The organism is Halomonas saccharevitans, assembly GCF_032333995.1.
Classification (GTDB): Bacteria; Pseudomonadota; Gammaproteobacteria; order Pseudomonadales; family Halomonadaceae; genus Halomonas; species Halomonas saccharevitans.
In genome coordinates, this window is record NZ_JAVXUR010000004.1 from 392,663 (window position 1) to 450,333 (window position 57,671).

Annotated in this window: 50 protein-coding genes and 1 tRNA gene (1 of these 51 cut by a window edge); 34 read left to right on the forward strand and 17 right to left on the reverse strand. The window is 63.8% G+C overall.

What is annotated here, in order from left to right; genetic code table 11:
- Positions 1-152: 152 nt before the first annotated feature.
- On the reverse strand, positions 153-1,190 hold the full coding sequence (gene tsaD, locus RSO68_RS12325) for a tRNA (adenosine(37)-N6)-threonylcarbamoyltransferase complex transferase subunit TsaD (RefSeq protein ID WP_315586781.1): 1,038 nt from the start codon (positions 1,188-1,190) through the stop codon (positions 153-155).
- 268 nt (positions 1,191-1,458) lie between these two features.
- Between tsaD and rpsU the strand changes: the two genes are divergently transcribed.
- The 3 genes from rpsU to rpoD all read left to right on the forward strand — a co-directional run bounded on the left by rpsU (position 1,459) and on the right by rpoD (position 5,677).
- On the forward strand, positions 1,459-1,674 hold the full coding sequence (gene rpsU, locus RSO68_RS12330) for a 30S ribosomal protein S21 (RefSeq protein WP_013333229.1): 216 nt from the start codon (positions 1,459-1,461) through the stop codon (positions 1,672-1,674).
- 119 nt (positions 1,675-1,793) lie between these two features.
- Complete coding sequence (gene dnaG / locus RSO68_RS12335; protein ID WP_315586782.1) at positions 1,794-3,611, forward strand: DNA primase; 1,818 nt, start codon at positions 1,794-1,796, stop codon at positions 3,609-3,611.
- Positions 3,612-3,832: 221 nt separating this feature from the next.
- A complete protein-coding gene (gene rpoD, locus RSO68_RS12340; protein WP_089851905.1) occupies positions 3,833-5,677 on the forward strand; it encodes an RNA polymerase sigma factor RpoD in 1,845 nt (614 codons plus the stop codon).
- Between the two features lie 156 nt (positions 5,678-5,833).
- Here the strand turns inward: rpoD and RSO68_RS12345 are convergent, their stop codons facing one another.
- Both RSO68_RS12345 and RSO68_RS12350 read right to left on the reverse strand, forming a co-directional pair.
- The gene (locus RSO68_RS12345) at positions 5,834-6,487 is read right to left on the reverse strand and encodes a hypothetical protein (RefSeq protein ID WP_315586783.1); all 654 of its coding nucleotides are present in this window, start codon (positions 6,485-6,487) and stop codon (positions 5,834-5,836) included.
- 97 nt (positions 6,488-6,584) lie between these two features.
- Positions 6,585-7,511, reverse strand: a complete 927-nt coding sequence (locus RSO68_RS12350) for a LysR substrate-binding domain-containing protein (protein ID WP_089851901.1) — start codon at positions 7,509-7,511, stop codon at positions 6,585-6,587.
- Between the two features lie 209 nt (positions 7,512-7,720).
- On the opposite strand from RSO68_RS12350, the gene RSO68_RS12355 reads away from it, so the two are divergent.
- The 6 genes from RSO68_RS12355 to RSO68_RS12380 all read left to right on the forward strand — a co-directional run bounded on the left by RSO68_RS12355 (position 7,721) and on the right by RSO68_RS12380 (position 14,269).
- Positions 7,721-9,100, forward strand: a complete 1,380-nt coding sequence (locus tag RSO68_RS12355) for an L-serine ammonia-lyase (RefSeq protein ID WP_089851899.1) — start codon at positions 7,721-7,723, stop codon at positions 9,098-9,100.
- 362 nt (positions 9,101-9,462) lie between these two features.
- Positions 9,463-10,239, forward strand: a complete 777-nt coding sequence (locus RSO68_RS12360; RefSeq protein ID WP_315586784.1) for an ABC transporter ATP-binding protein — start codon at positions 9,463-9,465, stop codon at positions 10,237-10,239.
- Positions 10,236-10,982: an ABC transporter ATP-binding protein gene (locus RSO68_RS12365; RefSeq protein ID WP_315586785.1), complete on the forward strand. Its 747-nt coding sequence runs from the start codon at positions 10,236-10,238 to the stop codon at positions 10,980-10,982. Before RSO68_RS12360 ends, RSO68_RS12365 begins: the two co-directional genes overlap by 4 nt.
- A 133-nt stretch (positions 10,983-11,115) precedes the next feature.
- Positions 11,116-12,336 carry an ABC transporter substrate-binding protein gene (locus tag RSO68_RS12370; protein ID WP_315586786.1) on the forward strand — a complete coding sequence of 407 codons (1,221 nt, stop codon included), beginning with the start codon at positions 11,116-11,118 and terminating at the stop codon, positions 12,334-12,336.
- A 57-nt stretch (positions 12,337-12,393) separates the two neighbouring features.
- The gene (locus RSO68_RS12375; RefSeq protein WP_315586787.1) at positions 12,394-13,281 is read left to right on the forward strand and encodes a branched-chain amino acid ABC transporter permease; all 888 of its coding nucleotides are present in this window, start codon (positions 12,394-12,396) and stop codon (positions 13,279-13,281) included.
- A gap of 4 nt (positions 13,282-13,285) precedes the next feature.
- Positions 13,286-14,269 (forward strand): branched-chain amino acid ABC transporter permease, encoded by a 984-nt coding sequence (locus RSO68_RS12380; RefSeq protein ID WP_315586788.1) that lies wholly within the window; start codon positions 13,286-13,288, stop codon positions 14,267-14,269.
- Positions 14,270-14,390: 121 nt separating this feature from the next.
- Here the strand turns inward: RSO68_RS12380 and RSO68_RS12385 are convergent, their stop codons facing one another.
- Positions 14,391-15,281, reverse strand: coding sequence for a LysR family transcriptional regulator (locus tag RSO68_RS12385; RefSeq protein ID WP_089851301.1), 891 nt, complete (start codon positions 15,279-15,281; stop codon positions 14,391-14,393).
- Between the two features lie 127 nt (positions 15,282-15,408).
- On the opposite strand from RSO68_RS12385, the gene RSO68_RS12390 reads away from it, so the two are divergent.
- The 3 genes from RSO68_RS12390 (at position 15,409) to mtgA (ending at position 18,290) form a co-directional block, all read left to right on the forward strand.
- A complete protein-coding gene (locus RSO68_RS12390) occupies positions 15,409-16,518 on the forward strand; it encodes an S-(hydroxymethyl)glutathione dehydrogenase/class III alcohol dehydrogenase (RefSeq protein ID WP_315586789.1) in 1,110 nt (369 codons plus the stop codon).
- Positions 16,519-16,616: 98 nt separating this feature from the next.
- On the forward strand, positions 16,617-17,471 hold the full coding sequence (gene fghA, locus RSO68_RS12395; RefSeq protein ID WP_089851305.1) for an S-formylglutathione hydrolase: 855 nt from the start codon (positions 16,617-16,619) through the stop codon (positions 17,469-17,471).
- Positions 17,472-17,585: 114 nt separating this feature from the next.
- Positions 17,586-18,290 (forward strand): monofunctional biosynthetic peptidoglycan transglycosylase, encoded by a 705-nt coding sequence (gene mtgA, locus RSO68_RS12400; RefSeq protein WP_315586790.1) that lies wholly within the window; start codon positions 17,586-17,588, stop codon positions 18,288-18,290.
- 31 nt (positions 18,291-18,321) lie between these two features.
- Here the strand turns inward: mtgA and RSO68_RS12405 are convergent, their stop codons facing one another.
- Positions 18,322-19,239 (reverse strand): DMT family transporter, encoded by a 918-nt coding sequence (locus RSO68_RS12405; RefSeq protein WP_089851295.1) that lies wholly within the window; start codon positions 19,237-19,239, stop codon positions 18,322-18,324.
- 475 nt (positions 19,240-19,714) lie between these two features.
- Between RSO68_RS12405 and dctP the strand changes: the two genes are divergently transcribed.
- The 5 genes from dctP (at position 19,715) to RSO68_RS12430 (ending at position 26,655) form a co-directional block, all read left to right on the forward strand.
- The gene (gene dctP / locus RSO68_RS12410) at positions 19,715-20,878 is read left to right on the forward strand and encodes a TRAP transporter substrate-binding protein DctP (RefSeq protein ID WP_089851293.1); all 1,164 of its coding nucleotides are present in this window, start codon (positions 19,715-19,717) and stop codon (positions 20,876-20,878) included.
- Between the two features lie 144 nt (positions 20,879-21,022).
- Entirely contained in the window at positions 21,023-23,221 is a 2,199-nt protein-coding gene (locus RSO68_RS12415) for a TRAP transporter large permease subunit (protein WP_089851291.1), read from the forward strand.
- 149 nt (positions 23,222-23,370) lie between these two features.
- Entirely contained in the window at positions 23,371-23,784 is a 414-nt protein-coding gene (locus RSO68_RS12420; protein WP_089851289.1) for a DUF4168 domain-containing protein, read from the forward strand.
- Between the two features lie 242 nt (positions 23,785-24,026).
- A complete protein-coding gene (locus RSO68_RS12425) occupies positions 24,027-25,931 on the forward strand; it encodes a DUF294 nucleotidyltransferase-like domain-containing protein (protein ID WP_089851286.1) in 1,905 nt (634 codons plus the stop codon).
- A gap of 1 nt (position 25,932) precedes the next feature.
- The gene (locus tag RSO68_RS12430; RefSeq protein WP_089851283.1) at positions 25,933-26,655 is read left to right on the forward strand and encodes a 3'-5' exonuclease; all 723 of its coding nucleotides are present in this window, start codon (positions 25,933-25,935) and stop codon (positions 26,653-26,655) included.
- Between the two features lie 132 nt (positions 26,656-26,787).
- Here the strand turns inward: RSO68_RS12430 and RSO68_RS12435 are convergent, their stop codons facing one another.
- The 12 genes from RSO68_RS12435 to RSO68_RS12490 all read right to left on the reverse strand — a co-directional run bounded on the left by RSO68_RS12435 (position 26,788) and on the right by RSO68_RS12490 (position 41,975).
- Entirely contained in the window at positions 26,788-28,461 is a 1,674-nt protein-coding gene (locus RSO68_RS12435) for a BCCT family transporter (RefSeq protein WP_315586791.1), read from the reverse strand.
- 51 nt (positions 28,462-28,512) lie between these two features.
- Positions 28,513-28,941 (reverse strand): universal stress protein, encoded by a 429-nt coding sequence (locus tag RSO68_RS12440; RefSeq protein ID WP_315586792.1) that lies wholly within the window; start codon positions 28,939-28,941, stop codon positions 28,513-28,515.
- A gap of 660 nt (positions 28,942-29,601) precedes the next feature.
- Complete coding sequence (locus tag RSO68_RS12445) at positions 29,602-30,480, reverse strand: glycine betaine ABC transporter substrate-binding protein (protein WP_089851277.1); 879 nt, start codon at positions 30,478-30,480, stop codon at positions 29,602-29,604.
- 102 nt (positions 30,481-30,582) lie between these two features.
- Positions 30,583-31,416 (reverse strand): ABC transporter permease, encoded by an 834-nt coding sequence (locus tag RSO68_RS12450; protein WP_089851303.1) that lies wholly within the window; start codon positions 31,414-31,416, stop codon positions 30,583-30,585.
- Positions 31,417-31,421: 5 nt separating this feature from the next.
- On the reverse strand, positions 31,422-32,624 hold the full coding sequence (locus RSO68_RS12455) for a quaternary amine ABC transporter ATP-binding protein (protein WP_089851275.1): 1,203 nt from the start codon (positions 32,622-32,624) through the stop codon (positions 31,422-31,424).
- A 398-nt stretch (positions 32,625-33,022) separates the two neighbouring features.
- A complete protein-coding gene (locus tag RSO68_RS12460) occupies positions 33,023-34,186 on the reverse strand; it encodes a PQQ-dependent sugar dehydrogenase (RefSeq protein WP_315586793.1) in 1,164 nt (387 codons plus the stop codon).
- A gap of 145 nt (positions 34,187-34,331) precedes the next feature.
- Complete coding sequence (locus RSO68_RS12465) at positions 34,332-36,536, reverse strand: FUSC family protein (RefSeq protein ID WP_315586794.1); 2,205 nt, start codon at positions 36,534-36,536, stop codon at positions 34,332-34,334.
- A gap of 6 nt (positions 36,537-36,542) precedes the next feature.
- Complete coding sequence (locus RSO68_RS12470) at positions 36,543-37,406, reverse strand: efflux RND transporter periplasmic adaptor subunit (protein ID WP_315586795.1); 864 nt, start codon at positions 37,404-37,406, stop codon at positions 36,543-36,545.
- A gap of 1 nt (position 37,407) precedes the next feature.
- Positions 37,408-37,626: a DUF1656 domain-containing protein gene (locus tag RSO68_RS12475; RefSeq protein ID WP_089851266.1), complete on the reverse strand. Its 219-nt coding sequence runs from the start codon at positions 37,624-37,626 to the stop codon at positions 37,408-37,410.
- A 327-nt stretch (positions 37,627-37,953) separates the two neighbouring features.
- The gene (locus RSO68_RS12480; protein WP_089851264.1) at positions 37,954-38,868 is read right to left on the reverse strand and encodes a LysR family transcriptional regulator; all 915 of its coding nucleotides are present in this window, start codon (positions 38,866-38,868) and stop codon (positions 37,954-37,956) included.
- A gap of 178 nt (positions 38,869-39,046) precedes the next feature.
- Positions 39,047-41,209 (reverse strand): TonB-dependent receptor domain-containing protein, encoded by a 2,163-nt coding sequence (locus RSO68_RS12485; RefSeq protein WP_315586796.1) that lies wholly within the window; start codon positions 41,207-41,209, stop codon positions 39,047-39,049.
- Between the two features lie 202 nt (positions 41,210-41,411).
- Positions 41,412-41,975, reverse strand: a complete 564-nt coding sequence (locus tag RSO68_RS12490) for a PRC-barrel domain-containing protein (protein WP_315586797.1) — start codon at positions 41,973-41,975, stop codon at positions 41,412-41,414.
- 266 nt (positions 41,976-42,241) lie between these two features.
- Between RSO68_RS12490 and RSO68_RS12495 the strand changes: the two genes are divergently transcribed.
- The 17 genes from RSO68_RS12495 to RSO68_RS12575 all read left to right on the forward strand — a co-directional run.
- Positions 42,242-43,285, forward strand: coding sequence for a hypothetical protein (locus tag RSO68_RS12495; protein WP_315586798.1), 1,044 nt, complete (start codon positions 42,242-42,244; stop codon positions 43,283-43,285).
- Positions 43,286-43,392: 107 nt separating this feature from the next.
- Positions 43,393-43,469, forward strand: a tRNA-Ile gene (locus RSO68_RS12500).
- A gap of 97 nt (positions 43,470-43,566) precedes the next feature.
- Complete coding sequence (locus tag RSO68_RS12505; RefSeq protein WP_315586799.1) at positions 43,567-44,628, forward strand: tyrosine-type recombinase/integrase; 1,062 nt, start codon at positions 43,567-43,569, stop codon at positions 44,626-44,628.
- A gap of 290 nt (positions 44,629-44,918) precedes the next feature.
- On the forward strand, positions 44,919-45,668 hold the full coding sequence (locus RSO68_RS12510) for a hypothetical protein (RefSeq protein ID WP_315586800.1): 750 nt from the start codon (positions 44,919-44,921) through the stop codon (positions 45,666-45,668).
- A gap of 759 nt (positions 45,669-46,427) precedes the next feature.
- Entirely contained in the window at positions 46,428-47,135 is a 708-nt protein-coding gene (locus RSO68_RS12515; RefSeq protein WP_315586801.1) for a hypothetical protein, read from the forward strand.
- Between the two features lie 26 nt (positions 47,136-47,161).
- The gene (locus RSO68_RS12520) at positions 47,162-47,416 is read left to right on the forward strand and encodes a hypothetical protein (protein ID WP_315586802.1); all 255 of its coding nucleotides are present in this window, start codon (positions 47,162-47,164) and stop codon (positions 47,414-47,416) included.
- 69 nt (positions 47,417-47,485) lie between these two features.
- Positions 47,486-48,136 (forward strand): type IV secretion system protein, encoded by a 651-nt coding sequence (locus RSO68_RS12525; protein ID WP_315586803.1) that lies wholly within the window; start codon positions 47,486-47,488, stop codon positions 48,134-48,136.
- A 9-nt stretch (positions 48,137-48,145) separates the two neighbouring features.
- Positions 48,146-48,439 (forward strand): EexN family lipoprotein, encoded by a 294-nt coding sequence (locus tag RSO68_RS12530; protein ID WP_315586804.1) that lies wholly within the window; start codon positions 48,146-48,148, stop codon positions 48,437-48,439.
- The gene (locus RSO68_RS12535) at positions 48,436-49,431 is read left to right on the forward strand and encodes a type IV secretion system protein (RefSeq protein ID WP_315586805.1); all 996 of its coding nucleotides are present in this window, start codon (positions 48,436-48,438) and stop codon (positions 49,429-49,431) included. Before RSO68_RS12530 ends, RSO68_RS12535 begins: the two co-directional genes overlap by 4 nt.
- 4 nt (positions 49,432-49,435) lie before the next feature.
- Entirely contained in the window at positions 49,436-49,723 is a 288-nt protein-coding gene (locus tag RSO68_RS12540) for a hypothetical protein (RefSeq protein ID WP_315586806.1), read from the forward strand.
- Between the two features lie 381 nt (positions 49,724-50,104).
- A complete protein-coding gene (locus tag RSO68_RS12545; protein WP_315586807.1) occupies positions 50,105-50,623 on the forward strand; it encodes a plasmid mobilization protein in 519 nt (172 codons plus the stop codon).
- Complete coding sequence (locus RSO68_RS12550) at positions 50,616-51,131, forward strand: relaxase/mobilization nuclease domain-containing protein (RefSeq protein ID WP_315586808.1); 516 nt, start codon at positions 50,616-50,618, stop codon at positions 51,129-51,131. Before RSO68_RS12545 ends, RSO68_RS12550 begins: the two co-directional genes overlap by 8 nt.
- Positions 51,124-52,116 (forward strand): relaxase/mobilization nuclease domain-containing protein, encoded by a 993-nt coding sequence (locus tag RSO68_RS12555; RefSeq protein WP_315586809.1) that lies wholly within the window; start codon positions 51,124-51,126, stop codon positions 52,114-52,116. The genes RSO68_RS12550 and RSO68_RS12555 overlap by 8 nt, the downstream gene beginning before the upstream one ends.
- Positions 52,117-52,256: 140 nt before the next feature.
- Positions 52,257-54,236, forward strand: coding sequence for a type I restriction-modification system subunit M (locus RSO68_RS12560; RefSeq protein ID WP_315586810.1), 1,980 nt, complete (start codon positions 52,257-52,259; stop codon positions 54,234-54,236).
- A gap of 136 nt (positions 54,237-54,372) precedes the next feature.
- Positions 54,373-55,353, forward strand: coding sequence for an Abi family protein (locus RSO68_RS12565; RefSeq protein ID WP_315586811.1), 981 nt, complete (start codon positions 54,373-54,375; stop codon positions 55,351-55,353).
- The gene (locus RSO68_RS12570) at positions 55,350-56,738 is read left to right on the forward strand and encodes a restriction endonuclease subunit S (RefSeq protein ID WP_315586812.1); all 1,389 of its coding nucleotides are present in this window, start codon (positions 55,350-55,352) and stop codon (positions 56,736-56,738) included. Before RSO68_RS12565 ends, RSO68_RS12570 begins: the two co-directional genes overlap by 4 nt.
- Positions 56,735-57,671, forward strand: the 5' portion of a protein-coding gene (locus RSO68_RS12575) for a GIY-YIG nuclease family protein (protein WP_315586813.1). The gene runs 5 nt beyond the window's last position; only the first 937 of its 942 coding nucleotides appear in the window; it begins with the start codon at positions 56,735-56,737; its stop codon lies beyond the right edge, outside the window. Before RSO68_RS12570 ends, RSO68_RS12575 begins: the two co-directional genes overlap by 4 nt.

The window sequence follows — 57,671 nt, forward strand, 5'->3', positions numbered from 1 at the left end:
AGCGCGATCATCGCGGGGTTCATGCCGTGGCGGGCGCTTCCAGGCCGTCCATCGGCCAGCGCGGCACCGCCTTCATGATGCCGGTCTCGTCATGCTCGCCGGCCAGCAGGCGCTGGGCGCTGCGACCATAAAGAGCGCGATCATCGCGGGGTTCATGCCGTGGCGGGCGCTTCCAGGCCGTCCATCGGCCAGCGCGGCACCGCCTTCATGAGGCCGGTCTCGTCATGCTCGCCGGCCAGCAGGCGTTGGGCCCCCACATAAGCGATCATCGCCCCGTTGTCGGTGCAGAAGCGTCCGCGCGGGTAGTAGGCCCGGGCGTCGCGCTTGGCACATTCGCGCTCCAGGCGCTCGCGCAGCCGTACGTTGGCGCTCACGCCGCCGGCGACCACCAGGCGCTTGAGACCCGTCTGGTCGAGGGCGCGGCGGCACTTGATCACCAGGGTGTCGACCACCGCCTCCTCGAAGGCGCGAGCCACGTCGGCGCGGGTCTGGTCGTCGAGCTCGCCGGCGCGCTCCAGCTGGCGGATGGCGGTCAGGGTGTGGGTCTTGAGCCCCGAGAAGCTGAAGTCCAGCCCCGGGCGGTCGGTCATGGGGCGCGGGAAGCGCAGCCGCCCGGGGTCGCCCTGCTCGGCCAGGCGCGCCACCTGGGGTCCGCCGGGGTAGGCGAGCCCGAGCATCTTGGCCGCCTTGTCGAAGGCCTCGCCCGCCGCGTCGTCCACCGACTCGCCAAGCAGGCGGTAGCGCCCCAGCCCCTGCACCTCGACCAGCTGGGTGTGCCCGCCGGAGACCAGCAGCGCCACGAAGGGGAAGCCGGGCGGCTCGTCCTCCAGCATGGGCGCCAGCAGGTGGCCCTCCATGTGATGGACGCCGAGCACCGGGATGTCCAGCGCCCGGGCCATCCCGTGGGCGGTGCTGGCGCCGACCATCAGCGCGCCGACCAGGCCGGGGCCGGCGGTGTAGGCGATGGCGTCGAGCTCGCCGCGGGACAGGCCTGCGTGGTTCAGTACCTGCTCGATCAGCGGCAGCAGCCGACGCGTGTGGTCGCGGGAGGCGAGCTCCGGTACCACGCCGCCATATTCGGCGTGCATGGCGATCTGGCTGTAGAGGGCGTCGGCGACGAGGCCGCGCCCGGTGTCGAAGAGGGCGACGCCGGTCTCGTCGCAGGAGGTCTCGATGCCCAGTACGCGCATGATATCGGCTCGGTAATGCGTGGATGGCGGCATTCTACGCATTTTGCCCCCGGTCGGCAGCAGGGAAACGATTTGCACGAGCTCGGTTGGACGACTAGAATACTGTCCGCTGTAAGACTGGGTCGTGCACCCAGGGGCCATCTTCCCGCGTATTCACGCATCGTTCCGGTTCGCCTGGCGATTCCGGGGCGTGTTTCGTGGTGGTGACGGACTCCGACGGGTGTGCGTACAAACCGAACTCAAGTTACCCAAGGTAGGTGAGTGCTTAATGCCTTCTGTCAAAGTACGTGATAACGAGCCGTTTGACGTCGCGCTGCGTCGCTTCAAGCGTTCCTGTGAAAAGGCCGGTGTCCTCTCGGAAGTGCGTCGTCGCGAGCAGTACGAGAAGCCGACCGCAGAGCGCAAGCGTAAGGCGGCGGCTGCCGTCAAGCGCCATGCCAAGAAGCTTCAGCGTGAGCGCAAGCGTTTCGAACGGCTCTATTGATCCGTACTGGAGTCGGTGAGGGCATCCGGCCCATGCCGTCTCAAGAGGGACGCCAAGCGGCCGCCTAACGGTGGCCGCTTGTTTTTGTCGCCTCTTCCCGCTTCCCGCAGGTTTCCCGCATGTCCGGTCAGATCCCCCAGCGTTTCATCGATGATCTCCTGGCCCGCGTCGACGTGGTCGAGGTGGTCGGCGAGCGCGTGAAGCTCAAGAAGGCCGGTCGCAACCACTCCGGGCTCTGTCCCTTCCACCAGGAGAAGTCGCCGTCGTTCACCGTCAGCGCCGACAAGCAGTTCTATCACTGCTTCGGCTGCGGCGCCCACGGTAATGCCCTGCGCTTCCTGATGGAGTACGACAAGCTGCGCTTTCCCGAGGCCGTGGAACAGCTGGCCGGTCGGCTCGGCATGGAGGTGCCCCGCGAGGGCGCCGACGATCCGCGGGCCCAGGCGCGCGAGCGCAAGCGCAAGGAGGGGGTCAACCTGCTGGAGCTGTCGGCCAGCTTCTTTCGTGAGCGGCTGAAGATGCCGGAGGGCGAGAACGCGCGCCGCTACCTGGCCGATCGCGGGCTGTCGCCGGAGGTTCAGCAGACATTCGGCATCGGTTGCGCGCCGGCCGGCTGGGAGGCGCTCAAGCGCCACCTGGGCGAGCGCGGCATCGCCGACTCAGTGCAGATCGAGTACGGCCTGCTGGTGCATCACGAGGACAGCGGGCGCACCTACGACCGCTTCCGCGATCGGGTGATGTTCCCGATCCGCGATATCCGCGGGCGCACCATTGCCTTCGGCGGTCGCGTGCTGGGTGATGCCAAGCCCAAGTACTTGAACTCCCCAGAGACGCCGGTGTTCCACAAGGGGCGCGAGCTCTACGGCCTCTATGAGGCGCGCCAGGCCAATTCGCGGCTCGAGCGGGTGGTGATCGTCGAGGGCTACATGGACGTGGTGGCGCTGGCCCAGTTCGGCATCCGCAACGCCGTGGCCACACTCGGCACCTCGACCAGCGAGGAGCACCTGAGCCGGCTGTTCCGCATGGTCGGCGAGGTGGTGTTCTGCTTCGACGGCGATCGCGCCGGCCGCCAGGCCGCGACCAGGGCGCTGGAGACGGTACTGCCGCAGATGATCGACGGTCGCCAGGCGCGCTTCATGTTCCTCCCCGAGGGCGAGGATCCGGACACCCTGGTGCGCCGGGAGGGGGCGGAGGCCTTCGAGGATCGCATCACCTGCGCCAGCCCGCTGTCGGAGTTCCTCTTCGATCACGCGGCCGAGGGGCGCGACCTGGCGACGATCGAGGCGCGCGAGCGCTTCGCCAGCCAGGTGCTCGCGGCCATCGGCAAGCTGCCCGAGGGCGTGCTGAAGTCGCTGCTGCTGGGCGAACTTTCGCGGCGCACCGGCGTCGACCAGTCGCGCTTCGAGGCGCTGGTGGCGCCCGCCGAGGCGCCGCCGAGCGAGCCGCCTCTGGCGCCGGAGGCCGAGTGGCGCCCGGAGGACGAAGGGCACGAGGCGCGCTCAGGCACGGGCAGCCAGACCCTGAGCCTGATGGGGCGCGTTCTGCAGCTGCTGGTGCACGAGCCGCGGCTGGTGGAGCGGCTGCCCGAAGATGACGACTGGTGCGACCAGGCGGACCCGGAGGCGCGGCTCTGTCGCGAGGTGGTGCGGTTGTTGCGGGCGGGCGGATATCGCAGCGCCCAGGTGCTGTTGGCCCACTTTCACGGCACGCCCGAAGGGGAGCGGCTGGCCGCGCTGGCGCGTCGCGAGCCCCTGGTCCCCCGAGGCGTGCGAGGGGTCGAGTTGGACAATTGGGTGGCCTATTTCCAGCGCCACCGTCAGCAGCAGTCGCCCCTGGAGGAATATGAGGTCTTGCTGTCGCGAATGCAGGCAGGGGAGAAGCTGTCGAAAGAGGACGGCCAGCGGCTGAACGCGCTGTTGATGGAGCTAAAGAGCTAAGCGCTCGTCGTGGCGGGGGTTGAATTTTCTGCCGCCATCACCACATACGAGGGAGCTGCCTTTGGAAGGCGCAACCTCACAACCTAACACACCTGAATGACCGCGCAAATACACCGAACTGGCAGGAAGGCGGCCTTACCCGCTATACTGTCCGGCTTATCGAGTTTTCACCGCCTCAGTACTTCAGGTGCTTCATTCTTCTTCGTCGAGATAGGGTTTCTATGGCTGGAAATGCGCAGCAGCAGTCACGTCTGAAGGAGTTGATCGCGCGCGGCAAGGAACAGGGCTTCCTGACCTATGCCGAGGTCAACGACCACCTTCCCGAGGATATCGCCGACCCGGATCAGGTGGAAGATATCATCGGCATGATCAACGACATGGGCATCAGCGTCGTCGAGGAAGCCCCCGATGAAGATACCCTGATGATGTCGGATCACTCCACCGACGAGTCGGCCGCCGAAGAGGCTGTCGCCGCGCTCGCCGCAGTGGAGAGCGACGTGGGTCGCACCACGGATCCCGTGCGCATGTACATGCGCGAGATGGGTACCGTCGAGCTCCTGACCCGCGAGGGCGAGATCGAGATCGCCAAGCGGATCGAGGAAGGTACCCGCGAGGTGATGTCGGCGCTGGCCTACCTGCCCGGCGCGGTCGACTCCATCCTCGATGCCTATGACGCCACTCAGGACGAGGAGGCGCCGGGTCGTCTCTCCGATCTGTTCTCCGGCTTCATCGACCCCGACGAGGGGATTCCCGGCGTCGCGGAAGCGGAAGTGCCCGAGGAGGAGCCCCGCGACGAGTCCGAAGGCGATGCCGAGGACGACGACGATGCCGAGGCGGAGGAAGAGAGCGTCGGCGGCCCCGATCCCGAGGAGGCCCGTGCCCGCTTCGAGCAGATTCGCGAGCAGAACGCCGCGGCCCAGGCGGCCATCGAGGCCCACGGTCGCAGCGCGAAGCCCGCCCAGGAAGAGCTCGCTCGCCTGGCGCAGCTGTTCTCGCCGATCAAGCTGGTGCCCAAGCACTTCGAGCGCCTGGTCGGCCAGGTGCGCATCAGCGTCGAGCAGGTGCGCGCCCAGGAAAAGGCCATCATGCAGCTCTGCGTGAAGAAGGCCAAGGTGCCGCGCAAGACCTTCATCAAGGCCTTCCCGGGTAGCGAATCGCGTCCCGAGTGGCTCGACGAGTTCGGCGCCGCCAACCCGAAGTATGCGGCGCGCCTGGAGCCGCTGCGTGCCGACATCCAGCGTTCCCAGCGCAAGATCGCCTTCGAGGAAGAGATGATCCAGCTGGCGGTGACCGAGATCAAGGAGGTCAATCGTCGGCTCTCCATCGGCGAGGCCAAGGCGCGCCGGGCCAAGAAGGAGATGGTCGAGGCCAACCTGCGCCTGGTGATCTCGATCGCCAAGAAGTACACCAACCGCGGCCTGCAGTTCCTGGACCTGATCCAGGAGGGCAACATCGGCCTGATGAAGGCCGTCGACAAGTTCGAATACCGTCGCGGCTACAAGTTCTCGACCTATGCCACCTGGTGGATCCGTCAGGCGATCACCCGCTCGATCGCCGATCAGGCCCGCACCATCCGTATTCCGGTGCACATGATCGAGACCATCAACAAACTCAACCGCGTGTCGCGGCAGATGCTGCAGGAGATGGGCCGCGAGCCGACCCCCGAGGAGCTCGGCGAGCGTCTCGAGATGCCCGAGGACAAGGTCCGCAAGGTGCTCAAGATCGCCAAGGAGCCGATCTCCATGGAGACGCCCATCGGCGACGATGACGACTCTCATCTGGGCGACTTCATCGAGGATGGCACCATCCTGCTGCCCATCGACTCGGCGACCGGCGAGGGGCTGATCGAAGCCACCCGCAACGTGCTCGGCGGCCTTACCGCCCGCGAGGCCAAGGTGTTGCGGATGCGTTTCGGCATCGATATGAACACCGACCACACCCTTGAGGAGGTCGGCAAGCAGTTCGACGTCACCCGCGAGCGGATCCGCCAGATCGAGGCCAAGGCGCTGCGCAAGCTGCGTCACCCGTCGCGTTCGGAGCCGCTGCGCTCCTTCCTCGACGAGTAGTCACAGGACCTCGCTCACGACGACGCCCGCAGCCACTGGCTGCGGGCGTCGTCGTTTATGGGGCAGGGATATGACGAGTGGCATCCAGTAGAGGCAAGGGAAGGCGTCCCGGAAGGCGGCGCCGTGCAGAGCCGGGGCGCCGGCCCCGGGCGCGCCTCAGTCGGTCTTGAGGTGGCGCCAGCGGCGCACCAGCAGCACCAGCTCGAGCATGGCGAAGAACAGCAGGGTGTAGCCGAACAGCTCGGTGACCTCCTCGGCGGCGTCCTTGAAGGTGCGCAGGTAGGCGTCGCCGAGGATCGCCTGCCACATCTCGCTGCGCCCGAAGAGCCGCGAGTAGACGTAGGTGGTCAGGAAGCCCGCGGCGAACAGACCGAACGAGAAGCTGTTGGCGTAGCGCGCGAACTCGCGGGCGAAGGCATGGCGGCTGCGGATCACCACGTAGAGGGTGGGTAGCACCAGCAGCGCGACCAGCGCCTGCCAGGCGCCATCGAACACCCAGGCATCCAGCCAGGCATCCTGCTCGCGAATCAGCGAGGCCAGCGGCAGGGCCAGCAGCAGCAGGGAGACGTGCGTCAGCCGCGGGCTCGTCAGGCGCACATAGAGCGCCAGGCCGGCGCTGGCGGCGAGCAGCAGCGACTGGGCGGGCTCGACGAAGCCGCGCTCGGAGAATCGCTGGCCCTCTAGCCCCAGTGCCTCGAGCATCACGCCTTGCATCAGCAGGCCGATCAGGACGATATACAGCAGGGCGCGCAGGCTTGTGGCGCGAAAGTCGATGGGCGTGGGCGCTTCGGGGGGGAGGTGGTGTGGCATGGGCGTCTCGGGGTAAATCACATTCATTGGTGAATGTTTATGATACTCGGCTCGTCTGCGCCTGCCTATTGATTCCGAAGTGTCGATGCCGCCTTTATCAGGATCCGTCCGGCGCCCGCCGGGCCTCCTCGACGATCCAGTCGTGCACCGCGGCGATCCGGCGGTCGTCCAGCGCCCCCGGCGCATGGACGATGCCGTAGTGCATGCCGGTCGGTACGCGCTGGGCGAAGGGCGCGATCAACTCGCCGCTGCCGAGCTCTCCCCGAATCAGGGTCTGGCGGGCGATGGCGACGCCCATGCCGGCGATGGCCGCGGCCATGGTCAGGTGGTGGCGGTTGAAGGTATAGCCCCGGCGCAGGTTGAGGGGCGGCGCCGCGATGGCCTCGAGGTAGCGCTCCCACTCGGCGTGCTCGTGGCTGCCCCGCCAGGCCGTGACGTCGTGCAGCAGCGGGTACCAGGCCAGGTCGGCGGGATGACGCAGCGGCGGACGGCCCCGCAGCAGAGCGGGGGCGCAGACCGGGAAGATCCGCTCCTCCATCAGCGGCGTGATGGCAAGCCCCGGAATGTGGCCGTCGTTGAGGTCCAGGGCCAGGTCGAAGTCGCCGTCGCGCAGCGAGACGCTGCTGTCTTCGGCGGTGACGTGCAGCTCTATATCGGGAAAGCGCGCCTGCAGCCGGGGCAGCCGCGGCATCAGCCACTTGTGCAGGAAGGAGGGCACCGAGCGCAGCCGGATCACCCCGCTCATCACGCCGCTGCGCAGCCGCCGTACCTCCAGCCCCACCGCCTGATAGGCCTCGTCGACCACCGCCGCCAGGCGCCGTCCCTCCTCGGTCAGCTCCAGTCGACGCGGCCGGCGGCGAAACAGCTTGAACCCCAGCCGCTGCTCGAGCTGCTTGATCTGCTGGCTGACGGCGCCAGTGGTGACGTGCAGCTCTTCGGCCGCCCGGGTGAAGGAGAGGTGGCGAGCGCTGACGGCGAAGACCTTCAGCCCGGCATGGGTCTGGGCGTTGAGATGCGGGTTCATGGTTTAGTCATTCTATACCGTGGGCCAGATATTCTCGATTGTCGGGGCGTTGATTCGCCGCCATGATGGGGCCAACTATCGGCAGGCGTCGAGTGGCTTTAGTTTAACTGTCTGGTGTGCGATCAGGCGGCCGCTGGCCCGGGAGGTCGGGGCGCCGACCGCCGGAACGCCGGAACGCCGGGCCGCCGGCTCAGACACGAGGCATCATCATGGCAATCAGCATCTTCGACCTGTTCAAGATCGGCATCGGGCCCTCCAGCTCGCATACCGTCGGCCCCATGCAGGCCGCCTACGACTTCGTGCAGGCGTTGAAGCGCCAGGAGCTTACCGAGCGCGTGGCGCGCATCGAGGTGCACCTGCACGGCTCGCTCTCCGCCACCGGCAAGGGGCACGGCACCGACCGCGCCATCATCATGGGGCTGATGGGCGAGCGTCCCCAGCACATCGATCCGGCGATCGTCTCACCGTGCATCGAGGAGCTGCTCGAGTCCCAGGCCCTGATGCTCGACGGCCGCCTGGCGATTCCCTTCCGCTGGAGCCGGGACCTCGAGTGGCACGACGAGAGTCTGCCCTACCACCCCAACGCCATGACCCTGGTGGCCCACGGTCACGCCGAGGAGCTCTACCGCAACGTCTTCTACTCGGTGGGCGGCGGCTTCGTGATCGACGAGGCGCAGGCCGCCAGCGGCGAGCTGGATACCGACACCACGGCACTGCCGTATGACTTCAACAGCGCCGCCGAGCTGTTGGCGCTGTGCCGGATGCACGGCCTGCGCATCAGCGAGCTGATGATGGAGAACGAGAAGGCTTGGCGCAGCGAGGCCGAGATCCGTGCCGAGCTGTGGCGCATCTGGGAGGCCATGCAGGCCTGCGTACAGCAGGGCTTCGAGGGCCAGGGCGTGCTGCCCGGCGGGCTCAACGTCCGGCGCCGTGCCGCTGCCCTGCATCGCCGCCTGGAGGAGATGGAAAGCAACACCAACCTGATCTCCACCACCTTCTCGGCGATGGACTGGGTCAACGTCTTCGCCCTGGCGGTCAACGAGGAGAACGCCGCCGGCGGGCGCATGGTCACCGCGCCGACCAACGGCGCGGCGGGCATCATCCCGGCGGTGCTGCACTACTACATGAAGTTCCAGGACGGCGCCGACGAGCGCTGCGTGGTCGATTTCCTGATGACCGCCGCCGCGGTGGGCATCCTGTGCAAGAAGAACGCCTCCATCTCCGGCGCCGAGGTGGGCTGCCAGGGCGAGGTCGGCTCGGCCTGCGCCATGGCCGCAGCGGGGCTGACCGAGGTGCTGGGCGGCACCCCGGGCCAGGTGGAGAACGCCGCCGAGATCGGCCTGGAGCACAACCTCGGCCTCACCTGCGATCCCGTTGGCGGGCTGGTGCAGGTGCCCTGCATCGAGCGCAACGCCATCGCCTCGGTCAAGGCCATCAACGCCGCCCAGATGGCGCTGCGCGGCGACGGTGAGCACTTCATCTCGCTGGACAAGGCGATCCGCACCATGCGCGACACCGGCGCCGACATGCAGGAGAAGTACAAGGAGACCTCCAAGGGCGGTCTCGCGGTCAACGCCATCGAGTGCTGATGGCGGCCCGATCCGCGACGCTGCCGTGAGCGGAGCGGCTCGCGGGTCGCCGAGCAGAACAGGCGCGATGCCCCGATGGGGCATCGCGCTTTTTTTGGGCGCGCATGATTGTCCCACATAGTTTGCAAGCTATTGATAGCCTCGGGGTCTACACCATTGGTCGAGTTCCGGCGTTCTCCTGTTGCTCCGTCGCCCCGGCTCCTCTAGCTTACGTTAACGTAAAGTGTAGAGTGTTCTCCGGGGTCGCGTGATGGTGCATCACGGGCCCTCGATGCCGGCACCGCCACAACAACGACAACGGCCGACAACAACGACAACAGCATCCACGGCGGATCGCGACAGCGATCCAGAGAGGACCCACCATGACCCAGGAGTTCATACTGGAAACTCGCGGGTTGACCAAGGAGTTTCGCGGCTTCACCGCCGTGGACGACGTCAATCTGCGGGTCCGGGAGGGGCACATCCACGCCCTGATCGGCCCCAACGGGGCCGGCAAGACCACCGTCTTCAACCTGCTCACCAAGTTCCTGCCGCCCACCCGCGGCGAGATCCTCTATCGCGGCAAGCCGATCACCAACATGCGGGCCAACGAGATCGCCCGGCTCGGCCTGGTGCGCTCCTTTCAGATATCGGCGGTATTCGCCCACATGACCGCCATGGAGAACGTGCGCGTGGCGCTGCAGCGCCGCCTCGGCACCTCCTTTCACTTCTGGAAGTCCGAGAAGAGCCTCGAGCACCTGAACGAGCGCGCCATCGAGCTGCTCGATGAGGTCGGCCTCAAGGAGTATGCCGACGTGCTCACCGTGGAGATGCCCTACGGGCGCAAGCGGGCACTCGAGGTGGCGACCACCCTGGCGCTGGATCCCACGGTGATGCTGCTCGACGAGCCGACCCAGGGTATGGGCGCCGAGGACGTCGATCGCATCGTCGAGCTGATCCGGCGGGTCGCCAAGGGCCGCACCGTGCTGATGGTGGAGCATAACCTCAGCGTGGTCAGCCGCCTGTGCGATCGCATCACGGTGCTGGCTCGCGGCAGCGTGCTGGCCGAAGGCGATTACCAGAGCGTCTCCCGCGACCCGCGGGTCCGCGAGGCCTACATGGGCAGCGATGCCGATACACAAGAGGAGGCCAGCGCATGAGCCAGGCAGCACAGACGCTCGGCGAGACCCAGGATCGGGATGGCGCCGAGATGCTGCGCATCAGCGATCTGCATGCCTTCTACGGCGAGTCGCACATTCTGCACGGCGTCGACATTGACGTGAGGCGCGGCGAGTTGGTGACCCTTCTTGGGCGCAACGGCGCCGGGCGCAGCACCACCCTCAAGGCGATCATGAACATGGTCGGCCGGCGCACCGGCTCCATCGTCATCAACGGCAACGAGACCCTGGCCATGAAGCCGCACCGCATCCCGCGGCTCGGGGTGGGCTACTGCCCGGAGGAGCGCGGCATCTTCGCCAGCCTCGACGTCGAGGAGAACCTGCTGCTGCCGCCCACGGTGCGCAGTGGCGGCATGGATCTCGATGAGATCTACACCATGTTCCCCAACCTCTACGAGCGACGCCGCAGCCAGGGCACCCGGCTCTCCGGTGGCGAGCAGCAGATGCTGGCCATGGCGCGCATCCTGCGCACCGGCGCCCGGCTGCTGCTGCTCGACGAGATCACCGAGGGGCTGGCGCCGGTCATCGTCCAGGCGCTGGGCGAGGTGCTGATCAAGCTCAAGGAGCGTGGCATGACCATCGTGCTGGTGGAGCAGAACTTCCGCTTCGCCGCGCCCCTGGCCGACCGCCACTTCGTGATGGAGCACGGCCGCATCATCGAGGAGATCAGCGCCGCCGAGCTGCCCGCCCGGCGCGAGCACCTCAACACCCTGTTGGGGGTCTGACGGCGCGCCGTTCGACGCTCGATCCCTGCACCGCAAGCACTCGTATCGACAAGCACTCGTATTGACAAGCAGTGGTATCTACAAGCATCCGCATCGACAACAACAACGGCCCCACCGGGCCACGGAGATGATCATGACCTTCAATCGGAAGACGCTCGCCACCAGCATCGCCCTCGCCGCCACCACCCTGGCCGCCGGCTCCGCCCAGGCCCAGATGAGCGACGACGCCGTGCGTATCGGCTACCTCGCCGACATGTCCGGCACCTATCGCGACCTGGCCGGCCCCGGCGGTCTCGAGGCGCTGAAGATGGCCGTCGAGGACATCGGCGGCGAGGTCAACGGCGTGCCCATCGAGGTCTTCAGCGCCGATGACCGCAACAGCGCCGACGTGGGCGCCAACACCGTGCGTGGCTGGGTCGATCAGGAGAACGTCGATCTGGTCGCCGGCATGGTGGCCTCCTCGGTCTCTATCGCCGTGAGCAAGGTGCTGGAGGAGGCGGGTAGCCTGGCCATTATCTCCGGCTCCGCGGCCTCGAGCATCACCAACGAGCACTGCACGCCGAACCACCTCCACTGGGTCTACGACACCTACCCGCTGGCCAACGGCACCGCCAAGGCCGTCGTCGATCAGGGCGGCGATACCTGGTTCATGCTCACCGCCGACTACGCCTTCGGCCATGCCCTGGAGGCCGATGTCAGCGAGGTGGTGGAGGCAAACGGCGGCGAGATCGTCGGCGGCGTGCGCCACCCCTTCCCGACCAGCGACTTCTCCTCCTATATCCTGCAGGCCCAGGGCTCGGGCGCCGATATCGTCGGCCTGGCCAACGCCGGCTCCGATACCGTCAACGCCATCAAGACCGCCAGCCAGTTCGGGCTGACCCAGACCGGCCAGCAGCTCGCCGGCCTGCTGATCTTCCTCAACGACGTCCACGCCATGGGCCTCGAGGCGACCCAGGGTCTGCTGCTCACCACCGGCTGGTACTGGGACATGGACGAGGCGTCCCGCGAGTGGTCCGAGCGCTACTTCGAGCGCGTGGGCCGGATGCCGACCATGGTTCAGGCCGGCGTCTACTCCAGCACCATGCACTACCTGAACGCCGTGGAAGCCGCCGGCACCGACGAGAGCCAGGCGGTCCGCGCCCAGATGGCCGAGACGCCCGTCGAGGACTTCTTCGCCCGCAACGGTCGCATCCGCGAGGACGGCCGCATGGTCCACGACATGTATCTCGCCGAGGTGAAGTCGCCGGAAGAGTCCACCGGCGAATGGGACCTCTACGAGATCAAGAGCACCATCCCCGCCGAGGAGGCTTACCGCCCGCTCGCCGAGAGCCAGTGCAAGCTGGTGCAGAACTGAGCGAGTCGAGGCAGGGCGGCGGCCGCGGCCGCCGCCCTCTGACGGGAGGAGCGTGACATGACGATGATATTCGGGGTGCCGTTGGCGGTGTTCATGGGCCAGCTGATGCTGGGCCTGATCAACGGTGCCTTCTATGCCCTGCTGAGCCTGGGGCTGGCGGTGATCTTCGGGCTGTTGAAGATCATCAACTTCGCCCACGGGGCCCAGTACATGCTGGGCGCCTTCGCGGCGATGCTTGCCCTGGAGTACCTGGGCATCAACTACTGGGCCGCGCTGCTGCTGGTCCCGCTGGTGGTGGGAACCTTCGGGGCGGTGCTCGAGCGGCTGATCCTCAGGCGCATCGCCCACCTCGACCATCTCTACGGGCTGCTGCTCACCTACGGCCTGGCGCTGATCTTCGAGGGCACCCTGATCAACATCTTCGGGGTCTCGGGGTCGAGCTATCCCACCCCCGAGGCGCTGCAGGGCGGCCTGAACCTCGGCTTCATGTTCCTGCCGACCTACCGCGCCTGGGTGCTGGTGGCGGCGCTGGTGGTCTGCGGCGGCACCTGGTTCATCATCGAGCGCACGCGCCTCGGGGCCTACCTGCGCGCCGGCACCGAGAACCCCGCGCTGATGCAGGCCTTCGGCGTGAACGTGCCGCAGCTGATCACCCTGACCTACGGCTTCGGCGTGGCGCTGGCCGCCTTCGCCGGGGTGCTGGCCGCGCCCCTCTATCCGGTCTCGCCGACCATGGGTTCGAGCCTGTTGATCGTGGTCTTCGCGGTGGTGGTGATCGGCGGCATGGGGTCGATCCTCGGCGCCATCCTCACCGGCCTCGCCATGGGCCTCATCGAGGGCCTCACCAAGGTCTACTACCCCGAGGCGGCCAACACCGTGATCTTCCTGGTGATGATCCTGGTGCTGCTGCTGCGCCCCTCGGGTCTCTTCGGCAAGGAGGCATGACGCCATGGCAACGACCCACTCTCTGACCCCCGCCATGCAGCGCCAGCGCAGCGCGCGGATGCGGCGCAACATGCTCTACCTGGTGCTGCTGGGGCTGGCGCTGCTGGCCCCGCTCGCCATCTACCCGGTGTTCCTGATGAAGGTGCTGTGCTTCGCGCTCTTCGCCTGCGCCTTCAACCTGCTGCTGGGCTTTGCCGGGCTGCTCTCCTTCGGTCATGCGGCCTTCCTGGCCACCGGCGGCTACTTCACCGGGATCATGCTCTCGAGCTACCCGGGCCTGACGCCGGAGGCCGGCATCCTGATCGGCACCCTGGCGGCGGTGGTGCTGGGCACCTTCTTCGGGGTGCTGTCGATCCGCCGCCAGGGCATCTACTTCGCCATGGTGACCCTGGCGCTGGCGCAGATGGTGTACTTCTTCTTCATCCAGGCGCCCTTTACCGGAGGCGAGGACGGCCTCCACGGCGTGCCGCGTGGGGAGCTGTTCGGGCTGATCAGCCTCTCCGACAACTTGCCGATGTACTACTTCGTGCTGACGATCTTCGTGATTGGCTTCGCGATCATCCAGCGCACCGTGCACTCGCCGTTCGGCCAGGTGCTCAAGGCGATCCGCGAGAACGAGCCCCGGGCGGTGTCGCTCGGTTACAACGTGGATGCCTACAAGCTGGTGGCCTTCGTCATCTCCGCGGGCCTCGCGGGCCTCGCCGGTTCCACCAAGACGGTGGTGTTCCAGCTTGCCTCGCTGACCGATGCCCACTGGCACATGTCTGGCGAGGTGATCCTGATGACCCTGCTGGGCGGCGTCGGCACGCTGTTCGGCCCCGTGGTCGGGGCCGGCCTGGTGGTCAGCCTGCAGACGCAGTTGGCGCAGTCGCCGATCGGCAACTGGGTCAGCGTGATCCTCGGTGCGATCTTCGTGATCTGCGTGCTGAGCTTTCGCAGCGGCATCGTCGGCGAGATCCAGAAGATGGTGCGCAAGAACTTCAAGTAGTGTGATCGACATGCCGATCGCGGGCGCCCTTCGGGGCGCCCTTTTTTTGGGCGTGTTTTGGGCGTGCTGTCTTCGTCTTGGCCGGTCTTTCGCCCCCGGCGCCCGTCGTCATTCGCCTCGCTCAGCCCCGCCTCGGCAGCCGCTCGGGGATGTGTTCGACCAGAAAGTCGATGAACTGGCGGATCTTCGGGGAGCGGTGGCGGTGGCGCGGGGTGACCGCCCAGACGGCGCTGTCGTCGTGCCGATAGGCGTCGAGCACGCTGATCAGTTCGCCGCTCGCCAGGTGGGGCTCCACGTAGTAGTCCGGCAGCTGGGCGAGCCCCAGGCCCTTGAGCGCGGCATCCAGCAGCGCCGGTCCCGAGTTGCTCTCCCATGATCCCGCGATGCGCACCTCGCGGCGCACCCCCTCCACGGCGAAGCGCCAGTGGTCGCGCGACCCCACCAGGCAGCGGTGATGGGCGAGCTCGGAGAGGGCGTGGGGCTGGGGGCGATGAGTGAAGTAGGCCGGCGAACCGACCACGTACTCGCGCCGCTCGCAGAGCCGCCGGGCGAGCAGCGAGGAGTCCTCGAGCGCGCCCATGCGGATGGCGATGTCGAAGCCCTCGTCAATGATGTCCACCTGGCGATTGGTCAGGTGCAGGCGCACCTCCAGCTGGGGGTGCAGGACCATGAAGTCGTTGACCAGCGGGGCCAGGTAGCGCTCGCCGAAGGTAGTGGCGCAGGTCAAGCTCAGCAGGCCGACCGGCCTCGCCTGGAGGTCCTTGATGGCGGCCTCGGCCTCGCGGAAGCCGTCGAACAGGTGGTGGCAGTGCTGGTAGTAGAGGGTGCCGGCCTCGGTGAGGCGGATCCGTCGCGTGGTGCGATAGAGCAGGGCGGTGCCGAGCTGGTTCTCGAGCTGGCTGACCAGCCGGCTGACGTGAGAGCTCGAGACCTTCAAGCGCTCGGCCGCGGCCTTGAAGGCGCCCAGGCGCACTACCTCGACGAAGGCCTCGACCCGATCCCAGCGCTGCATGATGCCTCCTGTCGACGCGATTGTTGCTGTATGACAATAATGTTCTGCGTTTGATGCAGTTTATCCCAGCGGTGCGGATTGCCTAGACTGTTACCCGATGCATTACACACCGAACGAGGAAGATGCCATGAAGTCTCGCGCTGCGGTCGCCCTGGAAGCCGGCAAGCCCCTGGAACTGGTCGAGATCGACGTCGAGGGCCCGAAGGCCGGCGAGGTGCTGGTCAAGATGGCCGCCACCAGCGTCTGTCACACCGATGCCTTTACGCTCTCCGGCGCCGACCCGGAAGGCAACTTCCCGGCGGTGCTGGGCCACGAGGGCGCCGGCATCGTGCAGGAGGTGGGCGAGGGCGTGACTAGCGTGCGCCCCGGCGACCACGTCATCCCGCTCTATACCGCCGAGTGCGGCCAGTGCAAGTTCTGCCTCTCCGGCAAGACCAACCTGTGCAGCTCGGTGCGCGCCACCCAAGGCAAGGGCGTGATGCCCGACGGCACCTCGCGCTTCTCGCTGGATGGCAAGCCGCTGCACCACTACATGGGCTGCTCGACCTTCAGCGAGTACACCGTGCTGCCCGAGGTGTCGCTGGCGGTGGTCTCCAAGGAGGCGCCGCTGGACAAGATCTGCCTGCTCGGCTGCGGCGTGACCACCGGCATCGGCGCGGTGATGAACACCGCCAAGGTCGAGCCGGGCGCCACGGTGGCCGTCTTCGGCCTCGGCGCCATCGGCCTGGCGGTGATCCAGGGCGCGCAGATGGCCAAAGCCAGCCGCATCATCGCCATCGACGTCAATCCGGAGAAGTTCCAGCTGGCCGCGCAGTTCGGCGCCACCGAGTTCGTCAATCCCAAGGAGCATGACGCCAGCATCCAGGAGGTGATCGTCGACATGACCGACGGTGGCGTCGACTACTCCTTCGAGTGCATCGGCAACGTCAACGTCATGCGCCAGGCGCTGGAGTGCTGCCACAAGGGCTGGGGCGAGTCGGTGATCATCGGCGTGGCCGGGGCCGGCGAGGAGATCTCCACGCGGCCGTTCCAGCTGGTCACCGGTCGGGTCTGGAAGGGCTCCGCCTTCGGCGGCGTCAAGGGACGCACCGAGCTGCCGGGCTACGTGGATCGCTACATGAAGGGCGAGATCAACATTGACGACTTCATTACCCACGACATGCCGTTCGAGAAGATCAATGAGGCCTTCGAGCTGCTGCATCGTGGCGAGAGCATTCGCACGGTCCTCCACTATTAACAATGCGCCTGGGGCCGCGCCGTTGATACGCGCCCGGTGCCGGGTGATACCCCATGGATTGGTGGCCGGGTCGCCCGGCCGACGAGGAGAGTGACTTCATGACCATGACCGAACATCTCGAGCTGGTCTCGGCCAACAAGAGCTACGGTGGCTGGCACAAGCGCTATCGCCACCGCTCCCGGGCGCTGGACTGCGAGATGACCTTCGCCATCTACCTGCCGCCCCAGGCGGAGACCGAGCGCGTGCCGCTGATGTGGTGGCTGTCCGGGCTGACCTGCACCGACGAGAATTTCATGCAGAAGGCCGGCGCACATCGGATCGCGGCCGAGCTTGGCATCGCCATCGTCTGCCCGGACACCAGCCCCCGCGGCACCAACCTGCCGGGCGAAGACGACAGCTACGACTTCGGCAGCGGCGCGGGCTTCTACGTCAACGCCACCCGCGAGCCCTGGAAGAAGCACTACCGCATGTATGACTACGTGGCCGAGGAGCTGCCCTCGGTGGTGCGCCAGCACTTCCCGGTCAACGGCCGCGAATCGATCAGCGGTCACTCCATGGGCGGGCACGGCGCGCTGATCCTGGCGCTGCGGCGTCCCGGGCACTACCGGGCGGTCTCGGCCTTCTCCCCCGTCGTCAATCCCAGCGAGTGCCCCTGGGGGCAGAAGGCCTTCTCCGGCTACCTGGGCGAGGATCGCGGGCTCTGGACCCAGTACGATGCCTGCGAACTGGTGGCCCGCGGGGCTTCGAGCCAGCCGCTGTTCATCGATCAGGGCGAGGCCGACGACTTCCTCGAGGAGCAGCTCTGCCCCGAGCGCCTCGAGGCGGTGTGTGCCGAGCACGACCACCCGCTGACCCTGCGCCGCCAGCCCGGCTACGACCACAGCTATTTCTTCATAGCGACTTTCATCGAGGAGCACCTGCGCTACCACGCGGAGCGCCTGAAGAAGCGCTGAACGGCTGAACGCTCGCCCCGTATGACAGCTGCCTCCCTTCGGGGAGGCAGCGTCGTTATACTGCCGAGCATTCATGACGAGGCGAAAAAAGCCGATGACCGAGCGAGGCGGACGATGAGACGGGAGTGGCAGCGATGGGCGTGGCGAGTGCTCTGGCGCACCGCGCTCGGCTTCGTGGTGGCCTCGGTGGTGCTGGTACTGGTGCTGCGCGTGGTGCCGGTGTTCGGCTCCATGGTGATGGTGGAGCGTAAGGTTCAGTCGTGGACCTCGGGGGCGTCCCTCGATATTCGCCACCAGTGGCGCCCCTGGGAGCGTCTCGCCGATCAGGCCAAGCTGGCGGTGATCGCCGCCGAGGATCAGCGCTTCCCCGAGCATCACGGCTTTGACTTCCAGCAGATGCGCCGCGCCTGGGAGGCCAGTCGCAACGGCGGCCGCCTGCGCGGGGCCAGCACCATCAGCCAGCAGACCGCCAAGAACCTCTTCCTGTGGACCGGGCGCAGCTGGGTGCGCAAGGGACTGGAGGCCTGGTTCACGCTGCTGATCGAGGCCCTCTGGCCCAAGCAGCGCATCCTCGAGGTCTACCTCAACATCGTCGAGTGGGACAGCGGAGTGTTCGGCCTCGAGGCCGCCGCTCGCCACTACTTCGGCGTCTCCGCCGACCAGCTGAGCGCGGTCCAGGCCAGCCGCCTGGCGGCCATCCTGCCCGACCCCCGCGGCCGCGATGCGGCGCGTCCCGGCCCGCTCGTCGAACGGCGCAGCGTCTGGATCCGCCAGCAGATGAACAACCTCGGCGGCACCGGATACCTCGAGCGGCTATGAGCCCTCACCAGCGGCCCTCTCCAGCGGCCCTCTACGGCCGCCTGGCGCCTGCGGCCCGTCCCCTCACCACCAGCACCACCCCGGCGATGGCGATGGCCATGCCGAGAAGCGACAGCGGCGGCAGGCGCTCGTCGAACAGCCACCACGCCTCCAGGGCGGTTACCGGCGGGACCAGGTAGAACAGGCTCGCCACCCGCGAGGCCTCGCCGCGTCGGATCAGCGCCATCAACAGCAGGATGGCGCTGATCGACAGCACCAGCACCAGCCAGCCCAGTGTCAGCATGAAGGTCGGGCTCCACTCGATCTCGCGCGTTTCGAACACCAGCGCGCCAAGCCCCACCAGCGCGCTGGTGGCCAGATACTGCACCACGGTGCCGGAGAGCAGCGGCATGCCGGTGCAGAAACGCTTCTGGTAGAGCGTGCCCAGCGAGATGCCCGCCAGCGCCACCAGCACACTGGCCAGGGCGCCGATGCCGAAGCCCTGGAACAGCGTCTCGCCCGGGTCGAGCTTGCCGCCCAGCACCAGGGCGATGCCGGCCAGGCCCAACACCAGCCCCAGCCACTGCGCCTTGCCCAGTCGCTCATTGAGCAGCGGGCCGGCCAGCGCCGCGGTCAGCAGCGGCTGGAGTCCCACCAGCAGAGCGGTCAGGCCCGCCGGCATGCCCTGATAGATGCCGTAGAAGACGCCCCCCAGGTAGGCGCCGTGGACCAGTAGCCCCGAAACCGCGATATGTCCCCACAGCCTCGGTCCCTGCGGCCAGTCGGCCCGCAGCAACAGGATCAGCGGCACCAGCAGCGCCAGGGTCAGCACGCAGCGCACGAACAGGAAGGTGAAGGGCTCGGCATGGGGCAGGCCGAACTTGGCGCCGATGAAGCCCGTGCTCCACAGCGCCACGAAGAGAAAGGGCATGGCAGCCAGCGCTGCCTGGCGGTGACGTTCCGATGTCATGAAAGACCGTCCAACGATGGGATGAAAGAGTTAGCCAGAAAAGCATCATCCCGGGCGAGGACGCCGGACGCCAACCGAGGGGCTCGTGCTTTGGTCGTAGACGTCGTGCCTCCGGGAAAGTGGTCAGACCAGAGTTTTGCCTGTGCGGACAGCTGATTGCCGCGTTTTCCTCGGTGGTCTGACCAGTGAAATCGGCCGGTTTGCGTTGAAACGTCGTATTGGCCGCGCCCGGCCTTTTGGCTAGCTTTCGGCAGGGAAGACGTTTCCATATCAGCGTCTTCTTCTCAAGAATCACGAACATGTTTCACGCTCAGGGTTCATGCTCAAGGGCTACGCTCTAGGTCCACCGGGACGGTGAGGCCGGCCTGTCGATCGATAGATCATCGGCATGCCTTCGAAGGCCCAGGGACGACAACAACAAGATCCGGCCAACGCTCGCTGCCGCGGGCGGGCCACCCAACCAGGAGTCCATGCCATGCAGGACGACAAGCAGCCGCCACGCACCTCCTCTATCGACAGCGCAAGCGTCAAGGACGCGTTCAAGACCCCCAGTCGCCGTCACTTCCTGAAGGCCGCCGCGGTCGGTTCGGCCGCCGCCGTCGCTGCCCCCTGGATCGGCAACGTCCAGGCTCAGGAAGGCATTCGAATTCGCATGCAGTCCTCCTGGCAGCCGGGTACCACGGGCTACAAGATTTTCGAGGAGTGGGCGGCCAGCGTCGCCGAGCTGACGGGCGGCGAAGTGTCCATCGAGCCCTTCCCTGCCGGCGCCGTGGCCGGCGCCTTCGAGGTTGCCGATGCGGTGCGTAACGGCGTCATCGATGGTCAGAACTGGTTCACCGTCTACTGGCCCGGCAAGATGCCGGCCGGTGTCTTCCTGACCGCCTACCCCATGGGACTCTCGGTGCCTCACCAGTGGGACATGATGTTTGGCGCCTACGGCGGCATGGGCATCGCCAAGGACCTCTACCGCAAGCAGGGCCAGGAACTGCTGGGCTACGTTCATCACGACATGAACTTGATTCACTCCAAGAAGCCGCTGCGCAGCTTTGACGACTTCCAGGGCGTCAAGCTACGGGTGCCGGGCGGGATCGTCGCCGAGACCTTCGCGTCCATTGGCGCGCAGACGACCCTGCTGCCGGGCTCCGAGGTCTATCCTGCCCTAGAGAAGGGCACCATCGACGCCGCTGACTACGTGGGGGCGGCGGTCAATTATGAGCTCGGGTTCTGGCAGGTCGCCGACTACATCATCATGGGGCCGCCCTCCACGCCCTGCCTGCACCAGGCCGTCGACCTCATGGATATCGCCGTCAACCGTCGCACCTTCGAGCGCATGTCCCCGCAGACCCAGGACCTCATGCACGACCTGGTGGCCGCCTACTCCCGCAAGCATTACGCGGCGATCCAGGAGGCCAACGCCGAGGCCTGGCCGAAGTATCGCGAGAAGGGTGTGGAGATCATCCACCTCAGCGAGGAGGACGGCGACCGCTTCCGTCAGGCAGCCATTCCCCTGTGGTTCAAGTGGGCGAACAAGGATCCGGATGCGGCACGGCTCTTCAAGGCGCACCTCGACACCATGTTGGATCCGGCGGTGGCGCTGATCACCGAGGAGGACATCAAGGGATACGAACTCAACGTCTGAAGCATCTGAACGACCAGACCGGGTGTTGTGGGCCATGGGCCACAGCACCCGGTTTGGGTAAGGCAACACGACTGATCGTGCATCCCGTCGACTTTAGGATCCGTCGCCATCGCCGGGCGGTGATGGTGCCACGGAGGAGTGTCCATGAATCTTGATATCGAGTTCGTTCTCCCGCACTGGCTCTACTGGTCGGTGCTGCTGCTATTGCCGCTGGTGGTGATGTTCTTCGTCGATCGCAGCTTCCGGCGTGGCGGCATCATCAGCGGCGGCGATACCGCCGAGGTTCCGGCCGGTCAGGAGGTCGAGGTGGCGTATCAGCCGCCCGGTAATCTGTTTACCGCTATCGTCGACCGCCTGTCGGGGTTTTCCGGCCGTTACGTGGCCTACTGGGCGTTGATCGCCCCCTTCATCTTTACTTACGAAGTGCTGGTTCGCTACGCCTTCAACTCGCCGACCAACTGGGCCCATGAGTCGATGACCCTGATGTTCGGCATGCAGTACCTGGTGGCGGGGGCCTATGCGCTGCGTGAAGGCGGTCACGTGCGTGTCGATATCCTCTACCAGCGCGCCAAGCCGCTCAACAGGGCGGCGCTGGACGTCGTCACCTCGATCTTCTTCTTCATTTTCACCATCGCGCTGCTGGTCACTGGTTGGAAGTTCTTCTCCCAGTCGGTCAGCGATGCGTTCTTCTTCGGCTCCAGCTACGCCAACGAGACCTCCTTCACCGAGTGGGCCATCCAGTTCTACCCGGTCAAGTTCATGCTCTTCTTCGGTGCCGTGCTGCTGCTGCTGCAGGGAATCGGGCAACTGTTACGGGACGCACAGTCCTTGCGCTATCACTGGCGCTTTCATGACGGCAGCCGCACCTTCGCCCGCGCGTTACTCGTCGTGGCCGGACTGCTGGCGGCCTGGGTGGTCTTCGAGATGGTCAACATCGGCGTGACCGACTACGACAGCCTGGCCGGCAGCCTCGAGAACAGCCTGGGTACGGTGGGCATCGGTGCCCTGACGGTGGTGATGTTCGGCTCGCTGATGGTGGTATTGGTAGCCGGCCTGCCGCTGGCCTTCGTCACCGGTGGTCTGGGGGTGACCTTTCTTTATCTGGTCGGCGATCAGAACATGCTCAACCTGATGCCGTCGCGCATCTTCCCGATGATGACCAACTATCAGCTCTCGGCCATCCCGCTGTTCATCTTCATGGCCTCGGTGCTGGAGAAAGCGGGGATCATCGAGGAGCTGTTCGACGTCGTCTACAAGTGGATGGGCGGGCTCAAGGCGGGTCTGGCGATCGCCACCATCATTGCCTCGACCCTGCTGGCCGCCATGGTCGGCGTGATCGGGGCTGCGGTGGTGACCATGGGTCTGATCGCGCTGCCGGCGATGCTCAAGCGCCACTATGACCCGGAAATCGCCATCGGCTCGATCATGGCCGGTGGGACCCTGGGCATCCTGATTCCGCCATCGATCCTGGCGATCATCTACGGGGTCATCGCCCAGCAGTCGGTGGGTGAGCTCTATCTCGGCTCATTGATCCCCGGCTTGCTGCTGGCCTTCATGTACGGCTTCTACTGCTGGATGCGCGGTACGCTCAACATCAATCTGGCGCCACCAATGCCGGCCGAGGATCGGGTCGACATGAAGGAGAAGCTGCGACTGCTGCGCAAGATGCTGGCGCCGATCATCCTGGTGATCCTGGTGCTGGGCATCATCTTCACCGGTATCGCCACCCCGGTGGAAGCCGCCGGCATCGGCACCTTCGGTGCTCTGGTGGTGGCTGCCATGCACAAGCGTCTGACCTGGCCCAACCTGCATGCCGCCTGCATGAGTACCCTCGTGGCCTCGGCCATGGTGATGTGGATCATCTTCGGCGCCAGCATCTTCGTCGGCTTCTACATCCTGCAGGGCGGCCAGACCTTCGTGCAGGAGCTCATCTCCGGCGCGGGCCTCGGTCCCTATGCGGTGCTGCTGCTGATGATGGTGCTGCTGGTGGCCCTGGGGATGTTCCTCGACTGGGTGGGTATCCTGCTGCTGGCGGTGCCGATCTTCGTGCCACTGATCGAGGGGCTCACTTTCGACGGCGTGTTCGGCTTGCCCGGGGTCGACCCGGCGGACGTGTCGCTCTGGTTCGGCGTCATCTACCTGGTCAACATGCAGATGTCCTTCCTGAGTCCGCCGTTCGGCTACGCGCTGTTCTACATCAAGGGGGTGTGCCCGCCGCACATCACCATGGGGCAGATCTTCCGGTCGTCCTTCCCGTTCCTGGGCATCCAGGCGCTGGGGCTCCTGCTGGTCATCCTCTTCCCGGCGCTGGTCACCTGGCTGCCCAACCTGGCCTACGGCTGATCGTGTCGACCCGAGGGGTCGACGGCTGCCACAATATGCGGCGCTCCCCCGAGGAGCGCCGCTTTTCAAACCGTTACACGACAAACCTGAACCCTATGGGCGATCACTCGTCTCAGCGGGGGCACACATAAGTTCCTCAGGAGGTATTCATGCAACGGAAGACCGCACTGTTCTCGGCCGCACTGCTCTCTCTCGGCCTCGCCGCCGCCCAGGCACAGGCCCAGCAGGACACCACCGCGAACAGCGCCGACCAGTCGCAGGCCACGGCCCCGGCACAGGACTTCTCCGACGCCCAGCTCCAGCAGTTCGCCGATGCCTCCAAGGAGATCGCCGTGATCTCTCAGGAGTACACCAAGCAGCTGCAGTCGGCGGAAGGTGACGAGGCCCAGCAGGCCGTCCGCAAGGAAGCCAACGACGAGATGGTTCAGGCCGTTCAGGACAGCGGTCTCGAGGTGAATACCTTCAACGCCATCGGCCAGGCGATCCAACAGGATCCCGAGCTGATGCAGCGCGTGCAGGAAATGGCCAAGGCCGGCGGTGCCGGCGCCGACCAGGCCTCGTAACACGCGCCTTGCGATCGCGGCCGCTCCTCGGCCGCGATTGCGACGAGAGAGGGCCGCCCCGTGATGCACGGGGCGGCCCTCGTCGTGTCGCACCTTCACGAAGCCCCGACGTCGGCGTCCTGCTGCAGCGATCCCGTGATACCTCGTCTGCGAGCGAGGCCGGGCTCGCCAGGCGCGGCGGCTTTACAGCGCCGGCGAGCCATTCCAGACTTGTCGCAACCTTATCGCTCGGAGTCATGGTCATGGACGTGGAACTGCTGGAAATCCGCCAGCACATGGGGCGGTTCCCGCCCTTCGATGGCATCTCCGACGACCTGCTCGACGAGATGGCCGGCCAGGTCGAGGTGGCCTACTTCAAGGCCGGCAGCGACATCCTGATGCTCGACCAGGAAGTGCACGATTTCTGCTACATCCGCAGCGGCGCGGTCGAGGTCTATCGCCGCGGCGGCGAGCTCTACAATCGCCTGGGCGAGGGCGACATCTTCGGCCACTTCAGCCTGCTGCGAAATCGTCGTACCCGCTTCCCCGCCAAGGCCATGGAAGACAGCCTGATCTATTTCATACCCGAGGCGGTCTTCTTCCAGCTCTGCGAGGCGGATGAACACTTCGCCGACTTCGTCGAGGTGGAACGCCCGCGTCTCGAGTCGACGGTGGAGCAGGACAAGAAACAGAACGACATGATGATCACCCGGGTGCGCAAGCTGGTGTCGCGCTACCCGGTGATGGTGGAGGCCACCACCACCGTTCAGGAGGCCGCCCGGCTGATCGGCGACTATCAGGCCTCGGCGGTGCTGGTGCTCGATGAACCCAGCGACGCCCCTCGCTACACCTTCCGCGACAGCGAGGGGCGTGCCTGGCAGGTCAAAGGCATTCTCACCGATAGTGACTTCCGCACCCGCGTGGTGGCCGAGGGCCGCCCCGCCGACACCCAGGTGGGGGAGGTGATCGCCCACAAGCTGATCGCCGTGCAGTCCGACGAGTCGGTGCACGAGGCCATGCTCTGCATGCTGCGCAACAATATCCACCACCTGCCGGTGATGCACCGTCGCTCGCCGGTCGGCATCGTTCACCTCTCCGACATCATTCGCTACGAGACCCAGTCGAGCCTCTACTTGGTCAGCAATATCTTCCACCAGTCCAACAGCGAAGGGCTCGCCCGGCTGACGCCCGACGTCAAAGCGGCCTTCGTGCGCATGGTCGAGGAGGGCGCCGATTCGCGGATGATCGGCAGCGCGCTGTCCACCATCGGGCGCAGCCTGTCGCGGCGCCTGCTGGAGCTGGCCGAGGAGGAGCTGGGGCCGCCGCCGGTGCCCTACTGCCTGATGGCGCTGGGCTCCATGGCGCGCAACGAGCAGTCCATCGTCACCGACCAGGATAACGCCCTGGTGCTCTCCGACGACTTCGACCCCGAGCGCCACGATGCCTACTTCCTGGCTCTGGCGACGCGCCTGAGCGACGGTCTGGCCGCCTGCGGCTACGAATACTGCAAGGGCGATATCATGGCCACCAATCCGCGCTGGCGTCAGCCGCTCGCGGTCTGGAAGCGCTATTTTCGCGAGTGGATCGAACAGCCCACGCCGGAGCGGCTGCTGCACAGTTCGATCTTCTTCGACCTGGACAGCGTCTTCGGCGAGAACCCGCTCGTCGAGCAGCTCCAGGACCTGGTCGCCGAGCAGGCGCCGAAGCACCCGCGCTTCCTCGCCTCCATGGCGCGTAACGCGCTCAACCGCACCCCGCCGCTGGGCTTCTTCCGCACCTTCGTGATGGAGAAGGACGGCAAGCACAATAACTCCATCAACCTCAAGCGCCGGGGCACCGCGCCCATGGTCGACCTGATTCGCGTCCACGCCCTGGCCTGCGGCTCGCGAGCCCAGAGCAGCTTCAAGCGCCTGGATGACATCGACCGTACCCAGCTGCTGGCCCCCGGCGTCAGCGACCGGCTGCGCTATGCCATGGAGTTTTTGAGCATGTCGCGGATTCGCCATCAGGCCATCGATCTGCAGCACGAGCAGGAACCGGACAACAACATCGAGCCGGAAGACGTCTCCGACACTGAGCGCCATAACCTCAAGGATGCCTTCCAGGTGCTGAGCAACGCCCAGAAGTTCCTCAAGTTCCGCTATCCCATGCCGTCTCGGTCGCGCTGAGATGCGCCTTCCCCGACGCAGAAAGCTGCCGGCCCCGAGCTGGCCCGAGTACTTGGCGAGCCGCGCCGAGCTCGCCCGTGACCCGCTGTTGGCGCGCTACTTCGCCGCCGGGACGCCCGCGCCGGAGACGCCCATCGCCGAGGCCCCCATGGTCGCCCTGGACATGGAGACCACCGGCCTCGACGAGCGGCGCCATGCCATCGTCAGCATCGGCCTGGTGCCCTTCTCCATGGGGCGCGTCCGGCTCGCCGAGCGGCGCTACTGGGTGCTGAGGCCGCCCCGGCCGCTGAACGCCAAGTCGGTGACCTTTCACCACATCACCCACTCGGACATCGCCGGCGCCCCCGACCTCGACGAGATCCTCGAGGAGCTGCTCGAGGCCATCGCGGGCCGCCTGGTGGTGGTGCACTATCGCCATATCGAGCGCCCCTTCCTGGATGCCGCGGTGAAGGCACGCCGGGGAGAGGGGCTGATGTTCCCGGTCATCGACACCATGTCGCTGGAGGCGCGCTGGTACCGGCAGTCGCTGCTGGCGCGCTTCAAGCGCTGGATGGGGCGGCCGCCGGCCTCCATTCGCCTCTACGACAGCCGTGGGCGCTACGGCCTGCCGGTCTACTCGGGCCACCATGCGCTGGTCGATGCCCTGGCCACCGCCGAGCTGCTGCAGGCCCAGGTGGCCACCTACTTCGGCCCCGAGACCCCGGTCGGCGAGCTGTGGAGCTAGCGAGAACGGGCCGTGCGACGCCACGAGTGAACCGGAGATTCCAACACGAAGAAGGCGGCCCGAGGGCCGCCTTCTTCGTGGCTTGCCGACGCAGCGGGCAACGGGTGCCGTGCGCCGGGATGAGCGTGGCCGTTACTTGCTGCGCGGCTCGCTCATCAGGCCCTTGACGATCCCGTAGCAGCCCACCAGCAGCACGAGGGTGAAGGGCAGGCCGGTGGTCAGGGCGGCCGTCTGCAGGGCGCCGAGGCCGCCGCCGAGCAGCAGTGCGATGGCCAGTGCCCCCTCGATCAGCGCCCAGAAGATGCGCTGCGGCTTGGGCGCATCGACCTTGCCGCCGGCGGTGATGGAGTCGATCACCAGCGAGCCGGAGTCGGAGGACGTGACGAAGAACACGATCACCAGCACGATCCCGACGAAGGAGGTGATGGTGGTCAGCGGCAGGTACTCGAGCATGGTGAACAGCTGCAGCTCCAGGGCGGCATCCTGCACCTTGGTGATGCCCTGGTTGACCACCTGATCGATGGCCGTGGTACCGAAGGCGGTCATCCACACCACCGAGGCCATCGACGGCACCAGCAGCACGGAGATCAGGAACTCGCGCACGGTGCGGCCGCGGCTGACGCGGGCGATGAACATGCCGACGAAGGGCGACCAGGCAATCCACCAGGCCCAGTAGAAGGCGGTCCAGCCCTGGCTGAAGTTGGCATCCTCACGCCCGAAGGGCATCGAGAGCGCCGGCAGGTTCTTCGCGTAGCCTACCAGGCTATCGAGCACGCCGGTGGCGATCATCAGCGTCGGGCCCACGGCGATGACGAAGGTCAGCAGCAGGAAGGCCAGCGCCATGTTGAGCTGTGAGAGGCGCTGCACGCCTTTGTCCACACCCAGCATGATCGAGCCCAGCGCGACGACGGTGATGCCCATGATCAGCAGGATCAGGGTAGTGTTGGTGTCGGGGATGCCGAACAGGTAGTTCAGGCCCCCGGCCGCCTGGGTGGCGCCGAGCCCCAGCGAGGTGGTCAGGCCGAACAGGGTGGCGAAGACCGCCAGGATGTCGATCAGGTGGCCAGGCCAGCCCCATACGCGCTCCCCGAGGATCGGGTAGAAGATCGAGCGCATGGTCAGCGGCAGGCCCTTGTTGTAAGAGAAGATCGCCAGCGACAGGCCGACGATGGCGTAGGCGCCCCAAGGGTGCAGGCCCCAGTGGAAGATGGTGGCCGACATGGAAAGGTCGATGGCGGCGGCCTGGTCGCCTGCGGCGGCGCCCAGCGGCGCCCAGTCGGTGCGGACCCCGTCTTCCACGGAGATGCCGCCCATGGCAGTGCCGAAGTGCGTCAGCGGCTCCGCAACGCCGTAGAACATCAGGCCAATGCCCATGCCGGCGGCGAACAGCATCGCGAACCAGCCCAGATAGCTGAAGTCGGGCGTGGCGTTGGCGCCGCCGATGCGGACCTTGGCCAGGGGCGTGAAGATCAACACGATCGCCAGCAGCACGAAGACGTTGGCGCCCAGCAGGAAGACCCAGCTCAGTTTCGTGGTCAGGAAGCTGAACATGGCGTTGAAGATCGGTTCCATCTGGTCCTGGAGGGCCAGCGTCGCGATCACGAAGAACAGAATCACCAGCGAGGAGAAGAGGAAGACCTTGCCGTGCAGGTCCACGTTGATCCCCAGCGGTGATGCGGTGATGTTGTCCTGACCGATCACATAGTCGGTATCGATCAGGTTGGCCGCGCCCTCGGGCGCCGGAATCCCCTCGGAGCCAGTATCCTCCGGCACCTTGGGTTTGCCGTCGTTGGGTTGTTTAGCCACTAGACGTCTCCCTTGCGGTTATCGATGGGTGTAGGTCTATTCTCGACGGGGTTACTCGCCGGCCCCCGGGCGAACCAGGAACACCGATGCCTTGGTGTGCGTCGCGACCTTGCCACCGTGAGAGGGCATGATCACATCCGCATGCTTGGGGGGATGGGTCGGCATGACCACCAGGTCGGCGCCTACCTTGTCGATGGCCTCGATGAGATCGTCGTCGAGGTCGGCGATGGGGTCGGGGCTGACGATGGTGTGGGTGCTGACCGGCTGGCCGTGGACCTTGGCGCGCTCCTGGGCGAAGGCCTCCAGCTTCTGGGTGAACTCTTCCGGTGTCCGAGCCACTGAGCCGGGCGTGGTCGCCGTGACGCCGACGTAACAGACTTCTGCGTCGTAGTGCTTTGCCTGGTCGGCGACGATCTTCAGCGATGGCTCGATCATGTCGAGGTGGGCCAGATCGACGGGTACCATGATTTTCTTGAACATGCCTGAGCTCCTTCTGATGGGGTCGGCTGTTGCCACGTCAAGTGTGGACGGTCAAGGGTGTTGGGGCATGGGCCGCTTTCAACGTATCTTGCCGTCAATCGGCGCACACCCTACACCATCAGCGCATTAAGCGTATGCGAAACGCGACAAATTGGGCATCCAATAGCGTATTTTAATCAATAGCAGGGCGGCTGATAACCGTGGGGTAATGACGAGCATGCGCAGGGACTCGATGGCGTGACGCCAGGGGCGTCGGCTGGGCGGCGTGGTGGAAGATCCTCGGCCCCGGGTTCAGTTCCAGAGGCAGTCCCAGAGGTAGTTCCAAAGTAAAGGGGGAGAGTTCTCTCGAATTCTCCCCCTTTTTTCGGGTTCATCGCACTTTGCCGGGACACGCTCGATGACAGGAGAGCGGGGACCTGAACAGAGGGGGGGGGAGCCCGGCTGGCAGGGCGATGAGTGTCGCCAGACGTCCTGCCGATGACATACCCCTGGCAACGGCATACTACTCGTCACCGCTGCGCGGCGGATCGCGCCGCAAGCAGCGCTCCTACGAACCTCACGCACATCACGCTGGTCTGCGAAGAAGCAAAAGAAAGGGGAGAGCCCTGTCGGACTCTCCCCTCGACCATCAGCGCGGTGATGGGATGGCTCGGCGGCGTATCAGCTCTCCGCCGGCAGCCACTCCTGCACCACGTCCTGGTTCTCCTCGACCCACTGCTTGGCGTTCTCGTAGGGCTCGGCATCGCCTGACTGGTTCATCAGCATGACCTCGCCCATCTGCTCGGGGGTCCACTCGAAGGCGTCCAGGATGGCGTAGGCCTCCGGCATCTCCTCCTCGAGGCCCTGGCGGGTGATGGTGTGGATCTGCTCGGCGCCGCCGTAGACGTCCTTGGGGTCCTCGAGGTACTTGAGGTCCCAACGGGCGAACATCCAGTGCGGCGTCCAGGCGGTGACCACGATGTCCTGCTCGTTCTTGATGGCGCTGTCCAGGGCCGCGGTCATGGTAGCGCCGCTGCCGCTCTGCAGGTCCATCTCTTCGAAATCGTACTGCTCGACGACCTTCTCGGTGAGGCTCATCAGGCCGGCGCCCGGATCGATACCGGTGATGGTCCCGTCGAAGGTGTCGGCGTTGGCGTCGAGCTCGGCGATGGAGTCGACGTCGGTGTAGGCCGGCACGACCAGGCCGAGCTTGGTGCCATTGAGGTTGGGGCCCAGGTCGACGACCTTGTCGCCAACCCGCTCGAGGTAGTCGGCGTGGGTGGTCGGCAGCCAGGCGGCGACGATGGCGTCGGCATCACCCGTGGAGACGGCCTGCCACATGGCGGCGGCGGAGAGCGAGGTGATATCGACCTCGTAGCCGGCCTGTTCCAGCACGGCACGGACCACATTGGTGGAGGCGACTTCGGAGGACCACTCGACGTAGGCCAGCTCGACGGTACCCTTGTCCTGGGCCTGAGCAGTGCCGGCGGTGAGGCCGGCACCGGCGATCAGGGCAAGGCTGGCGGCACGGATACGACGGTTAAGCGGTTGCTGAGTCATCTATTGTCCTTCTTTCGCGTGTGTAACGGATTACCTGAGGCGCGATCCCAAGCGTTTCAAGGACGCGCCTCTACGACATAGGTAGTAGGTTGTGGTGTCAGCTTATGACTTGCGGCCCTTGCGCAGCGACTGGGTCACGCGGTCGAGCAGCATGGCCAGTATCACCACGGCGATGCCCGCCTCGAAACCGTCGCCCGGACGCAGGCGCTGGATGGCGCGCCATACCTCGCTGCCCAGGCCGTCGGCGCCGATCATGGCGGCGATCACCACCATGGACAGGGCCAGCATGATGGTCTGGTTGATGCCGGCCATCACCGTCGGCAGCGACAGCGGCAGCTGGACCTTGAGCAGCTTCTGGCGGCGAGTGGCGCCGTAGGCGTCGGCGGCCTCGATCAGGTCCTTGGGCACCTGACGGATGCCCAGCGTCGTGAAGCGGATCGCCGGCGGCATGGAGAAGATCACCGTGGCGAAGATCGCCGACACCGAGCCGATGCCGAAGAACGGGATCGCCGGGATCAGGTAGACGAACGCCGGCATGGTCTGCATGAAGTCCAGCACCGGCATGATCGTCCGGTAGAGTCGCTCGGAGAGCGCCGCGGCGATGCCCACCGGCAGGGCGATGACCACCGCGACAAGGGTGGCGATCACCACCAGGGTCAGGGTCTCGATCATCGGATCCCAGAGGTCGAGGTTCCAGATCAGTGCCATGCCCAGCGCCGCGCCGATGGCCAGGCGATGGCTCGAGACCCACCAGCACAGGCCGACGATGATCAGCAGCAGCGCCCAGGGCGGCAGCCAGAACAGGGCGTCGTTGAGCCCGTCGATGCCGGTCTGAGTGACCCGCGAGATGCCGCGGGTCACGCCGGAATATTCAGTGGTCAGCCAGTCGAGACCGCCTTCGATCCACTGGCCCAGCGGGATGCTCGGGATTTCGATAGCCATTACTTGTCTCCTGCCTGTGCCAGTTCATCGAGGACGGCGCCCTTGACCACCACGCCCTGCAGGCGCTTCTCGGCATCCACCACGGCGATCGGGAAACTCTTCTCGCTGAACATGGCGAAGAGGTTGTGCAGGGGCTCCTCGGGACCGACGCTGCGGAAGTCCTGGGTCATCAGTTCGCGGATGTGATCCTTGCCCTGGTGGGCGGCCTGCTCGAGGGCATCGACCTCCACCAGGCCCAGCAGGGTGCGGTCGCGGCCGGTCACGTAGATGGAATCCAGGCCGTGCTCACTCATCTTGCGCAGCGTGGTGCGCGGGCCGTCATCCTCGCGGGCGGTGGCCCGTACCGGACGCATGGCGTGCTCGGCGGTGAGGATCTTCGACATGTCGACGCCCTCGATGAAGCGCTCGACGTACTCGTCGGCCGGATTGGTGAGGATCTCCTCCGGCGTGCCGATCTGCACGATCTCGCCATCCTTGAGCAGGATGATGCGATCGCCGATGTTCAGCGCCTCGTCCAGGTCGTGGGTGATGAACACCGTGGTCTTCTGCATGCGGTGCTGCAGCTCGAGCAGCTCCTGCTGCATGTCGCCGCGGATCAGCGGATCGAGGGCCGAGAAGGCCTCGTCCATCAGCAGCACGGTGGAGTCGTTGGCCAGTGCCCGGGCCAGGCCCACGCGCTGCTGCATGCCGCCGGAAAGCTGGTTGGGGAAGGCATCCGCCCAGCCCTCGAGGCCGACCTGCTTGAGCGCCTTCTGGGCGATATCGGCCCGTTTGGCGGGCTCGATGCCGCGGATCTCGAGGCCGAATTCGGCGTTCTGCTGCACCGTGCGGTGCGGGAAGAGGGCGAAGTTCTGGAACACCATGGAGAAGTGGCGACGCCGGCACTCGAGCAGCGCCTTGTCATCCAGCTGAGGAATATCCTCGCCGTCGATGACGATCTCGCCCTCGGTGGGCTCGATCAGGCGGTTGAGGCAGCGAATCAAGGTCGACTTGCCGGACCCGGACAGCCCCATGATCACCAGGAGTTCACCCTCGTAGACATCGAAGTCGATGTTCGACAGGCCCAGAGTCTGGCCGGTCTTGTCGAGGATCTCGGGACGCTTCTGTCCCTGGTTGCGCAGTTCCAGGGCCTTCTTGGGTTGACTGCCGAAGACCTTGCTCAGGTTGCGCACCCGAATCTTGACGTTTCGATTCTCGTTCATTGGCTCTGCCTTATTTCGGCTTCCCGTCGGTTCGGCGGGAAGGGCCGAAGGGTCGAGTGAAGTGACGCAAAATTAAGACGTAACTGTGCCATGCGGTACCGTTGACCGCGGCATCAGGCGACGAAGAGGTGGCACTACCCTAGCGGTATTTGAATGGCCATTCAAATAAAAACCCGTGTCAGACTAAGCTAGATTAGCCCTGACGGTGCCGAAGCGGGCGGAAGGAGGGCTTTGAGCCTAGCAAAAAAATCCCCCGGATGTGTTCGACGCCGACACCACTTTGGTCGCATGCCGGCGTGAGTTCCTTGGCGCAAAGCCCGATCGGCAGGGCAGCGGCAGGCGTTTCGGGAGGGGCAGGGGGGAGAGGTTGTGTCGGGCGCGCCTTGGGCGCGCCGTCGTCACTCGGCCGCAACGGGGGCCAGCCGATACAGGCCGCCGTTGGCGCTGTCGGTGAGCAGGATGAGGGTGCCGTCGCGGGCCAGGCGCACATCGCGGATGCGGCCGATCTGCCCCTCGAGGATCACCTCGCGCTCGACCACGCTGTTGCCGTCCAGTGACAGGCGCACCAGCCGCTCGCTGCGCAGCCCGCCGGCCAGCAGGTCGCCACGCCAGGCGGGGAAGGCGTCGCCGCTCACCTCGGCGAGGCCCGAGGGGGCGAAACGGCCGGCGAAGACGTGCACGGGATCGCGCATGCCCGGGGCGCTGTTTACGCCGATGGGCCGGTTGGTGGCATAGTCGTTGCCGCGGCTGACCTCCGGCCAGCCGTAGTTCTCGCCGGCCACCAGGCGATTGAGCTCGTCGCCGGTGCGCGGGCCGTGCTCGGTGCTCCAGGCGCTGCCATCCGCGGCCACGGTCAGGCCTTGGGGATTGCGGTGGCCCAGGGTGAAGATCTCGTCGAGGACGGCCTCATTATCGACGAAGGGGTTGTCCGCCGGCACGCCGCCCTCGGCGGTGAGGCGCACGACGCTGCCGGTATGGTCGCGGCCTTCCTGAGCGCGTGGCGGGCGGCCGCGCTCGCCGACGCTCATCAGCAGGGTGCCGTCCGCGCGCCAGGCCAGGCGCGAGCCATAGTGGTGGCGTGGCGGAGCGAAGCGGTTCTGGGTGAAGAGCGTCTCCAGCTCCACCAGGGCGTTGCCCTCGAGTCGCCCGCGGGAGAGGGTGGTGGCGTGGCCGCCGTGGCCCGCCTGGCTCCAGGTGAGATAGACCCAGTCGCGGCCCGTCTTGCTGCCAAAGTCCGGATGCAGGACGACATCCAGGAGTCCGCCCTGGCCGGCGGCATCGACCTCGGGGACGCCGGCGAGGCGCGTCACGCGGCCGTCCGTGCCGATTCGCGAGAGCCGCCCCGGGCGCTCGGTGACCAGCCATTCCCCGCTCGGCAGCTCGGCCGCCGCCCAGGGATGCTCGAGCCCCGTGGCGATGCGCTCCAGGCGCAGCTCATGGTGGTCGGTGGCGAGGTGCTCCGCGATCACCTCCGCCGCGGCCGCCGGAATGGCGACTACGGCTCCAGTGACCCAGGCGCCCGTGAGCAGGGCGATGGTCAGCGACCGGCGTGATAGCGACATGCGGTACTCCCCTCTGTGATGGCGATCCCGGGCGTTTCACGAACAGTCTAGGACCTTCCACGAACAGACTAACGACTCTCCACTAACGGACTAAAGACTGCGCGCGGCCCGGCGGGTTCCTGATGGAGGACACCGCCGGCCGGGTTCAGGCGGGCCTGGGCGGCTCGGTCGTGCTCTCGTTCTCGCTTTCGTTCTCCTGATCGTTATCGGTGGTGGATCCGTTCCCGGTCACGCTCATGGACGCAAGGGCAGCGGGCGCCGTGGCGCGTGCCCGCTCGGCCTGTTGCGCCAGCGCCAGGTCGAGGCGCTCCACCAGGCCGGCAATCATCATGCGATGGTGGGCACTCAGCGCCTGCTGGTCGTCGAGGGCCGCCACCAGGTCGTCGCCGGTGCGCCGTACGTCGATGGGCATGCGCCCCCGGGCGCTGTCGGCGAAGGCGTCCGCCAGGGTGGCGAAGAAGGCCCGGCGCGCTCGGTCGAGCGGCGTGCCCGGCAGGTCGTCGAGCCGGCGTCGCAGCTGCAGGCAGGCATAGCCGACGTCCAGCCCGGTCAGGCCCAGCGCGAAGAGATGGCGCCGCTCCTCGGGCAGGGTGTCGTCGTGGCGCGCCAGGTGTAGCAGGCGATCGGCCATGTGGCCGATGAAGCGGCCCTCCGCCTCGTGGAGCGTCGAGGTGGGCAGGGCGCGCAGGTCGCGGGCGATGGCGCCGACCAGCCGCCGCCTGCGCAGCCCAGGGCCGAGGCCAGGGATCATGCGGAACCCCGCCACCACCGTGCCCAGCCCCACCAGCACGGCGATGGCGCGATTGAGGAAGCCGTCGAAGGAGAAGTCCATGCCGTTGCCGGGCATGGTCAGCAGGATGTTGCCGATGGTGAAGGCGAGGCAGTAGCCCATCAGTCGCGGGTCGGCGGCGCCGAGCAGGCCCAGGAACAGCGGGGGCAGCAGGAGTAGCGCCAGCAGGGGGAAGCCGCTGGCCTGGGCCAGCAGCACATGACCGAACAGGAAGGCGCAGGGCACCGCCGCCAGCATGCCCTTGGCGAACGTCAACGCCGCGGCGGCGGGGTCGTCGCGGCTGGCGAAGAAGGCCGAGCCCAGGGTGCCCATCAGCATGGCCACCTGGCCGTTGTCCCAGCCGGTGGCGATCCAGAAGGAGGCGAGGGTCAGAAACACGAGCCCGGCGCGCAGGGCATTCAGCGCGGCGGCCAGCCGATCGCGATGCCAGGCCAGGGGCGCGGCGCGCAGGCGCCGGTCGATGGGGTGGGCGATCGCCTCGCGGGCATCGAGCATGACCAGGGCATGGCCAAGGACTTCGCGCAGGCCGTGCATGACGCGCCGCTCAAGCGGCGAGGCGGCTTCGTCTTCGCCGGTCTCTCCCTCGCCAATATCTCCTGCTTCGACCACTCCAGCTTCGACCACTCCATCTGCTATCACTCCCTCTTCGACCATCGCCCGTCGGCGCAGCGCCTGCAGGCGGCGGCGCGCCTGGGCCACGCCCGACGCCTCGGCCGCCTCACGAAAGCCGTCGGCAATCTCGGCGGCCAGCTGGTGAAGCCGCGGGTCCAGACGGGTGCCCGCGTGCTCGAGGAGCTGCTGCAGGGCATGAAGCCTCGCCACCAGGTGCAGCGTGCGGCGGGTCAGCACGTGGCTGGCGCGAATGCGGCCGGGGCCCTCCGGGCCCTCGAAGCGGGCGGCCTGGCTGTCCGCCTCGAGCTGGGTCAGCGGCTCGAGGCTGGCGGTCAGGCTCTCCTGCAGGGCACCGAGATCGGCGCTGTTCGCGAGGCGCTGGGCCCCATGCCGGAAGGCCTGGTTGACGACGCGGTCGGCCTGCTCGGCCAGATGGTCGCGCACCCGGATGGGCCACAGCAGCGAACTGACCAGGGTGGCGCAGAGCGCCCCCAGGGCCAGTTCCGACAGCCGAGCCACGGCGATGGCTAAGATGCCGTCGGGCCGGCTGGCGCCGATCACCACGATCAGCATCGCGGTGACGGCGCCCATGATGCAGCCGTAGGCGGCATTGCCGCGCAGCAGCGAGCTCGCGTAGGTGCAGGTCATGATCCACAGCGTCAGCAGGATCAGCGCCGGCAGCGGGGCCTGGCCGAACAGCCCCATGATCGCCACGCCCGCCAGGCAGCCGACCAGGGTGCCGCCGAGCTGGCTCAGGCCCTTTTCGATCACCATGCCGCTCATCGGGCGAATCTGCAGGAAGGCGGCCGAGATCAGCGCCCAGTAGGGGCGCTCCAGGTCGAACCACAGCGCCAGGTAAAGCGCCATCAGCATCGCCAGGCTCGCCTTGAAGGCGAACTTGAGCGACGTCGCAGACGGCGTCAGGTAGGCCTCGAACCAGGGCGACATGCGCGCCTACTCCGCGTGCTCGGTGATGCGCACCGTGGCCGTCATGCCGGCGCTCAGGGTGATGTCCTCGGGGATGTCGTCCAGGGCGATGCGCACCGGAATGCGCTGGGCGAGGCGCACCCAGCTGAAGCTGGGCTGCACGCGCGGCAGCAGCTGGGCGTTGGGATCGGTGTTGGTGTCGGCGATGGCGCGTCCGATGCTGTCGACACGCCCGGCAAGCTCGGTATTTCCACTCATCAGCGTGATGCGGGCGAGCTCGCCCACGCGGAGCGTGTCGATCTTGGTCTCCTCGAAATAGCCGGTGACATAGAACGAGTCGGCCTTGACCAGCGCCATCACCGGCGAGCCCTCGTTGACGTAGTTGCCCTCGGCCAGCTGCAGGTTGAGCACGTGGCCCGCGGCGGGGGCCCTGACCGTGGTGCGCGCCAGGTCGATGCGGGCGCGCTCGAGCTCAGCCTGCGCCTGGGCCAGGGAGGCGGCGGCCACGCGGCTGTCGATGCGCGACGACTCCTGGCTCTCGGCGCTGATGGCCTGCCGGGTCAAGCGGTTGCGTCGCGAGGCCTCGTGTCGGCTCAGCTCGAGCTCTGCCTGGCGCTGTTCCACCACGGCCTGGTGGGTCGCCACGGCCGCCCGATAGCGAGTCGGGTCGATGGCAAACAGCGTATCGCCCGCCTCGACACGCTGGTTGTCGGTGATCGCCAGGATGTCGACGCGCCCGGCGACGTCCGGGGCGATGGTGATCACCTCGGCCCGCACGCGGCCGTCCCGGGTCCAGGGGGTATACAGGTAGTAGTGCCATAGCCACAGGCCGGCGGCGATGGCCGCGGCCACGACGGCCAGGGTCACGAGGCTGCGAAGCAGGGTGCGCATATCAAAGCGTTCCGTCGGTGAAGGCGGCGAGGTAGGCGATGGCCGCGGTGCAGATCACGAACAGGGCGGTATCGAACCAGGCCTCGAACCACGGGCGTGACGTGCCCGGCAGCCGGTACAGCAGGGCACGCAGGATCAGCGCGACCAGCAATCCCAGCAGGGCATAGGCCAGCAGGGGAGAGAGATAGATGCCGCCCAGGGCGATTTCCTGAAGGCCCATGTCTGCTCCTGACGCGCCGAAGGTCGTGGTGAGGGATGGTCGTGACAGCCGGCCGTTAAAGATAGCAAGCTAATGAAGGGCGGCCATCCTAGCAAAGGCTGACTCGGCGCACACCCGGGCAGTGCCCTGCGCTTCATGAAAAGGCGGCGCGACGTCGCGATCGGTCGTCACGCAGGGCTCGAGCACCGCGTGAGAATAGAGGCCCTACGGCGACGCCAACGGCGCGAGCGACGCGCAGGGTCAAGGATCGAAACGCCAGCCCTGTGAGCGTAGACCGCACTGTCGAAGAACAGCCAGAACGGATCGCGTTCAGCGCTGCCGGGTGGCTCAGTTCGCCGGGGTGGGGGCGTGCCAGGCCTCGGGGACCGCCTGGCGCAGCACCTCGAGCAGGGTGGCGACCCGCCGCGGCTGGTGGCCATAGGCCGAGAGCAGGGTGACCGGCAGCGGCGCCGCCTGCCAGTCGGGCAGGCAGGGCACCAGCTCGCCGGGGTGATGGGCCTCGCGCTGCTCGGCCAGCCAGTGGGGCAGCAGGCCGATGCCCCGCCCGCGGGCGATGGCATCGACGTGCAGCAGCGTCAGATCGACGCTCAGCCGCGAGCGCGGCGGGCGAACGTGCACGCTGCCCTGTTCGGCGTGGTGCAGCGTGAGCCCGCGTCGGCTGTGGCCCAGCAGATCGATCCAGGCGTGTGGCGCGAGCGCCTGCGGGTGAGGCGGCACGCCGTGGCGAGCCAGGTAGTCCGGGTGGGCGTAGAGGCCGCGGGTCAGGTGCCCGAGCGGTTCTGCCTTGAGCTCCGAGGGCGGCACGGGGCCCAGCCAGACATGCAGGCGGTGGCTGTCGGGAACCTGGGGCGCGACCTCCCGCGCGTGCAGGGACAGCTCCACATCCGGGTGGCGCGCCAGGAAGGCATCGATGATCGGGGCCAGCCAGCAGCGCGCCAGGGCGCCGTGGACCTCTAGGCTGATGCGGCCGCTGATCGACTCGGAGAGCTCGTTCAGGGCCTCGCGGCTGCGCGTGGCCAGCGCCAGCATGTCGCGGCAGTAGTCGTGAAACAGCAGCCCCGCCTCGGTGGGAATCAGCCGGTTGGCCTGGCGGCGCAGCAGCGGCTGGCCGAGGTGGGTCTCCAGCTGGCTGATGCGCCGGCTCAGGGTCGACTTGGCCACGCCCAGCGCCTGGGCGCTGCGGGTCAGGCTGCCCGTCTCCATGACGTCGTCGAAGGCGGTCAGTTCATCGAAATCGGGCATGTCGGCGGCCATGGCGGAAGGAGGGGCGGGAAAGACAGATGGGGAAGCGAGTGCGTAGTGTGCCAGCTGGATGGCTAGATGAAAATAATTAACCGATGGTATTTTATCTCGTTAACTCACCGCCCCGGCGGAGGCCGGGGCGATGCGTGCGGGGCGACGAGGCGTGGCTCACCCCGGCTCAGAACGCGTAGCGCGCCGAGAGCCACAGCCGACGGCCCTCCTCGCTGTTGGCGTAGGCGTTGCCGTACTTGCTGCCGCCGTCGTAGGCGCGGTAGTCGACGAAGTCCTTGTCGAGCAGGTTGTAGACGGTGGCGCTGAGCGTCACGTTGTTCGACAGGGCATAGCTGCCTCCGAGGTGGAAGAGCGCGTAGGCCTCGAAGTCGCCCAGGTCGGCGAAGGAGGCGGCGCCGCGCACCCGCTCGCGGTTGCGATAGCGCTCGCTGCGATACTCGCCTGAGAGCCAGGTGCTGAGCCTGTCGCTTGCCTGCCAGCGCAGCGTGGCGTTGACGGCGTGCTCCGGGGTGTCGGTCAGCGGTTCGCCGGCCTGCTCGCCGCTCTTCTGCTCGCTGTCGGTATAGGTGTAGTTGGCGCTCAGGTGCCAGGCCGGTGCCAGCTGTAGGCGGGTCGCCAGCTCGATGCCCTGGGTCTCGGCCTCGTCGACGTTGATGTCCTGGGCGTAGGTGCCATCCGGTATCAGCGGGTCGCCGCTCACCGCGAGATCCGGCCCGGCGGCGATCTTGTCGTCGAAGCGGGTATGGAAGAGGGTGGCGCTTGCCATGAAACCGTCGCCGTTGTCGAACTGGGCGGAGAGTTCGCTGCTGGTGCTGGTCTCCGGCTCCAGGCCGGGATTGCCGATGGTCAGCACGGTGCCCTGGCCGGTCACGCCGTTGATGCCGGCGTGCAGGTCGTTGAGCGTAGGCGTCTTGTAGCCGCGGCTGATACCGCCCTTGAGCGTCCACTGCTGCGTGGCGTTCCACACCAGGTAGCCGCGCGGGCTGAACTGGCTGCCGAAGGCGTCGTGGTGGTCGTAGCGCCCGCCCAGGGTCAGCCCCCAGTCGTCGGTGAACCACCACTCGTCCTCGGCGAACAGCGCCCAGGTGGTCTGGGCGAACTCCTCGGTGGCCAGGCCATCGGTCAGCTCGGAATCCATCCACTGGCCGCCGACGGTCGTGACGTGATCGCCCAGCGGCATCACGAACTTGCTGTCCAGAACCGTATTCGTCGTCTCCAGCTCACGTTCGGAGCCAATCCGCGGCCGATGAGGCAGCGTCGGATGTATCTCGCCGAAGCCGTAGTATGCCGTTACGTCACCGTCGCTGTTGGTTTCGGTAACATCCGGAATGGTGCGGCCTTCCGTCTCGGTCACATTGTGCATCAGGCTGGATTCCCAGGTTCCTGCATCGAAGCGCCCTGTATGACCGAGGGTCAGCTGGTTCCGCTCGAAACGCAGTTCATCGGAGTAGCCTTTGATGCCGTTTTCAGGGGTGTCCAGCGTCCCGAGTTGTCCCTCATCGTTGTTGTAGCGCTGGCGGCTGGTCTCGGCATCGAGCCACAGGTCGTTATCCGCGTTCGGGGTCAGGCTGAGCCTGGCGCCCAGGCTGTAGACGTCGCCTTCCACCGGGCTTGGGCCGCGCTGGCTGACCGGCACCTCGGTGCCATCCGCCTCGGTGTAGGTCAGGTGCGAGGCGTCGCGGTCATGGAAACGCCCGCGCACCTGCAGGCCCAGGGTGTCCTCGATCAGCGGCCCGCTGGCGTAGAGGCTGGTGGCGCGGCTGTCGCCATACTCGTCGTGCTCGTTGAGCGTGGTCTCGGCCTCTACCGAGCCGCCCCATTCGCGGCCGACCTTGCGGGTGATGATGTTGATCACGCCGCCCATGGCGTCGGAGCCGTAGAGGGTCGACATCGGTCCGCGGATCACCTCGATGCGCTCGATGCTCGACACCGGCGGAAAGAAGCTGGTGGCGGTCTCGCCGAAGCCGTTGGGGGTGACGCTGCCGGCGGTATTCTGGCGGCGGCCGTCGATCAGGATCAGGGTGTAGTCGCTGGGCAGGCCGCGAATGCGAATGTTGCGCCCGCCGGTCTTGCCGACCTGGCCGCCCACATCGACCCCCTCCACGCCGCGCAGCGCGTCGGCGAGGCTCGTCACGCGCTTCTGCTCCAGCTCCTCGCGGGAGATCACCGAGATGCTGGCCGGCGCCTCGCTCATGGCCTGCTCGAAGCCCGCGGCGGTCACCACGAGACTGTCGAGGTCGACGGCTTCCTGAGCCAGGGCCGGCAGGGCGGTGGAGGCGGCGGCCAGCGCCACGGCGCGGGACAGGGCATGGGGGGCGAGAGAGGGCATGGGACTCCTTGAATGATAGTGATTATCAATGGCAAGGAATTCTAATGAAGAATGATCCTCATTTGATGCCCTTTCTCATGAAACGTCGAGTTGCGGATCGTGCAACAGCGGGGCGGGGGTATCATCAATAAGACGGGCCCGATCCAAGATCGGGCCCGTCTTTCTTACTGCCTTGCTGCGCTCCGGCGAGGCGGGGGTGTGATTACTGGTTGGCGGCGTCCTGCGTCTTCTCGCCGACGTTCTCCAGCGCCTGGCCGATGCGATCCAGGGCGCGTGACGCACCCTCCTGGGTGCTTTCCCAGGCGCTGGCGGCGCCCTCCTTGGTGTTTTCCCAGGCCTGCTGGGCGCCCTGGCGGGCGTTCTGCCACCAGTCGTTGGTGTAGGCCGGCTGCTGAACCAGTTCCGCCTCGCTCAGGTCGATGTTCACCTGATACTCGATCTCTTCGAGGCTGTTGCCGTTGTGGGTCTCGACGGTGAACTTGCCGGCCTCGACCACGAATTGCTGGTTACCCTTGAGATCGAGCAGGCTGCCGGTGTCGACGACCAGGGCGCGCACCGTCATGTCGTTGTCGAGCAGGATGTCCTCGACTTCGCCGATCTGCGCGGTGCCGGCGGTGGAGTAGACATCGGCATCCATCAGCTCGTCGGCGGAGTAGAGGCCCTGGGGCGCGGCCATGGCGCTGGCGGACAACACCAGGCCACCAGCGAGCACGGCGCCGAGGGTGGCGGTATGGATGGCGTGATGCAGGGGCTTTCCGTGAATCATGTGATCTCTCCTTGTACAGGCTTCTTTCGCAGGCGGTTCGCATTAGGCTCCTGTCGGCAGGAACCTGGCGTCAGGCCCGTGGCTACGGGTCCACTGAGTAGCTTAGCCAGATTCTGCGGCGTGCCGTCACGCTGCACCCCCTTTGTACGGTGTGAAGCCGTGCGGGTTCACTGCCGTGCGGTAACGGACTGTTACGGCTCGCGCCCTATCGCGGTGGGCCTTGGCCCATTAGGGTGAGGAACATATTCACGAGAGGAGGCGTGCTCATGGTCAAGGCGAGCATTCGGCAGCAGGGCACCATTCACTGTTTTCCCGCAGGCCTGCGGGACGAGAAGGGCAGGCTGGTGAACGCCGAGGTCTCGGCGGTGGCCTTCGACGGCAAGCGGCTGCTGATGGCCAGCGACAAGCCGATTCCCGGCGAGGCGCGCTCCGCCTGCTTCGCCCTGCCGATCGGCGACGAGGGCCCCGACGACACCCGCCTCGACTACTACACTCAGCCGCTGATCAAGCAGGCCGAGAAGTACGAGGACTTTGCCCTCACCGCCGATGGCCGCCACGTGCTGGCCACCACCGGCTTCGATCGCATCGACGACGAGAGCCACGCGCTCAACGACTACAACCACCTGCTGATCTGGCCGCTGGGCGAGCCCGACAAGGTGCAGGTGGTCGACCCCGACCCCCGCGACGGCGTGGAGGGTTCGCTCGAGCTGCGCGGCAAGCTCAGCGGCGCCATCGGCTTTCCCTACTACAAGATCGAGGGGCTCGCGGCGATTCCCGGCGAGCGCGGCGACGGCCTGCTGCTGTTCGGCATCCGCGAGCAGGGCAACGCCCATGACGACTTCGCCTACGTCAGCCGCGTAGTGGGCGCGCACTACCGGATCAGCGAGAGCGGCAACCTCGAGTTCCTCGACGAGATGCGGGAGTTCTTCGCCTTCGATCCGGGGCACCACGAGGGGGTGCGCTTCGAGTGCGGGCTCTCGAGCCTCGAGTACGACCCCTACCACGCCCGGCTCTATCTGCTGACCAGCTTCGAGACCGAGCAGGATGGGGAAGAGCAGATCGGCGGCTACCTCTGGGAGCTGAGCCTCGCGGAGTTCCGCGCCGGCGAGACCCCGCGACTGGTGACCACCCCGGAAGGCGCACCGCTGGAGTTCGAGCACAAGGCCGAGGGCCTGGCCGTGCTGGATCACGATCGCCTGTTTGTCGCCTACGACAACGACCGCCACCTGGGGCTCGGCAGCGTGGACGAGCGTGACGAGCGTCACGCCTGCGAGGCCCCCTACACCATCCTGACCATCGTCAGCGGCTAAGGCGCCGGTCCCGAATGCGCCGCGCCGAGGGCGGTATCGCCTTCGGCGCTGGCCTCACCCATCGGCTTTCGCTATCATACGGCGGCGCCGTTCGGCGTTTCCGGAAAGGGCCTATAGCTCAGTTGGTTAGAGCAGGGGACTCATAATCCCTTGGTCGCAGGTTCGAGCCCTGCTGGGCCCACCATGAAAATCAGCTACTTAAGCATTCTCTTTGGTGAGTCCCATAGTCCAAGGGTACAGTTTCGGTACAGTGCCGATCCTTCGGCCCCCTGGAGACTTTCATGGCCACCATCGTCAAGACCCCTGCCGGTAGCTGGAAAGCTGTCATCCGCAAGACCGGCTGGCCCACCACCTCCAAGACCTTCCGCACCAAGCGTGATGCCCAGGACTGGGCACGCCGTACAGAAGACGAGATGGTGCGCGGCGTCTATATGCTGCGCAGCGCCTCGGAGCGAATGACGCTCGAAGCCGCCCTCAAGCGCTATCTGTCCGACGTTACCCCTACCAAGAAGCCCAGCACCCAGAAGAGCGAGCGCCACAAGGCCAACACGCTTATTGAGCACTTGGGCAAGTACTCCCTCGCAGCGCTGACGCCGGATTTGATCGCCAACTTCCGTGATACCCGCCTGAAAAGCATTGGTCATCGTGGCCAGCCCATCAGCGCCAATACCGTACGCCTGGAGCTCGCCCTGCTCGGCCACCTCTATACCGTTGCCATCCAGGAATGGGGCCTCGGCCTGACCTATAACCCTGTTCAGAATATCCGCAAGCCCAGCCCAGGGGAGGGGCGAGATCGGCGCCTGAGCCCCGACGAGGAGAAGCGGCTGTTTGCCGTGCTGCGGCAGCACAGCAACCCCATGCTGGTGTGGATCGCCAGAATCGCTCTGGAGACGGGTATGCGCTCGTCGGAGATACTGACCCTGACTCGCTCCCAGGTCGACGTGAAACGCCGCGTGGTGCGCCTCACGGACACCAAGAACAACGAAGCTCGCCTGGTGCCGCTGACCAAGGCCGCCACCGAGGTATTCAAGCAGGCACTGAACAATCCGGTGCGCCCGCTCGACTGTGACCTGGTGTTCTTCGGTGAGCCTGGTCGAGACGGAAAGCGCGGCCCCTACGCCTATACCAAGCTCTGGAACCAGGCGAAGAAGCAGGCCAGGCTCGATGACTTTCGCTTTCATGACCTACGCCATGAGGCCGTCAGCCGGCTGGTAGAGGCCGGGCTATCCGACCAGGAGGTTGCCGCGATCAGTGGCCACAAGTCGATGCAGATGCTGAGGCGGTATACGCATCTGAGGGCGGAGGACTTGGTGGATAAGCTGGATAAACTAAATGATGGATAATATAGTTTATATGATCTTGGGTTTGTTGGTGGTGATAAAGTGGTTGTATGTGTTAGTTTTTTCAACTAGTAAGCATTTCTATGATTTCTTAATTTGTGGAAGGTGCTTACCCCGTTTTTCACAATGAGTACTGATGGTTTTTGTGGCGAACTTTTTTAATTCAATGCATTATATGGGGTAAAATCTTATTAAAAGGGTTTTATAGGTTGCTCGCTAGTTTGATAGGCCTCAAGGCCTGAAAGTTTTGGTTGTCAGGTGTAGTGTAAAATTATCTTATAAGGAGAAGTGTAATGGCAGGGTATTTATTCAAATTGCTCGGGGGGTTGTATGTTTTTTACCCAGTAAAGATGTTTGTTAGGGAGCGGATTGAGGGTTATTTTTTCAGGTACCATGTTGCTCAGATATTAAATGATGCTTCAAGGGCGTTTCCAATAAGTGAATATTGGAGCGCAAGGGATTTGGTAAACCAGTCACCATTTAGAGGGTTGATTAGTGAGTTCGTAAGAGTAGGCGACTTTTACCCAGCGCCTAAAGATATTGCAGTGGCTATTAATATTTCAGTAGGTGCCTACGGCGAAGCAGATGATAAAAAAGAAGCTAGCATCATTGATTTGGCCTTTCATATCTCACATGAGATAAAATCAAGAGTTATTTCGGACTACTTCCTTAAAACGATGATGGAGGATCTGCATAAAGATATAGACAAAATACAAATCGACGGGGATCGAAATCAAATACAAGAATTATTTAAGACCAAGAAATCGGTCTTTTTGGCTTACTACTCTACTTTCTCTAAACCGGAATTTAGTTTCTCTATTAAGGTTTGGCACCAGAGTCAAGATAAATCGTACATTGATTGGAGAGAAGAAGACGCTTTGGTGGTCTATTTAGACCCAATGCGGATACGAGAAGGTTTTTTTCAAGTGGGCTTTGACTATTATTGCCATCAAATGGAAAGTCGCCTTCAGGTTGCGACGAGAGAAGGAGGGTATGAACAGTTTAATGGCCACTGGGATGGCGATTTGATTTGGGTAAGGTAGCAGTGTTAATGTGAAAATAGTGACGGTATTTATTGCCTTTGTTGGTGATATTTTTTTCTTTTTTAGGGCTTTAAATGGCTTTTATTTTTAATGTCATTAATGTGGCATTATATGAGGTCTCCCTTGGAGTCGGTTCTTGTCGACTGAAGTCAATGGGAGCATGTATGAAGCTAGTTCAAAGCCAGCAGAATAATGTTTTAGGATTTGACAGCTCCACCGGAAAAAACAAAAGACAGAATTCGGGTTTTTCATCATTAAATCTGTATCTTTCTGAGTTTTTTTTGTAATAATATGTAACTGTTGTAGGTTGCTAATTAAAAAGGGTTTTTTGTTAGAATATTTGCAATATGCGATGATTTGAAAATCAAAGTTAACTATTTTGATTTTCAAAGTGGTGTATTTTGATTGATTAGCATTGCTTACCTTTCTCGTATTAGCTTGTGCCTCACTTTCAAATAATTAACACTTCCCTCGCAGCATTCGTTGCCAATGAGGTGGAGTAGTGACCACAGAAGAGTATCTAATTAACCGTTTTGGTTTGCTTATGAGTGTTTCGGACCTGGCTGACTTGCTTGGCCGATCTCCTGATGGGGTACGTGTCTCGCTTTATTCTGACACAGAAGTCTCTCGTAAGTTAAAACCTACGATGGTTCGTGTAGGGAGGCGTGTCTACTTTCGAACACTTCAAGTTAAGAGCGTGTTGAACCTTGAAGAGAGTTCGGCGCCGAACGGCTAACACTAAACGAGAGGGTTGTAATAATGGAAAAGGACTATGTTGATAAGGTATACGAATCTGTCGAGTTTCCAGTTGGGTATGCGGCAGATTACATGTTGATTGACGGGATGACTATCCCTGCTGCTGTCTTTCTGAGTCAGGTTGTTTACTGGTCTAGGAGAGACTTTGTAAAAAAAAGAGGGGGCTGGTTTCATAAGCAGCAAAAGGGGGTTAAGGACAGCTGGAAGAACGAGACGGGGCTTACGCCAAAGCAGCAAATGAATGCGCGTAAAATTTTGAGATATATAGGTGTTATAGAGGAGGATAAGAGTGGGATACCGGCCAAGACATGGTTTCGTCTTGATGGGAAACGTCTTCATGAGCTCCTGAATGAAGGACGACAACGGCGCGACAAAATTTCAGCGGGAGGCCAGGAGACATCAGGGTTTGGCGCAAATGGAGAATCAGTGTTTGACCAATTTTCTGTTCCCTCAGTGACCAATAAGAGTTCACGGAGGTCCGGTTTGGTAAAACCTATTACAGAAACCACTACACAAATATTCCCAGAAAGTAAAAGAGCGATCGTGAGTTGTGAACAAAGTCATGGAGTGTCTTGTTATAGCACTCCTAAAGAACTTGGTGAGTTTTTTGGGGATCAGCGAGCAAAAAAAATGGTAGATCAGTTTGGCTCTTCATTGACCGGAGAGATGGCGATTTTGAATTTAAAGAAAGCAATAAGTGGAGTCAGTTGAGTTAAGCTTTGCTTTTTGGAGGTAGGGTGGAATATCAGTTAGATTCAAAAAAAATATATACTGGTTCGGAGCTTAGAAGGCTGAGGGAAATCGAAAAGAAGAGGCAAGGTTTGATAAGTGATATTGAGGAAATTTTGATCGCTGGACGTTATGCAAAAGAACATCTTGCTAACGTTGTCATTGCTATTCCTGAAGAGTATTGCTCATGCATTGCGGAGCTTGAGGAGCTGGTTGAGTCTGTGCTTGGTAAGACAAAAGAGCTTGATAAGCTCCTGGGATAAGAGCATGCGATTGGCTCTGTTACCTAAAGTCAGGCTCGCCTTTAACGATAAGACTTGAAGAGTATATCAATGGAAGGGCAAATTTTGTGCGCACGAAAAATTTCGGGTTTCACCCTCGCGGCCACCATCAGTCTGTCGCAGCTTGCCATGGCTGGCGGGATTCCCGTCATCGACACGTCGAGCCTGGCCCAGCAGATCCTGCAAGTAGAGCACATGCTGAGCCAGCTCGAACAGTTGCAAGACCAGCTCGAAACGGCCAATAGGCAACTAGACAGCATGAGTGGTTCCCGTGACTTGGCTGGCGTCATCGACTCGGCCTATGACACTGCCGTGAACGTTGATCCCAACGGGGTGCTGTACAGCGCCGGCATCAGGAGTGCGAGCGAACACGGCCTGTCCGGCGACGTGGCGGACCTCTATGACGGCGGCAACCAGAGCACGGCGACCTGGCTTGGCCAGTCCCAAAAATCCCTGGAACAGGCCCAGGAGCGTTTTAGCGAGCTGACCGGCCTAGTGGCCGCGGTCAACAACAGTCCGGACCAGAAAGACGTTCTGGACCTCCAGGCCCGTATCGGAGCCGAGGAAGTCTTGCTGCAAAACGAGATGGCCAAGCTGACCATGTTCCGGTCGCAAGCCGAGGCCAACCAGGCGCTTCACGCTCAGCGGGTTCAACAGATGCGTGTCGCGTCATCAGGGGAACCTTTTGAGCTTGATTGGTAAGGAGGCTTTATGAGTACCAGGAAAATTTCGTGCGCACGAAATATTGCCGTTGTGGTTCTGGTCAGCGTTGTGCAGACCGGGTGCTTTGATGACACCCCGGACACTGGTCCGGTGCAGACCGTGGACTGGTACAAAGCGCATGACGACGAGCGTAAGGTGACACTGGAGACGTGTGGCAACAACCCTGGCGAACTCCAGGAGACGTCAAATTGCATTAATGCACTCCAGGCGGAGCGGGCGCTGTCTAGCGGTAAGCTCTTCGAGCTCGATCTGTCTAGCCTCAAGAGCGAGGAGGACTCATGAACTTGTTTGAAGGCATGTTCTCCGTCGTTGATCAGGCACTGGACCAGTACATTATCAACACGGCTACCGACCTCATCGCCTACATCACTCCAATGTTTACCAGTATGTTGATCGTCTGGATTGCCATCTGGGGCTATTTGATGATGTTTGGCAAGGTCAGTGAGCCCTTGCAGGAGGGCGTTTTTCGCATCCTTCGCATCGGCTTCATTATGACTCTGGGGCTGACGGTCGGTACCTATATGGGCGTGGTGGTGGACGTTCTGGCTCACGGCCCGGAAAAGGTAGCAGCAGTCATCACGGGGTCCAATGGAGGCGCAGCGGCCATTTTGGACAGCCTGTTCTCCCGCGTTCTCTCCGTAGCTGATCAGGCCTGGGATAAAGCGGGAGTCATGAGTGGTGATTTCGGCATGTATTTGGTGGCAATTCTGATTATGGTGTTTGGTGGTGGTGTTGCCATCGTAGTGGCGTTTCTCTTGCTGGCCAGCAAGGTGGCAACGACGGTGCTGTTGGCGATTGGTCCGCTCTTTATCATTGGCCTGCTGTTTAACAGCACCCAACGCTTTTTCGAGAGCTGGCTGGGCATGGTGATTAATTTCGGCATGCTGCTGGTTTTGGGTTCAGCCATTGGGCGCATGGTCATCGATGTCAGCGAAGCGTTCATGAACATCGTGGAATCCTCGGCAGGCAGCATGGCCAGTATGACCACAAGCGCTTATCTGATTGCTTTTTTTTCCCTCGGAATCCTCGTGCTGAAGCAGGTGCCGGCCATTGCTTCTGCATTGGGCGGTGGTGTGGCATTGGCAACTCAGGGCGCTCTGGGCTCTGCTATGTCCGCGATGCGTCCCTCAGCAATCCGCCGTCAGTATCGCGGCGTTCAACGTGATGCACGCTTAGCAGGCAGTGCGGCAACCTCTCCTTACCACGGTGCCAAGAAGGCTTATCACGCCTACCAAAAACGCTTTGGTGCCGGCAATACCATCACGAGAGGATAACGCCATGGAAACCAAGTGGATCGATACCTGGCGCGTCCGCTGGGCGCGGGTAAAGCGAGGGGGAGCGCTGGGACTCTCGGGCCTATTACTGGTAGTGGGTATTCTGCTGTTCGTGGCCTTCTTAACTGAACTCCCTGGTTTAGTCAGGGGCACCCTTACTGGCGATGGCGAAGCTGCTCGTACTCTGTTTTTCAGTGCGGCCGGCATTGCCGTGTGCATTCTCCAGTGGCGATGGCGTACAGCGCTATATCCGGAGCTCCGAAGCGACGCATCTCAGGAGGAGACACCATGAGCTACCGGCGTTTGACACCTGAGGAGATCGAGGACCTGCGCGCAGAGATGCGCGCCGCTGGCGAGTGGTGCAAAGCTGAGCTGGCAAGGCGTCGTCAAGAGCATGGAGAGGCAAGTTCGTTTGAGACAGCTGCCTCCCCTATGGCTAATGGCGACGACTCTGACTTAGTCCCTGGCGACGGGCAGGTGTGAGGCAGGTCCGCCCGTATTGCTAATGGCGAAGCCTTCGTTACTGGGACGAAAACGCTGCCTAGTGCACACGCAGAATTTCGTACGTACGAAAAAAATGGAGGGGTTAGGGCTAGGGCAGGATTCGGCAAGTGCTGGCGTATGCCGGCAAGCTTGCCTAGCCCCACCTCTCATCGGTGGAGAGAACTGGGCTATGCCGAGAGTTGAAGCACGCCTGACAGACAGCGATAAGAAAGCCTGGACGCTGTTCTGCAAGGCCAACGGCCTGCGCGAGTCGGACATGCTACGGCGTATGATTCAGCGCGTTGCCGGAGGAACTGTGACGCTGGACGGCTGCAAGGGCGAAACTAGATCCTGCAAGCTCACCATCCGACTATCGCCAACCCAAGATCGCTGGTTAGCAGAGCGCGCTCAAAAGGAGGGCTATTCCAGCCGTACCAGTTGGGTTATGGCGATGGTTCTGGCTGAGCTGCATAGAGAACCCGTACTGACCGATGCCGAGGTATCCGCCCTGCGGGAGTCCAATCGGGAATTGACAGCCATTGGCCGTAACCTCAACCAGGTGGCGAGGGCGTTGAATATCGAGTTCCGCGAGAGCGACAATCTCAAGCGAGACGCCATTGAGAAGTTGGTCGAACGGATTGAACTGCACAAGGAGCAGGTGGCCAGCCTGCTGTCACGCAACATGAATCGGTGGGGTGACGATGACTAACTCGAAGAACGAGGTGATAGTGCGGGTCGTTGGCCATGCTTACAATGCGCATCAGATCCAGCAAGGTTTGATAGATATCAGCAAGGATGGGGCTGTGGAGCTTGAAGACGAACGCGGCTTTATAACCAAAGGCGAAGACGAGGTTTGTGACCTGGCCAAGGACTGGTCGCAGGACCGGGGGAAGCGCAGGAAGAACACTCGTGACACCACCAATATCATCATGTCAATACAGGCCATTATTGATCCGAGCGACATGAAGAATTCCGTCCGGGAGTTTGCCAAGCGGCAGTTTGGCCAGAATCATCAGTATGTAATAGCGCTCCACACTGATACGGACAACCCACAGGTACACCTCACGGTTAAGAACCTGGGGTATGACGGCCATCGCCTGCATGTAAAAAAGGGCGACCCCCAGAAGTGGCGGGAGTTATTCGCTGCCGAGCTGGGGAGCCAAGGGATTAAAGCGAAAGCGACACTGAGAGCCAGCCGAGGAGGGGAGGATGGGTAGTCTGGCTGACGACACCATTGCTGACTTGCTGGAAAGCTCGGTCAAGAGCAAGGGTGGACGATCCGGCAACCGTGCGCGTGCCCGGCGAGTCGTGAACTATGCGCCCGAGGTCATGGTGAAGATCACCGGTAATGCCAAGGGAGCCGATCATGTCCAGTCCCACCTGGACTACATCAGCCGAAACGGCAATCTGGAGCTCGAGGACGATCGTGGCGACGTGATCCAAGGGAAGGACGAGGTGCGGGCCCTGGCCAAGGACTGGTCGCAGGATCAGGGCAAGCGCCGGAAGAACACCCGTGATACGACCAACATCGTCATGTCCATGCCGGCTGGTACTGATCCGCGTGACGTGAAGGATGCTGTTCGGACGTTCGCCAAACGGCAGTTCGGTCAAAACTATCAGTATGTTATGGCGCTGCACACCGACACGGACAGTCCTCACGTCCACCTGACGGTGAAGAACCTGGGCTATGACGGGTACAGACTGAATGTGAGGAAGGGCGACCCGCAGAAGTGGCGGGAGGCCTTCGCCACTGAGCTGGAGCGTCGAGGGGTAGATGCCGAGGCCACGCCACGTGCCACCCGTGGCGTGATCAAGAGGGGCGTTAGCCAAGTGGTGCACCACATCCGCGAGAAAGGCCAGACGCCGCAGGTGGACCAGGAGAAGGTCCGGGAAGTCCTTGAAGACCTCCGCGACCAGCAAGCCTGTCAGGCACCGACGCCACGTCCCTGGGAGGATCGTATAAAAGAGCGCCAGACCTATGTCCGCAAGGCCTGGCTGACGGCGGCCAAGGAGATGGCCCAGAGCCGCGCCCCCGAAGACCAGGAGCTGGCTAAGCGCATCGCGGCTTTTGTGGGCTCCATGCCGCCGATGAAGACCGAGCGACATGAACTCCAGGAGGAGGTTGCGAGGCAGCTGCAGCGTGCTCAAGCGCGCCAGGGGAGAGGGGAGAGCGAGGAGCGGGATAATCAATACGAACGGTAGGCGCGTCTTTTGTAGACTCACTTGCCAGTGTTTTGGGTGCTTTAGCCTTGCTGCGCATCGCTGCTGCCCGAGAACGTGCATCGCTGTGTATGATGGTGCCCATCAGTTTTCACCAGATTCAGCACAGGCGGAGAAGCACCTTGAACACGGACAGTCACTCTCAGACGGCAGCCTTCATCTGGTCCGTGGCGGACCTGCTGCGCGGCGATTTTCGTCAATCCCAGTATGGCCGGATCATCCTGCCCTTCACCCTACTGCGCCGCCTAGAGTGCGTGCTGGAGCCCACCAAGGATGCGGTGCTCCGTGAAGCCCACGCCCACGAGGCCAAGCCCGAGGCGGTGCGCGAGAAGCTACTGCTGCGCGCGGCGGATCAGCCGTTCTTCAACGCCTCGCCGTTGACCCTGGGCACGCTCTCCGACACCCAAACCGCCGACGACCTGATGAGCTACGTGCAGTCGTTCAGCCAGGACGCCCGGGAGATCTTCGAGCACTTCGATTTCGAGGGATTCGTACAGCAGCTTGGTGCCAGTAACCTGCTCTACCAGGTGGTGCAGCGCTTCGCCGCTATCGACATGAGCCCACAGTGGCTCTCCAACTACGGCATGGGTCTGGTGTTCGAGGAGCTGATCCGCAAGTTTGCCGAAAGCTCTAATGACACGGCGGGGGAGCACTTCACCCCGCGCGACATCGTCCACCTGACCACCTCACTGGTGCTCACTGGCCAGGACGACAAGCTGCGTCCCCACGGCATCGTCACCGTCTATGACCCCACCGCGGGCACCGGCGGCTTCCTCTCCGAGAGCGACGAGTACATCCAGCAGGTCAGCCAGGACGTGACCGTCTCGTTGCACGGCCAGGAGCTCAACCCCGAGTCCTACGCCATCTGCAAGGCCGACATGCTGATCAAGGGCCAGGCGGTGGAGCAGATCAAGCTCGGCAATACCCTCAATGACGACCAGCTCCCAGCCGAGCACTTCGATTACATGCTCTCCAACCCGCCGTTCGGTGTGGAGTGGAAGAAGGTACAGAAAGAGGTTGCCGCCGAGCACAAGCAGAAGGGCTACGATGGCCGCTTCGGCCCCGGCCTGCCGCGGGTCTCTGACGGCTCGCTGCTGTTCCTGATGCACCTGGTGAGCAAGATGCGCTCCCGGCAGGAGGGAGGTTCACGTATCGGTATCATCCTCAACGGCTCGCCGCTGTTCACCGGCGGCGCCGGCAGCGGCGAGTCCGAGATCCGCCGCTACCTGCTGCAGCACGATCTGGTGGAGGCTATCGTCGGCTTGCCCACCGACATGTTCTACAACACCGGCATCGCCACCTACGTGTGGATCCTCTCCAATCAAAAGCCCGCCGAGCGCCGTGGCCAGGTGCAGTTGATCAACGCCACCAGCCGTGCCAGTAAGATGCGCAAGTCGCTGGGCAGCAAGCGCCAGTTCGTCGCCGACCGCGACATCGAGGAGATCGTTCGCCTCTACGGCGCCTTCGAGGAGAGCGAGGAGAGCAAGCGCTTCCCGGTGGAGGCCTTCGGCTACCGGCGGATTACCGTGGAGCGCCCGCTGCGCCTTAACTTCCAGGCCAGCCCCGAGCGCCTGGCCCGGCTCGACGAGGAGAAGCCGATCCAGAAGCTTGAGGAGGGCGAGCGCGAGGCCCTCAAGGCCGCCTGCACCACCCTCGATCCGGAAGAGCGCTACACCAACCGCGACAACTTCACCAAAGCGCTGAAGGCCGCGTTCAAGGCGGCAGACCTCAAGGTCGGGGCCCCGGTGCAGAAGGCTACCCTCAACGCCCTCTCCGAGCGCGACCCGGAGGCGGACATCTGCCTCGACAAGAAGGGCAATCCCGAGCCCGACAGCGGCCTGCGCGATAACGAGAACGTGCCGCTGGACGAGTCGGTGTTCGACTACTTCGAACGCGAGGTGAAACCCCACATCCCCGACGCCTGGATCGACGAGGAGAAGCGCGACCCGCTGGATGGCCGCATCGGCATCGTCGGCTTCGAGATTCCCTTCAACCGGCACTTCTACCAGTTCACGCCGCCGCGCCCGCTCGAAGAGATCGACGCAAACCTCAAGGCCTGCACCGACCGGATCAAGCAAATGATCGAGGAGCTGTCGGCATGAGGACGGGCGCCGCTCAGTCTTGTCTTACACGGTCATTGACAGTGCAAGGGTCATGCCCTAGCATGCCGGGTAACACACCCGCCATGCCTCTCACTGAAGCACACTTTGGCGGGTTTTTTGTGTCCGGAGGTCACGCATGAGCGACTTCCACAAGCCTGCACACAGCATTGACGAGCAGATCGCAACGCTATGCAGCCGTGGCCTGGCGGTACCCGACGAGGCTCGAGTGCGTCACTACCTGGGCAATATCAGCTATTTCCGCCTTTCAGCCTACACGCGTCCCTTCTACCAGCCAGGCCTCCAGGAGCACCGTTTTCTGGAGGGCACCTCTTTCGAGGATGTGCTGAGGCTCTATGTGTTCGATCGTGAGCTCCGCCTGCTGCTGCTTGATGCCATCGAGCGGCTGGAAGTCGCGCTACGCGCCCAGTTGACCAACACCCTGGCTGAGCACCATGGCCCTCACGGCTACCTGGATCCTGAGATCTTCGACACCCGCTACAACCATGGGTGGTTGTTGGAGAAATTGGAGAACGCGGCCAAGGGGCGGGAGATCGAGACCTTCCTGGCGCACTATCGCACGAAGTACCGATCAGCCCCCAATCAGCCACCCATCTGGATGGCGGTGGAGCTTCTGACCTTCAAGGAAGTCTCGACCTTGCTGGCCAAGCTACGGCTTCCCAAGGATACCCAGCGCATCGAGCGCCATTTCGGCTGGAAGATGCCGGTGCTGCGATCCTGGTTCCGCAGCCTGTCCGATCTGCGCAACGTCTGCGCCCATCATGGCCGAGTGTGGAACCGCGAATTCGGTAGCCGGCCCGAGATGCCGAGAAAGGTTCCGGCCAGTTGGCCAAGCGTCCCCGGTAGCATCGAGACGGGGTCTCATGAGCACCCCGAGCAGCGTCTCGACCCGCGACGGCGGCTATATCTCCAGCTCGTGGTGATCGAGTCGCTGATGCAGGTCGTGTCACCTACCAGCCAGTGGGCTGAGAGGCTAGTGACACTGCTGGATCACTACCCTCAGGTTTCACGTCCACATATGGGTTTCCCAGGGCATTGGGATACGGAGCCTTTCTGGCGAGAAGCAGTAATGAACGCAAGGGAGGGGGAAAAGGCATGAGTTTTCCGAAATACCCCAAATACAAGGACTCCGGCGTCGAGTGGCTGGGGAACGTGCCGGCGCATTGGAACCACGGCAAGGTTCGCTATTTCGCCAAACTAGAGTCTGGTCATACTCCTAGCCGCAACAAGCCAGAGTACTGGGAGAACTGTACCGTTCCTTGGTTCACGCTATCTGATGTATGGAAAATACGGTCTGGACTTACCAAGACCGTGTATGAGACGAAAGAGAAGGTTAGCGAGCTAGGGCTGGCTAACTCATCAGCGCGTCTGTTGCCCGCGGGTACTGTGATTCTTTCCCGAACAGCATCCGTTGGATACTCGGCGATTCTTGGTAAGCCAATGGCTACTACGCAGGATTTTGCCAACTGGATTTGTGGAGAAAGGTTATGTCCAGAATATTTGTTGTCAGTGTTCAGGGCAATGAAATCTGAGTTTTCTCGCATGATGATGGGGTCGACGCACAAAACCATCTATATGCCTGATATTGCAGAGCTGTACTGTGCTATTCCGCCAATGCACGAGCAATCTAAAATAATTTCCTTTCTCGATTATGAAGCTGCCCGCATCGATTCCTTGGTGGAGGAGCAGCAGCGCCTGATCGAGCTGCTCAAGGAAAAACGCCAGGCTGTGATCTCCCACGCCGTCACTAAGGGGCTCGATCCTGACGTGCCGATGAAGAACTCCGGGCTGGAGTGGCTTGGCAAAGTGCCGGCCCATTGGAATCATGGCAAGATTCGCTATTTTGCTAAGTTAGAATCTGGACACACTCCCAGTCGCAATAAACCCGAGTATTGGGAAAACTGCACTATTCCTTGGTTTACACTCGCTGATGTATGGAAAATCCGGTCTGGCAGCACCAGATTTGTGTATGAGACAAAAGAGAAGGTGAGTGCCCTTGGGCTTGCCAACTCATCTGCGCGTTTATTGCCAGCCGGTACCGTGATTTTGTCGCGAACAGCATCAGTTGGATATTCAGCGATATTGGGTAAGCCAATGGCTACTACTCAGGATTTTGCCAACTGGGTTTGTAGAGAGGAATTGCAGCCCGAATATCTGTTAGCAGTCTTCAGATCAATGAAGTCTGAATTTTCTCGCATGATGATGGGGTCAACTCACAAAACTATTTATATGCCAGATATTGCTGAGCTATACTGTGCAGTCCCACCAATAACTGAGCAAGCTGAAATTGTTGCTTTTCTTGATAAAGAAACAGCCCGTATCGACGCCTTGGTGGAAGAAGGTGAGTCAGCCATTAAGTTGCTCCAGGAGCGCCGTTCGGCCCTGATTTCCGCTGCCGTTACCGGCAAGATCGACGTGCGCGGCTGGCAGCCACCGACGGACTCAACGGCATCCACTGAGGCCACTCAAACGGAGATGGTATGACGCAAGGACGCAGCATCCGGCTCTTCCTGGTGGACGGTACACCCAACGGCCTGCTCACCGCCGAGATCATGAACTGGACCGGCCATGTGTTGACCGGACCCCGCAGCAAACTCAGCGAGCTGGTCCAGCGACCGGAGTGTGGTCGCACAGGCATCTACTTCCTGGTCGGGACGGATCCTGAGGGCAACCCGCGACCGCTGGTCTACATCGGCGAGAGCGACGATGTGGCCACGCGCCTCAAGCAGCACAATCGCCCCGAAGAGAAGGGCGGCAAGGACTTCTGGGAGAAGGTCTGCCTGATCACCAGCAAGGATCAGAACCTCACCAAGGCCCACGTGAAGTACCTGGAGAGCCTGCTGATTCAGAACGCCGGCCAGGTCGGCCGCTGCAAGCTGATCAACGGCACCGCCCACGAGTACATTGGCCTGCCCGAGTCCGACCGCGCTGATATGGCCTTCTTCATGGAGCAGGTACGTATCGTGCTGCCGGTGCTGGGCTTCGGCTTTTTGAGAGACACACACCGGCTAAGCCTGCCTGAGCAAGAGGACGCGGGAGCCAGCCTCAGCGAGGTGCCGCGATTCCGCATGGACATCAAGCGGGATAACATCACCGCCTATGCGCAGGAAGTCGATGGCGAGTTCGTCGTACTGGAGGGCTCCCAGGCGAGGTTCGAGTGGACGGATCATAAGCACAACTATCGAGCCCTCTTCAAACAGCTCTGTGATGAGGGCGTTCTGGTCGACAACGGGGACGGGCATCGGCGCTTTGCCACGGACTATGCCTTCGGAAGTCCTAGCCCTGCGGCAGCCATGGTAGCGGGCCGAGCGGCGAACGGTCGCAAGGACTGGAAAGTAGAAGGTACTGGTCAGACCTATGCCGCCTGGCAAGACCAGCGGGTCAGTGCTGCTGCTCCAGCAGCAGATCTGTCGCCGG

Coding starts and splice junctions, on each gene's coding strand:
- RSO68_RS12370 (WP_315586786.1), top strand. CDS start 11,116: ATGACCTTCAATCGGAAGACGCTCGCCACCAGCATCGCCCTCGCCGCC.
- mtgA (WP_315586790.1), top strand. CDS start 17,586: ATGAGACGGGAGTGGCAGCGATGGGCGTGGCGAGTGCTCTGGCGCACC.
- RSO68_RS12355 (WP_089851899.1), top strand. CDS start 7,721: ATGGCAATCAGCATCTTCGACCTGTTCAAGATCGGCATCGGGCCCTCC.
- RSO68_RS12475 (WP_089851266.1), bottom strand. CDS start 37,626: ATGGGCCTTCAGGAAATCGCCCTGGGCGGCATCTATCTCTCTCCCCTG.
- RSO68_RS12380 (WP_315586788.1), top strand. CDS start 13,286: ATGGCAACGACCCACTCTCTGACCCCCGCCATGCAGCGCCAGCGCAGC.
- RSO68_RS12465 (WP_315586794.1), bottom strand. CDS start 36,536: ATGTCGCCCTGGTTCGAGGCCTACCTGACGCCGTCTGCGACGTCGCTC.
- RSO68_RS12445 (WP_089851277.1), bottom strand. CDS start 30,480: ATGACTCAGCAACCGCTTAACCGTCGTATCCGTGCCGCCAGCCTTGCC.
- RSO68_RS12565 (WP_315586811.1), top strand. CDS start 54,373: ATGAGCGACTTCCACAAGCCTGCACACAGCATTGACGAGCAGATCGCA.
- tsaD (WP_315586781.1), bottom strand. CDS start 1,190: ATGCGCGTACTGGGCATCGAGACCTCCTGCGACGAGACCGGCGTCGCC.
- RSO68_RS12530 (WP_315586804.1), top strand. CDS start 48,146: ATGAGTACCAGGAAAATTTCGTGCGCACGAAATATTGCCGTTGTGGTT.
- RSO68_RS12375 (WP_315586787.1), top strand. CDS start 12,394: ATGACGATGATATTCGGGGTGCCGTTGGCGGTGTTCATGGGCCAGCTG.
- RSO68_RS12430 (WP_089851283.1), top strand. CDS start 25,933: ATGCGCCTTCCCCGACGCAGAAAGCTGCCGGCCCCGAGCTGGCCCGAG.
- RSO68_RS12540 (WP_315586806.1), top strand. CDS start 49,436: ATGGAAACCAAGTGGATCGATACCTGGCGCGTCCGCTGGGCGCGGGTA.
- dctP (WP_089851293.1), top strand. CDS start 19,715: ATGCAGGACGACAAGCAGCCGCCACGCACCTCCTCTATCGACAGCGCA.
- rpsU (WP_013333229.1), top strand. CDS start 1,459: ATGCCTTCTGTCAAAGTACGTGATAACGAGCCGTTTGACGTCGCGCTG.
- RSO68_RS12460 (WP_315586793.1), bottom strand. CDS start 34,186: ATGTCGCTATCACGCCGGTCGCTGACCATCGCCCTGCTCACGGGCGCC.
- rpoD (WP_089851905.1), top strand. CDS start 3,833: ATGGCTGGAAATGCGCAGCAGCAGTCACGTCTGAAGGAGTTGATCGCG.
- RSO68_RS12535 (WP_315586805.1), top strand. CDS start 48,436: ATGAACTTGTTTGAAGGCATGTTCTCCGTCGTTGATCAGGCACTGGAC.
- RSO68_RS12415 (WP_089851291.1), top strand. CDS start 21,023: ATGAATCTTGATATCGAGTTCGTTCTCCCGCACTGGCTCTACTGGTCG.
- RSO68_RS12550 (WP_315586808.1), top strand. CDS start 50,616: ATGACTAACTCGAAGAACGAGGTGATAGTGCGGGTCGTTGGCCATGCT.
- RSO68_RS12495 (WP_315586798.1), top strand. CDS start 42,242: ATGGTCAAGGCGAGCATTCGGCAGCAGGGCACCATTCACTGTTTTCCC.
- RSO68_RS12525 (WP_315586803.1), top strand. CDS start 47,486: ATGGAAGGGCAAATTTTGTGCGCACGAAAAATTTCGGGTTTCACCCTC.
- RSO68_RS12425 (WP_089851286.1), top strand. CDS start 24,027: ATGGACGTGGAACTGCTGGAAATCCGCCAGCACATGGGGCGGTTCCCG.
- RSO68_RS12385 (WP_089851301.1), bottom strand. CDS start 15,281: ATGCAGCGCTGGGATCGGGTCGAGGCCTTCGTCGAGGTAGTGCGCCTG.
- RSO68_RS12485 (WP_315586796.1), bottom strand. CDS start 41,209: ATGCCCTCTCTCGCCCCCCATGCCCTGTCCCGCGCCGTGGCGCTGGCC.
- dnaG (WP_315586782.1), top strand. CDS start 1,794: ATGTCCGGTCAGATCCCCCAGCGTTTCATCGATGATCTCCTGGCCCGC.
- RSO68_RS12420 (WP_089851289.1), top strand. CDS start 23,371: ATGCAACGGAAGACCGCACTGTTCTCGGCCGCACTGCTCTCTCTCGGC.
- RSO68_RS12360 (WP_315586784.1), top strand. CDS start 9,463: ATGACCCAGGAGTTCATACTGGAAACTCGCGGGTTGACCAAGGAGTTT.
- RSO68_RS12365 (WP_315586785.1), top strand. CDS start 10,236: ATGAGCCAGGCAGCACAGACGCTCGGCGAGACCCAGGATCGGGATGGC.
- RSO68_RS12570 (WP_315586812.1), top strand. CDS start 55,350: ATGAGTTTTCCGAAATACCCCAAATACAAGGACTCCGGCGTCGAGTGG.
- RSO68_RS12440 (WP_315586792.1), bottom strand. CDS start 28,941: ATGTTCAAGAAAATCATGGTACCCGTCGATCTGGCCCACCTCGACATG.
- RSO68_RS12515 (WP_315586801.1), top strand. CDS start 46,428: ATGGAAAAGGACTATGTTGATAAGGTATACGAATCTGTCGAGTTTCCA.
- RSO68_RS12345 (WP_315586783.1), bottom strand. CDS start 6,487: ATGCCACACCACCTCCCCCCCGAAGCGCCCACGCCCATCGACTTTCGC.
- RSO68_RS12350 (WP_089851901.1), bottom strand. CDS start 7,511: ATGAACCCGCATCTCAACGCCCAGACCCATGCCGGGCTGAAGGTCTTC.
- RSO68_RS12555 (WP_315586809.1), top strand. CDS start 51,124: ATGGGTAGTCTGGCTGACGACACCATTGCTGACTTGCTGGAAAGCTCG.
- RSO68_RS12470 (WP_315586795.1), bottom strand. CDS start 37,406: ATGCGCACCCTGCTTCGCAGCCTCGTGACCCTGGCCGTCGTGGCCGCG.
- RSO68_RS12490 (WP_315586797.1), bottom strand. CDS start 41,975: ATGATTCACGGAAAGCCCCTGCATCACGCCATCCATACCGCCACCCTC.
- RSO68_RS12455 (WP_089851275.1), bottom strand. CDS start 32,624: ATGAACGAGAATCGAAACGTCAAGATTCGGGTGCGCAACCTGAGCAAG.
- RSO68_RS12545 (WP_315586807.1), top strand. CDS start 50,105: ATGCCGAGAGTTGAAGCACGCCTGACAGACAGCGATAAGAAAGCCTGG.
- RSO68_RS12480 (WP_089851264.1), bottom strand. CDS start 38,868: ATGCCCGATTTCGATGAACTGACCGCCTTCGACGACGTCATGGAGACG.
- fghA (WP_089851305.1), top strand. CDS start 16,617: ATGACCATGACCGAACATCTCGAGCTGGTCTCGGCCAACAAGAGCTAC.
- RSO68_RS12390 (WP_315586789.1), top strand. CDS start 15,409: ATGAAGTCTCGCGCTGCGGTCGCCCTGGAAGCCGGCAAGCCCCTGGAA.
- RSO68_RS12510 (WP_315586800.1), top strand. CDS start 44,919: ATGGCAGGGTATTTATTCAAATTGCTCGGGGGGTTGTATGTTTTTTAC.
- RSO68_RS12505 (WP_315586799.1), top strand. CDS start 43,567: ATGGCCACCATCGTCAAGACCCCTGCCGGTAGCTGGAAAGCTGTCATC.
- RSO68_RS12405 (WP_089851295.1), bottom strand. CDS start 19,239: ATGACATCGGAACGTCACCGCCAGGCAGCGCTGGCTGCCATGCCCTTT.